Source organism: Sorangium sp. So ce281 (assembly GCF_051527395.1).
Classification (GTDB): domain Bacteria; phylum Myxococcota_A; class Polyangia; order Polyangiales; family Polyangiaceae; genus Sorangium; species Sorangium cellulosum_B.
In genome coordinates this window covers 10,933,562-10,990,615 of the sequence record NZ_CP150322.1, presented here as the reverse complement: position 1 = coordinate 10,990,615, position 57,054 = coordinate 10,933,562, and the positions used below count along the sequence as shown (strand labels likewise).

General features: G+C 72.9%; 49 protein-coding genes (1 of these 49 running past the window's edge). 27 read left to right on the top strand and 22 right to left on the bottom strand.

Annotated features, from left to right (window positions below; genetic code table 11):
• Positions 1–423: 423 nt before the first annotated feature.
• The gene (locus WMF27_RS42175; protein WP_437769942.1) at positions 424–900 is read left to right on the top strand and encodes a glutathione peroxidase; all 477 of its coding nucleotides are present in this window, start codon (positions 424–426) and stop codon (positions 898–900) included.
• 40 nt (positions 901–940) lie between these two features.
• On the opposite strand, the gene WMF27_RS42170 is transcribed toward WMF27_RS42175, so the two are convergent.
• Positions 941–2,044, bottom strand: coding sequence for a hypothetical protein (locus WMF27_RS42170; RefSeq protein WP_437943501.1), 1,104 nt, complete (start codon positions 2,042–2,044; stop codon positions 941–943).
• A gap of 359 nt (positions 2,045–2,403) precedes the next feature.
• Positions 2,404–2,706, bottom strand: a complete 303-nt coding sequence (locus WMF27_RS42165) for a hypothetical protein (protein ID WP_437763249.1) — start codon at positions 2,704–2,706, stop codon at positions 2,404–2,406.
• Positions 2,707–2,818: 112 nt separating this feature from the next.
• Between WMF27_RS42165 and WMF27_RS42160 the strand changes: the two genes are divergently transcribed.
• The 13 genes from WMF27_RS42160 (at position 2,819) to WMF27_RS42100 (ending at position 18,358) form a co-directional block, all read left to right on the top strand.
• Complete coding sequence (locus WMF27_RS42160) at positions 2,819–3,640, top strand: aldo/keto reductase (protein ID WP_437763250.1); 822 nt, start codon at positions 2,819–2,821, stop codon at positions 3,638–3,640.
• 1,318 nt (positions 3,641–4,958) lie between these two features.
• Complete coding sequence (locus WMF27_RS42155; RefSeq protein ID WP_437763251.1) at positions 4,959–5,819, top strand: hypothetical protein; 861 nt, start codon at positions 4,959–4,961, stop codon at positions 5,817–5,819.
• A 200-nt stretch (positions 5,820–6,019) separates the two neighbouring features.
• Complete coding sequence (locus tag WMF27_RS42150; protein ID WP_437763252.1) at positions 6,020–6,517, top strand: DUF2505 domain-containing protein; 498 nt, start codon at positions 6,020–6,022, stop codon at positions 6,515–6,517.
• Positions 6,514–9,222: a signal peptide peptidase SppA gene (gene sppA, locus WMF27_RS42145; protein ID WP_437763253.1), complete on the top strand. Its 2,709-nt coding sequence runs from the start codon at positions 6,514–6,516 to the stop codon at positions 9,220–9,222. Before WMF27_RS42150 ends, sppA begins: the two co-directional genes overlap by 4 nt.
• A gap of 4 nt (positions 9,223–9,226) precedes the next feature.
• Positions 9,227–10,225, top strand: coding sequence for an ABC transporter ATP-binding protein (locus WMF27_RS42140; RefSeq protein WP_437763254.1), 999 nt, complete (start codon positions 9,227–9,229; stop codon positions 10,223–10,225).
• Positions 10,226–10,255: 30 nt separating this feature from the next.
• Positions 10,256–10,909: a hypothetical protein gene (locus WMF27_RS42135; protein WP_437763255.1), complete on the top strand. Its 654-nt coding sequence runs from the start codon at positions 10,256–10,258 to the stop codon at positions 10,907–10,909.
• Positions 10,902–12,065 carry a glutamate 5-kinase gene (gene proB / locus WMF27_RS42130; protein WP_437763256.1) on the top strand — a complete coding sequence of 388 codons (1,164 nt, stop codon included), beginning with the start codon at positions 10,902–10,904 and terminating at the stop codon, positions 12,063–12,065. The genes WMF27_RS42135 and proB overlap by 8 nt, the downstream gene beginning before the upstream one ends.
• Before the next feature lie 203 nt (positions 12,066–12,268).
• The gene (locus WMF27_RS42125) at positions 12,269–12,805 is read left to right on the top strand and encodes a hypothetical protein (protein ID WP_437763257.1); all 537 of its coding nucleotides are present in this window, start codon (positions 12,269–12,271) and stop codon (positions 12,803–12,805) included.
• A 267-nt stretch (positions 12,806–13,072) separates the two neighbouring features.
• A complete protein-coding gene (locus WMF27_RS42120) occupies positions 13,073–13,954 on the top strand; it encodes a trypsin-like serine peptidase (protein ID WP_437763258.1) in 882 nt (293 codons plus the stop codon).
• A 72-nt stretch (positions 13,955–14,026) separates the two neighbouring features.
• The gene (lepB, locus tag WMF27_RS42115) at positions 14,027–14,665 is read left to right on the top strand and encodes a signal peptidase I (protein WP_437763259.1); all 639 of its coding nucleotides are present in this window, start codon (positions 14,027–14,029) and stop codon (positions 14,663–14,665) included.
• Between the two features lie 226 nt (positions 14,666–14,891).
• On the top strand, positions 14,892–15,950 hold the full coding sequence (locus tag WMF27_RS42110) for an FHA domain-containing protein (protein ID WP_437763260.1): 1,059 nt from the start codon (positions 14,892–14,894) through the stop codon (positions 15,948–15,950).
• Between the two features lie 30 nt (positions 15,951–15,980).
• Entirely contained in the window at positions 15,981–17,780 is a 1,800-nt protein-coding gene (locus tag WMF27_RS42105) for a DUF2169 family type VI secretion system accessory protein (protein WP_437763261.1), read from the top strand.
• Between the two features lie 26 nt (positions 17,781–17,806).
• The gene (locus WMF27_RS42100) at positions 17,807–18,358 is read left to right on the top strand and encodes a DUF3540 domain-containing protein (protein ID WP_437763262.1); all 552 of its coding nucleotides are present in this window, start codon (positions 17,807–17,809) and stop codon (positions 18,356–18,358) included.
• Between the two features lie 60 nt (positions 18,359–18,418).
• Here the strand turns inward: WMF27_RS42100 and WMF27_RS42095 are convergent, their stop codons facing one another.
• From WMF27_RS42095 to WMF27_RS42075, 5 genes are all read right to left on the bottom strand, one after another.
• Entirely contained in the window at positions 18,419–19,408 is a 990-nt protein-coding gene (locus WMF27_RS42095) for a hypothetical protein (RefSeq protein WP_437763263.1), read from the bottom strand.
• 131 nt (positions 19,409–19,539) lie between these two features.
• The gene (locus WMF27_RS42090; RefSeq protein WP_437763264.1) at positions 19,540–20,496 is read right to left on the bottom strand and encodes a S41 family peptidase; all 957 of its coding nucleotides are present in this window, start codon (positions 20,494–20,496) and stop codon (positions 19,540–19,542) included.
• A gap of 20 nt (positions 20,497–20,516) precedes the next feature.
• Entirely contained in the window at positions 20,517–22,256 is a 1,740-nt protein-coding gene (locus tag WMF27_RS42085; protein WP_437763265.1) for a pentapeptide repeat-containing protein, read from the bottom strand.
• Positions 22,253–24,484 carry a DUF2169 family type VI secretion system accessory protein gene (locus WMF27_RS42080; RefSeq protein ID WP_437763266.1) on the bottom strand — a complete coding sequence of 744 codons (2,232 nt, stop codon included), beginning with the start codon at positions 24,482–24,484 and terminating at the stop codon, positions 22,253–22,255. Before WMF27_RS42080 ends, WMF27_RS42085 begins: the two co-directional genes overlap by 4 nt.
• Entirely contained in the window at positions 24,484–25,683 is a 1,200-nt protein-coding gene (locus tag WMF27_RS42075) for a hypothetical protein (RefSeq protein ID WP_437763267.1), read from the bottom strand. The genes WMF27_RS42080 and WMF27_RS42075 overlap by 1 nt, the downstream gene beginning before the upstream one ends.
• Positions 25,684–25,736: 53 nt before the next feature.
• On the opposite strand from WMF27_RS42075, the gene tssI reads away from it, so the two are divergent.
• The gene (tssI, locus tag WMF27_RS42070; RefSeq protein WP_437763268.1) at positions 25,737–27,749 is read left to right on the top strand and encodes a type VI secretion system tip protein TssI/VgrG; all 2,013 of its coding nucleotides are present in this window, start codon (positions 25,737–25,739) and stop codon (positions 27,747–27,749) included.
• A gap of 12 nt (positions 27,750–27,761) precedes the next feature.
• Here the strand turns inward: tssI and WMF27_RS42065 are convergent, their stop codons facing one another.
• The 7 genes from WMF27_RS42065 to WMF27_RS42035 all read right to left on the bottom strand — a co-directional run bounded on the left by WMF27_RS42065 (position 27,762) and on the right by WMF27_RS42035 (position 36,512).
• The gene (locus WMF27_RS42065) at positions 27,762–28,460 is read right to left on the bottom strand and encodes a GbsR/MarR family transcriptional regulator (RefSeq protein ID WP_437763269.1); all 699 of its coding nucleotides are present in this window, start codon (positions 28,458–28,460) and stop codon (positions 27,762–27,764) included.
• 537 nt (positions 28,461–28,997) lie between these two features.
• On the bottom strand, positions 28,998–29,516 hold the full coding sequence (locus WMF27_RS42060; RefSeq protein WP_437763270.1) for a hypothetical protein: 519 nt from the start codon (positions 29,514–29,516) through the stop codon (positions 28,998–29,000).
• A 5-nt stretch (positions 29,517–29,521) separates the two neighbouring features.
• Entirely contained in the window at positions 29,522–31,339 is a 1,818-nt protein-coding gene (locus WMF27_RS42055) for an AAA family ATPase (protein WP_437763271.1), read from the bottom strand.
• Between the two features lie 43 nt (positions 31,340–31,382).
• Positions 31,383–32,033 (bottom strand): TlpA family protein disulfide reductase, encoded by a 651-nt coding sequence (locus WMF27_RS42050; protein ID WP_437943500.1) that lies wholly within the window; start codon positions 32,031–32,033, stop codon positions 31,383–31,385.
• Between the two features lie 77 nt (positions 32,034–32,110).
• A complete protein-coding gene (locus tag WMF27_RS42045; protein ID WP_272101817.1) occupies positions 32,111–32,359 on the bottom strand; it encodes a glutaredoxin family protein in 249 nt (82 codons plus the stop codon).
• A 38-nt stretch (positions 32,360–32,397) separates the two neighbouring features.
• Complete coding sequence (locus tag WMF27_RS42040; RefSeq protein WP_437943499.1) at positions 32,398–33,873, bottom strand: B12-binding domain-containing radical SAM protein; 1,476 nt, start codon at positions 33,871–33,873, stop codon at positions 32,398–32,400.
• A 98-nt stretch (positions 33,874–33,971) separates the two neighbouring features.
• Positions 33,972–36,512: a DNA internalization-related competence protein ComEC/Rec2 gene (locus WMF27_RS42035; RefSeq protein ID WP_437943498.1), complete on the bottom strand. Its 2,541-nt coding sequence runs from the start codon at positions 36,510–36,512 to the stop codon at positions 33,972–33,974.
• 264 nt (positions 36,513–36,776) lie between these two features.
• Here WMF27_RS42035 and WMF27_RS42030 point away from each other — a divergent pair, with 264 nt between their 5' ends.
• The 6 genes from WMF27_RS42030 (at position 36,777) to WMF27_RS42005 (ending at position 42,930) form a co-directional block, all read left to right on the top strand.
• Complete coding sequence (locus WMF27_RS42030) at positions 36,777–37,958, top strand: trypsin-like serine peptidase (protein ID WP_437943497.1); 1,182 nt, start codon at positions 36,777–36,779, stop codon at positions 37,956–37,958.
• On the top strand, positions 37,951–39,021 hold the full coding sequence (locus WMF27_RS42025) for an ABC transporter substrate-binding protein (RefSeq protein ID WP_437943496.1): 1,071 nt from the start codon (positions 37,951–37,953) through the stop codon (positions 39,019–39,021). The genes WMF27_RS42030 and WMF27_RS42025 overlap by 8 nt, the downstream gene beginning before the upstream one ends.
• Positions 39,018–39,764, top strand: coding sequence for a TlyA family RNA methyltransferase (locus WMF27_RS42020; protein WP_437763277.1), 747 nt, complete (start codon positions 39,018–39,020; stop codon positions 39,762–39,764). The genes WMF27_RS42025 and WMF27_RS42020 overlap by 4 nt, the downstream gene beginning before the upstream one ends.
• 272 nt (positions 39,765–40,036) lie before the next feature.
• On the top strand, positions 40,037–41,293 hold the full coding sequence (locus WMF27_RS42015) for an ABC transporter substrate-binding protein (protein ID WP_437763278.1): 1,257 nt from the start codon (positions 40,037–40,039) through the stop codon (positions 41,291–41,293).
• A gap of 73 nt (positions 41,294–41,366) precedes the next feature.
• On the top strand, positions 41,367–42,251 hold the full coding sequence (locus tag WMF27_RS42010) for a branched-chain amino acid ABC transporter permease (protein WP_437763279.1): 885 nt from the start codon (positions 41,367–41,369) through the stop codon (positions 42,249–42,251).
• Between the two features lie 112 nt (positions 42,252–42,363).
• Entirely contained in the window at positions 42,364–42,930 is a 567-nt protein-coding gene (locus WMF27_RS42005) for a hypothetical protein (protein ID WP_437943495.1), read from the top strand.
• Positions 42,931–42,941: 11 nt separating this feature from the next.
• Here WMF27_RS42005 and sdhB read toward each other — a convergent pair whose 3' ends face one another.
• The 3 genes from sdhB to WMF27_RS41990 are packed head-to-tail and all read right to left on the bottom strand — an operon-like array spanning position 42,942 to position 46,669.
• On the bottom strand, positions 42,942–43,763 hold the full coding sequence (gene sdhB / locus WMF27_RS42000; protein ID WP_437943494.1) for a succinate dehydrogenase iron-sulfur subunit: 822 nt from the start codon (positions 43,761–43,763) through the stop codon (positions 42,942–42,944).
• Position 43,764: 1 nt separating this feature from the next.
• Complete coding sequence (gene sdhA, locus WMF27_RS41995; RefSeq protein ID WP_437763281.1) at positions 43,765–45,798, bottom strand: succinate dehydrogenase flavoprotein subunit; 2,034 nt, start codon at positions 45,796–45,798, stop codon at positions 43,765–43,767.
• Between the two features lie 55 nt (positions 45,799–45,853).
• Positions 45,854–46,669, bottom strand: a complete 816-nt coding sequence (locus tag WMF27_RS41990) for a succinate dehydrogenase (protein WP_437763282.1) — start codon at positions 46,667–46,669, stop codon at positions 45,854–45,856.
• A 110-nt stretch (positions 46,670–46,779) separates the two neighbouring features.
• Here WMF27_RS41990 and WMF27_RS41985 point away from each other — a divergent pair, with 110 nt between their 5' ends.
• The 4 genes from WMF27_RS41985 to tsaE all read left to right on the top strand — a co-directional run bounded on the left by WMF27_RS41985 (position 46,780) and on the right by tsaE (position 50,575).
• Entirely contained in the window at positions 46,780–48,537 is a 1,758-nt protein-coding gene (locus WMF27_RS41985; protein ID WP_437943493.1) for a hypothetical protein, read from the top strand.
• A gap of 24 nt (positions 48,538–48,561) precedes the next feature.
• A complete protein-coding gene (locus WMF27_RS41980; protein WP_437943492.1) occupies positions 48,562–48,762 on the top strand; it encodes a hypothetical protein in 201 nt (66 codons plus the stop codon).
• A 160-nt stretch (positions 48,763–48,922) separates the two neighbouring features.
• Positions 48,923–50,059 (top strand): hypothetical protein, encoded by a 1,137-nt coding sequence (locus WMF27_RS41975; protein WP_437763284.1) that lies wholly within the window; start codon positions 48,923–48,925, stop codon positions 50,057–50,059.
• A 3-nt stretch (positions 50,060–50,062) separates the two neighbouring features.
• Positions 50,063–50,575, top strand: coding sequence for a tRNA (adenosine(37)-N6)-threonylcarbamoyltransferase complex ATPase subunit type 1 TsaE (gene tsaE / locus WMF27_RS41970; RefSeq protein WP_437763285.1), 513 nt, complete (start codon positions 50,063–50,065; stop codon positions 50,573–50,575).
• A 104-nt stretch (positions 50,576–50,679) separates the two neighbouring features.
• Here tsaE and WMF27_RS41965 read toward each other — a convergent pair whose 3' ends face one another.
• Both WMF27_RS41965 and WMF27_RS41960 read right to left on the bottom strand, forming a co-directional pair.
• A complete protein-coding gene (locus WMF27_RS41965; protein ID WP_437763286.1) occupies positions 50,680–51,378 on the bottom strand; it encodes a retron system putative HNH endonuclease in 699 nt (232 codons plus the stop codon).
• Positions 51,365–52,696 carry an AAA family ATPase gene (locus WMF27_RS41960; RefSeq protein WP_437763287.1) on the bottom strand — a complete coding sequence of 444 codons (1,332 nt, stop codon included), beginning with the start codon at positions 52,694–52,696 and terminating at the stop codon, positions 51,365–51,367. The genes WMF27_RS41965 and WMF27_RS41960 overlap by 14 nt, the downstream gene beginning before the upstream one ends.
• 425 nt (positions 52,697–53,121) lie before the next feature.
• Between WMF27_RS41960 and WMF27_RS41955 the strand changes: the two genes are divergently transcribed.
• The gene (locus WMF27_RS41955; protein WP_437763288.1) at positions 53,122–53,922 is read left to right on the top strand and encodes an MlaE family ABC transporter permease; all 801 of its coding nucleotides are present in this window, start codon (positions 53,122–53,124) and stop codon (positions 53,920–53,922) included.
• A 325-nt stretch (positions 53,923–54,247) separates the two neighbouring features.
• Positions 54,248–55,273 carry an NADP-dependent oxidoreductase gene (locus WMF27_RS41950; RefSeq protein WP_437769944.1) on the top strand — a complete coding sequence of 342 codons (1,026 nt, stop codon included), beginning with the start codon at positions 54,248–54,250 and terminating at the stop codon, positions 55,271–55,273.
• On the opposite strand, the gene WMF27_RS41945 is transcribed toward WMF27_RS41950, so the two are convergent.
• The 3 genes in view from WMF27_RS41945 to WMF27_RS41935 are tightly spaced (at most 9 nt apart) and all read right to left on the bottom strand, a layout consistent with a single transcriptional unit that may run on beyond the window.
• Entirely contained in the window at positions 55,274–55,435 is a 162-nt protein-coding gene (locus WMF27_RS41945) for a hypothetical protein (RefSeq protein WP_437763289.1), read from the bottom strand.
• 7 nt (positions 55,436–55,442) lie between these two features.
• Entirely contained in the window at positions 55,443–56,651 is a 1,209-nt protein-coding gene (locus WMF27_RS41940) for a hypothetical protein (RefSeq protein WP_437763290.1), read from the bottom strand.
• 9 nt (positions 56,652–56,660) lie between these two features.
• Positions 56,661–57,054: the 3' portion of an ArsA family ATPase gene (locus tag WMF27_RS41935; protein WP_437763291.1), read on the bottom strand. 593 nt of this gene lie beyond the right edge of the window; the window shows 394 of its 987 coding nt (coding positions 594–987); its start codon lies off the right edge, out of view; the stop codon is at positions 56,661–56,663.

Below are 57,054 nucleotides of genomic sequence, written 5' to 3'. Positions count from 1 at the left end.
GCCTTCAGGTCGACGGCGAGCGTCCTGCCCGTCCACCCTGTAGGGCCGTCGCAATGGCCTCCCTGCGGCGAGCCAGGTCACGAGCCGGAGCGCCGCGTCCAGGCCAGCGTTCTCCAGCGGCATGACGACGGATCGCGGCCCCTCGGAGCGCATAGCCCCAACCCGGGCTCACCCGTCGCGCGCGGGGTGAGGCCGCGGCCCGGGTTGTTCTTCACGCGGCGATGGGTCGGCGGAGCGCGTTCCTGCTCGACGCGGCCCGGACGCGCGCCTATCCATGCCGCCATGGAACGCTCACCGCGTGTGCTCCGGTGTGGATTCGCCCTGACCACCTCGCTCGCCCTCGCCTGCATGTCGGGCTGCGGAAGGGACGTCGAGCGCCCCTCGCCGGAGCACACGCCCGGCGCTGCTCAGGAAGGAAAGGCCATGTCGCTCTACGACTTCACCATGAAGACCATCGACGGACAGGACCGCTCCCTCGGCGACTACCGAGGCAAGGTGCTGCTCGTGGTGAACACCGCCTCGGAATGCGGGTATACGCCGCAGTACGCGGGGCTCGAGGAGCTCCATGATCGGCTCAAGGATCGCGGCTTCGCCGTCCTCGGCTTCCCGTCGAACGATTTCGGCGCGCAGGAGCCGGGGACCGACGCCGAGATCGCCGCCTTCTGCTCCACGAAGTTCGGCGTCAGCTTTCCCATGTTCTCGAAGATCCCGGTCAAGGGGGGCGGCAAGCACCCCCTCTATGCCTTCCTCACGCAAGCCGCGCCTGCCGGCGAGGTGAAGTGGAACTTCACCAAGTTCCTGATCGGCAAGGACGGGTCGGTGATCGCGCGGTTCGAGTCGTCCGTGGCGCCGGACGACCCGAAGCTCACGCAGGCGATCGACAGGGCGCTCGGCGGGTGAGCAAGGCGGCGCCCGAGCCGCCGGCCCGACGAGGCGGCCGTCAATTGCAGTCGAGGCACCTCCACTCGACCTGTCCAGACGCCGAGACCCCGAACCGCTGAGCGGTGTATTTCTCGATATCGATCAGGTACCCCGACGGTTGCGCGTTCCGCGTGCAGCACCCGCTGCAATCGGCGTCGGAGCACATGTCGTACACCTTGACGTCGATCTCCTTGCCATTCTTTCGAAGGCGCAGGGTCTTGAGCTTGTAGCTCTCGAAGTCCTTCGAGTGCACCGCGGCGATGTTGTTCTCTCTGACCCAGCTCTCCGGCTGCTTTCCGTCGAGGGCCGCGAACTGACCGGCCCACGTGCACCCGTTGTACTCGATGCACTCCTCGCTGCCGGGGTCGGGGTACGACTCGAACTCCGTCAGGCTGGCCGTCTGCCACACCTCGCCCGAGCCCCCGCTACCGCCGCCGCCCGTCGTGCTGCCGCCGCCCGTGGTGCTGCCGCCGCCCGTCGTGCTGCCGCCGCCCGTGCCCGTGGTGCTGCCGCCGCCCGTCGTGCTGCCGCCGCCCGTCGTGCTGCCGCCCGTGCCCGTGGTGCTGCCGCCGCCGCCCGTGCCCGTGGTGCTGCCGCCGCTGCTCGTCGTGCTGCCGCCGCTGCCCGTCGTGCTGCCGCCGCCCGTGCCTGTGGTGCTGCCGCCGCTGGAGCAGCTGGTGTCGCGGAGCTCGACGCGGGACGGGGTGAACGAGGACACCGAATCGGTGGAAAAATTGAGCGTGAATGACGCGCCGCGGGCGATGGACACGTTCGATGTCCTCGAATAGGTGCATCGGGAGCCGGCTTGTGTGTGGGTCCAGCCCGGCTCGTGATGATCGCACGTGACACCGCCCGGCACGTCGAAGGCGACAGTCGGCTTCTTCAGCGCGCTCGCGCCCGTGTTCTTGATCTTGATGGTCCCCCAGTACTCCGGGGCTCCTTCGTACGCGCTCGTCGTGACCGCATACGAACAGGCTGCAAGATTCTGGTCCTGCTCGCCCATGTCTTCGGCCGTGGGGCCCGTGTCGGCCGAGCACGCTGCGAAGCAGAAGGCTGCTCCCGCAGACGCGGACGCGAACGCAAGCTGAGCTGCCCGCAGACCTCGGATTCGATTGATGCGCATAAGGCGATCCTTTCCTGCGTGCATCGGCGACAGGCCATGATGTAATGACATGTCCTCCCCCTCGACGCCGGACACGTGGATGGGTAGCACTGCCGCGTTGGGCTGTCGAGACGAGGATGCCGGGATTTGCGGCCAGGCGCCGCGTGGGCCCCAGGATACCCGCGAATGTGACTTTGCTCGTCATCCTCGTCGCGTCGTCGTATGGAGGGGCTCAACCTACGTTCTCTGCCATGCAGCCTGCGCCGCCAGCATCGGATCGCTCAATCGATCTGCCGCGGTTTACTTTATATGGCCTCGCTGCACTCGCATCGTTCACCCATCGCCGGTTGGCCCCCGACCTCCCGGGACACGCTGTGTATTCAGGGCTGAAGGCGCAGCCTGGCGGTGACGGGAAAGTGATCCGACGGATAGAGGCCGTCGCGGTGTTCGCGGATGATCTGGGCCATCAGCACCTCCGCGACCGGCGCCGGCTGAGCGAAGATGAAATCGATCTTCTCTCCGCCCTCGTCTCCGCTGAACGCGTGGAATGTGCCGACCGGCGCCTCGTCCGGGTATCCGGGTAGAGGACGCGAAACGTGTCCACGAATTTGCCTATTCTGAACGAAGCGCTCGCTCTCTTCAGCGATATCGGCTAGCTGGCGCGCGCTCTGCGCAGTCGCCACAGAGTTTTCTTGCTCTTGCCGTCGACCTTCACCGTGGCTAGCGTGTCGGCTTCGTCAGCACACTCTTTGCGCTCGGCCGAGCCGAGCGATGAATGAGACCGGGGGCCCGGCAATGATCGAATCACCACGCCTGCAGATGATCGACGGTCGCTACATTCCGCAGCTCGGGCTCGGGGTGTATCAATCGGCGCCCGGCGCAGAGACCGAGGGCGCCGTCCTCGAAGCGCTGCGCCTCGGCTATCGCCACGTCGACACCGCCCAGTTCTATGGCAACGAGGCGGACGTCGGCAGCGCGGTGCGCAAGAGCGGCCTCGGTCGCGACGCGGTGTTCGTCACGACGAAGATCGCGAATTTCAACCAGGGGCGCGACACGACGCTGCGCTCGCTCGAGCGCTCGCTGAAGGAAGCTGCGTTCGACGCCTACGATCTCGTGTTGATTCACTTTCCCGTCACCGGCAAGCGCGGCGACACCTGGCGCGCGCTCGTCGACGCGCAGAAGCGAGGCCTCGCGAAATCGATCGGCGTCAGCAACTACACCGTGCGGCACCTCGAGGAGCTCCTCGGCGAGAGCGCGGTGGTGCCAGCGATCAACCAGGTCGAGCTCAGCCCGTTCCTCGGGCAGGCCGAGCTGCGCGCGTTCTGCGCAAAGCACCGGATCCTCGTGCAGGCGTACAGCCCGCTCACGCAGGGCGTGAAGCTCGGGCACAAGGTCATCGTCTCCGCGGCGACGAAGGCCGGGCGCACACCAGCGCAAGTCATGCTGCGCTGGGCCGTGCAGCACGGTTTGATCGTTCTGCCGAAGTCGGTCACGCCCGCGCGTATCGCCGAGAACGGCGCGATCTTCGACTTCGCGCTCGACGCCGACACGATGCGCACGCTCGACGGGCTCGATGTCGGCTTCCGCGCGAGCTGGGACCCGACGGACGTCCCCTGATCCACACCGTCAGAGAAAGGCGCTCAGCGGAGTGGCTTACCCCTGGCCAGCGCGGTGCCTGCGCGCCAGGTTACGGGCTGAGCTATGCAACGGGTTGCGGCCGCTCACGGGGACGGCTCTGATGAACAAAGTCACGTTCGCGAGGCACGCGAGCGGCGCGACACAGGCGCCGCTACCGTCCGAGCTCACCGAGTGGGCGACAAGCTCGGAATCTTCATGAGTCGCCTAGCAACAAGGCATCGGCGTTTCGACGACAACGCCGGTAGGCACGTAATCACCACAATTCAGCTGATGCTCACTCCACTCACACGTCCGACAAACCTCACGCATGCGCATCACTTTACACGAGCACCATTTCGGATACCAGCCACACCACACCCATCCAGCCTGGCAACCTAGACCTGGTCCGCCAGTGTACCCACAGTCACCGTAAGAATCGACTGACACGTAGCTTGCCGCATCGCCGCTCAGCTTGTCGGCCACACCCTGCTCCCCAGCGCAAGGCTCTTGACGTTCGGAGTCCGAGAGGGGCTCCTGCGGCAGCTCGGACGCCTGTTCTATCGACTGCACACCCTGAGCGCCGTAGATATCTTCTTGGGGTTCGCCGGACAGCTCTGTCTCCGGTTCGCCCGAGGCCACGCATCCAGCAGCAAGCAATGCGATAGCTCCGCAAACGCACTCATCAACGAAACTCGAATACATACTCTTCTCCCAAGCACTAGCTGCACCGCTTCAGCAGCTGCGCATCACGCCAGGAAGATGACCACGCGACGGCTCAGTCTCTTTCCTAGCAACGTTGCCGATCAACGCACTAAAAAGCGAACACACTCCACGTCAGCCGACAATTTCCTGCTCTGGCATCGAGATATCGCGGCGCTTGGCGCGGTCGAAAACCAACGTTCGCGAGAAGCAGCGCTGGGCGAGGGCACCGTCTAGCAGGTTCAGGGGCGGGGGTTTCCCGCAGGCATCCTGCGCGCCTCGGCACGCACGCATGCACGCCCCGCGGTGACGGTGCGGCGGAGCGACGGATGCGCACCAAACCATGCAGCCGACGAGCGGCGGGCTACTCCGCGGTCATCGGGCACCGTGGAAAGGGCCGCGCGGCCATCTATGTCCCGCATGACCCGCCGTGTCAACACCACATCGATTACAACCGATTACAGCACGCCGCCCCTCCTCTCCTCGCCGGCGGCCTCTCCCTCGGTGTCGCGAACGGCTCGGCGCAGCAGGATTCAGGCGCCGCAGCGCGCCAAACGAGCTTGACAGCCACTCTCGATAAGCGACCATCCTCCAGTCACTCTCAACCAGGAGGGAGCTCATGCCCCTGACACGCACCGTGAACAACACGCCCGGATCCACGTCATCCAAGGCCAGGTCGCCCAGCAAGACGCCGGCCGCAAAGACGAGGCCCCCAGCCGCAGAGACCCACGACCCCACCACCGACGAGGCGCTCCTCGCGCTCGACCCGGGCTACGCGTCCCCGCCCGATATCCCCCTGAGCGTCGCCGAGCGTGAGCTCACCTCTCTGACGCGCCTCGCGGGCGCTCAGCAGGCGCGCCTCTCGAAGATCGGTATCGCCGCCGACAAGGTGGAGCTCCTCGCGCGCTTCGCGCGGCGGCTCGGTGCGATCGAGAAGGCGTGGCAGAAGGCGCGCGGCGCCGTGAAGCTCACGTCCGCGCAACGGAGGCTCCGCGACGAGGCCGAGGCGCTCGATGCGAAGCTCGTGGCCGGCGGCCGGTGGGGATGCCGGAACGACGACGCCGCCCAGGCGGAGCTCTCGCGCATCGCCGAGGGCTCAGGCCTGGCGGACACCATCCAGGACCTGCGCGATCTCGTCGACTTCTGGGCCGACCACGAGGGCGCGCTCGGCGTGACCGATATCACGAGCAAGGATCTCGCGAGGGCCAGCGCGCTCGCCGACGCCCTCGAGGACGCCGCCGCCAACGAGGCCTCGGACGCGAGCGCCGCGCAGGCGCTCGAGCTCCGCAACCGCGCGTTCTGGGCCGCCGACGAGCTCGCCAGGGAGATCCGCGAAGGCGGTCGCTACGCCTTCCGCGATCAGCCCAAACTCGCAGCGAAGTTCGTCTCTCGCTATCGGGCGAGCGTGAAGCGGCGCTCCTACCGGAAAACCAAGGCCAACGCGCCCGTCACCGTCCCGGAGCCGGCCCCGGAAGTGTAACCGGCCCCCGCGCAGCTCGATCCTCCCACGCCCGCGCCCGATCCTCCCACGCCCGCGCCCGATCCTCCCACGCCCGCGCCCGATCCTCCCACGCCCGCGCCCGATCCTCCCACGCCCGCGCTCGATCCTCCCACGCCACGCCCACGCTCGACCTTCCCGCCCCGCGCCTGGTCCTCGAAGCGGGCGTGTTACAAGGCCGCGTGCACTTCACCATCTCGCACGAGCTCGACGCGCCCCTCGACGCCGTGGAGCTCGCCGTGCTCTCGCCGGACCTCGGGCCTCGGCTCGCCACGCGGGTCGCCTCGCTCGAGAGCGTCGTGACCGTCGAGCACGCGCTGCGCGACGGGGAGCTGCTCCGCGTCCTGCGCTTCCAGGCGAGCGCGCCGCTGCCGATCTTCCGGAGCTACCCCGTGGCGAAGGACGCCATGTCCTGGGAGGAGCGCTCGACGTACCGCCTCTCGGACCACGCCTCCACGTGGCAGGTCAGCCCGAAGGAGCAGTGGCGCAGCTACTTCCGCTCCGCGGGGACGTACCGGCTCGAGCGCCTGCCCCAGGGCCGCACCCGCCGCCGCGTCGACGGCGACATCCAGATCCGGCTGCACCTGCTCGGCCCGCTCGTCGAGCGCCTCGCCCTCGCCGAGGTCCAGCGGACGTACGACGCGGAAGCGGATACGCTCAGGGAGCTCCTCCGCGCATGAACAACCTACCCCGCCCCCAAAACCCCGCCCGCTCCCCGCGCCCCGCCCGGCCGGGGCGGCTCGCCAGCATCACGCACCCCGCCAGCGCCGCTCGCCCAGCCGGCTCCGCTCGCCCCGCCAGCGCCGCCGCCGCGCTGCTCGGCCTGTGCGCGGGCCTCTGCGCGCTCGCCGGCGCGACCGCCGCGCGCGCCGCGCCGGCCGACGGCCCCTCGCAGCCGCTCCCCGATCCCGGCAAGCCCGTCGCCAGCAGCGACGACACCTCGGCCATCGCGGTGAACCCCGCGAACCTCTCCTTCCTCCCGGGCACCGAGCTCCGGTGGACCTGGGTCCACACGGGCTCCGCCTCGCCGCTGCCCGCGCGCGGCCACTCGATCGCGCTCGGCGTGCCGCTCTGGTACGTGTCGACCGGCCTGCGCTTCGACTTCCTCGACCCGCCCGACGCCGCGCCGGCGCCGTTCGACAGCCCGTCGCGCTGGGTCCGCTGGGGGCTCGCCCTCGACACCGGCCCCACCGTCGCCTTCGGCACGACGCTCGGCTGGGGCAGCTCCGACGCGCCCGCGCTCGACGGGTACTTCTCGCTCACGAGCGGCGTCACGCTCCGGCCCTCCACCTGGCTCTCGCTCTCGGCCGTCGCGCGCGACTGGAACCGCCCCGAGAACCGGCTCCGCGAGGCCATCGAGCGCAGCTACGACTTCGGCGTCGCCGTGCGGCCCGCGGGCGGCAGGCGCGCGCTCGAGATCGGGCTCGAGACCTCCTACGTCGAGAACAGCGACCCCGACGAGAGCGGCACCTGGACGCCCCGGGCAACCCTCGGCCTGCGCGTGCCCTACGTGGGCACGCTCCGGGGCGACGTGGCGCTGCGCGACCTCACGGCCGACGGCGGCCCGAAGATCGCCGCCATGGCCGGCCTCGACGTCAACGTCGACGAGCTGCAGGTCTCCGCCGGCGGCGTCTTCGGCAACGCCATCACGAAGAGCGGCACCGGCTTCTACGCCGGCGTCGCGCTCCGCAGCTTCTCCGAGCCGGGCGTCCGGCTGCCGGCCCGCGTCGTCCGCGTCCGCCTCGACTCGACCCCGGGCGTCCGCAGGCACACGCGGCTCCTCCAGCAGCTCTGGCGCCTCGCCGAGGACCCGGAGGTCTCCGGCGTCGCGCTCGTGCTCCGCGCGGAGCCCGCCAGCTCGCTCGCCCACGCCGAGGAGGTCTCCGACGCGATCCGCAACCTGAGGAGCCACGGCAAGAAGGTCCTCTGCCACCTCGAGGACGCCGGCGGGCGCTCGCTCCACGTGTGCTCGAGCGCCGACGCCATCGCCATGAACCCCGCGGGCGGGCTGCGCTTCGCCGGCATGTCGTCGAGCTACTTCTACTTCGGCGGCCTCCTGCAGAAGCTCGGCGTCCAGGCCGACATCGTCCGCATCGGCGCGCACAAGCTCGCCGCCGAGCAGTTCGCGCGCGAGACCAGCACCCGGGTCGGCAAGGACGACCACCAGGCGCTGCTCGATCAGCTGAGCGGCGCCTTCCTCGCCGAGGTGAGCGCCGGGCGCCGCATCCCCGTCCCGGAGCTCGAGCGGCGGATCGCGCGCGGGCCGTTCCTCGCCCAGGAGGCGCGGCAGAGCGGCCTCGTCGACCAGCTCGCCTACGACGACGAGCTCGGCCGCGTCGTCGACGAGGTCATGGGGCGCGCCTCCCGCGTCGTCGACGACGACCCGGGCGACGAGGCGCCCGAGCGCTGGGGCCGCTCGCCCAAGGTCGCGCTCGTCTACCTCGACGGCGACATGATCGACGGCGAGAGCCGGTCGATCCCGTTCGTCGGCGTCAAGCTCGCCGGCTCGTACACCGTCGCGGGCGCGCTGCGCCGCGCGCGGGAAGACCGCAGCGTCCGCGCCGTCGTGCTCCGGGTCGAGACCGGCGGCGGCTCGACGCTCGCGGCGGACGTCATCCTGCGCGAGGCGATCCTCACGGCGCGCGTGAAGCCGCTCATCGTCTCGATGGGCTCGTCGGCCGCGAGCGGCGGCTATTATGCGTCCGTCGCCGGCGCCCCGATCTTCGCGAACCGCTCCTCGATCACCGGATCCATCGGCGTCTTCTACGGGAAGGTCGACGTCACGGGGCTCCTCCAGAAGCTCGGCGTCAGCATCGAGACGTTCCGCTCGTCGCCCCGCGCCGACGCCGAGTCGCTCTACAGGCCGTACACCGACGACGAGCGCGAGCAGCTCGGCGTCAAGGTGAAGCAGTTCTACGACCGGTTCGTCGCCCGCATCGTCGAGAACCGGCACATGAAGGCCGAGGAGGTCGACGCGCTCGGGCGCGGGCAGGTGTGGACCGGCGCCCAGGCCCTCGAGCGCCGGCTCATCGATCGCCTCGGCGGGCTCCGGCAGGCGATCGCCGAGGCGCGCCGGCTCGGCCAGCTGCCCGACGACGCGCCCATCCAGTCGCTCCCCGAGGAGGACACGTCGCTCCTCGGCTACGCGCTCAGCCTGGTCGGCTTCTCGGCGCAGGCCCAGGGCGAGCTGGCGAGGGCGACCATCCCCCCCGTGATGCTCGACGCCGCGCGCGCCCTCTCGCCGTTCTTCGTGTTCGGCGCGGACAGGCCGCTCGCGCGCAGCGAGTTCGCCGGGGAGATCTCGTTCGGCGCCCCCGCCACGGCCCGCGAGGACGAGCCCGGAGGGTCCGCGCCGCCGGCGTCGCCGGCGTCGAAGGAACGCTGAGCCCATGGAGCAGCTCGAGCCCGCGTCGCGAAGGACCGCCGAGCCCGCGGAGCAGGCCGCGCCCGCCGCGCCGCCGCTGCTCCACGCCCGCGCGGCGCGCATCGCGGTGGACGACGTTGTCGCCGTCGAGGCGCTCACCGCGGCGACGCGCGGCGATCGCGTGCTCTGCGCCGGCGACGCGGGCGCGCTCTTCGCGGCGCTCACGGGCGTCCCGTTCTCGTCCCTCCGCAGGCCGGCGCAGGCCGGCGCGGCGGACGACGCGAGCGGCGGGGCGCCCGGGGAGGCGCGCGTCGTCGCCGGGCGCCTCGAGGTCGCCGGGCGCGACGTCGCGCGCTCCGCGCACCGCGCGGCGAGCGGGGCGGCGCCGCTCGACCCGCCGCTGCCGCTCGCGTGGACCGCGGACGCCTACGTCGGCTGGGGCGCGCGCCTCGCGGGGGCCTCGCCGCGCGCGGCGGCCGAGATGGCGGCCCCCGCCCTGGCCCGGGTCGGCCTCGCGGCCTCGCGGAAGCGCGCGCTGAGCGCGCTCGCGCTGCCCGAGCGCCGCGCGCTCGTCCTCGCCCAGGCCATCGTGACCGCGCCCGCCGTGCTGATCGCCGAGGATCCGCTCGTCGGCCTCGACGGCGCCGCGGCCGCCTTCGTCCTGGCCGCGCTCGCGGGCGCCACCGAGGGCCGCGGCGCGCTGCTCACGGCCGCGCGGCTCGACGTCGAGGGCCCGCGGGGCGCGCTGGTCCGCGGCGCCACCGACGTCCTCGTGCTCGCCGGCCGCGAGCTCGCCTTCTCGGGCACGTTCGCGGAGATCGCCGCCGGGAGCCGCCTCTACGCCGTCACCGTCCGCACCAACGCGGAGCTCCTCCGCGAGGAGCTCGCCGCCCGGGGGATCGCGCTGCGGGGCGGGCCGGCGCGCTTCGCCGCCGCGCTGCCCGAGGGCGCGACCACCCGCGACGTCGTCCTCGCCGCGACGCGCTGCCGCGCCGCGATCGTCGAGCTCACCCCCCTCTTCTGACCTGCCGCCCGCCGTAGTACCGTGCGCGCGATGTCATCCGAACCCGCCGCGAACAAGCCGACCGCCGCTCAGGTCACCCCGGGCGGCCCGCCTCCCGGAGGTCGACTCGCCGTGCTCACCGCCTTCGCGGTAGGCGCCTCGTGGATCCCGGTCCCGGTGCTCCCCGCGCGGATGCTGCTGCGCATCCGCGGGGCCATCGTGCAGGACACGGTCGCCCGCCACGGCCTCAGCCTCACCACCGACGCGCGCGCGCTGCTCATCGAGCCCGGGTCGGAGCAGACCCCGCTCCGCAAGGCCGCGCAGCTCGTCACGAAGGAGGTCCTCCGGCGGCTCAACCCGGCCCTGGCCCTCGCGGCGGCCGCGCGCGGCCTGGAGGTCTACGCCCTCGGCCACCTCCTCGACCGCTACATCACGCGCTTCCGCCGGAGCACCGCCGTGCGCGTCCACGCCGAGGAGGCGCGCTGGGTCCGCGACGCCGTCGATCGCGCCGTGCGCCGCGCGCTGTCCCCCTCCCTCCAGGCGAGCTTCACCGTCCTGCCGAGCGGCACCGAGGACCTGCGCGACGAGTTCACGCGCTGGATCGACGCCTTCCTGCTCGCTGGCGCCTCGGTCCCGGAGTACATCGAGCGCCGCCTCGACGCGGCGTTCGACGAGATCGCCGCCGCCGGCATCCCCCATGACTGACACCGAGGACCGCACCGCCCCGAAGGGCGGCGCCGCGGGCCGCGCCGCGGCCGACGCCGCGCCGGAGCTCGATCCGCAGGCCGCGCGCGCCGCGCTCCGGCGCTGCCGCCGCATCATCGTCAAGATCGGCTCGAAGAGCCTCTCCGGCGACGCGTGGGACCGGCTCGCCGCCGAGGTGGCCGCGCTCCGCGGCCGCTCCGGCCGGAGCCTCGTCATCGTGTCGAGCGGCGCCATCGCGCTCGGCGTGGCGAAGCTCGGGCTGAAGTCGCGCCCGAAGGACATGGCGTGGCTCCAGGCCGCCGCCGCCGCCGGCCAGAGCGTGCTGATGCAGCGCTACGAGGAGGCCTTCGGCAAGGTCGGCCTGCTCGTCGCGCAGGTGCTGCTCACGCACGCCGACCTCGCGGACCGCACCCGCACCAACAACGCGAGGAACGCCCTCGCCGCGCTGCTCGAGGCGGGCGCCATCCCGATCATCAACGAGAACGACGCCGTCGCGGTCGAGGAGATCAAGTTCGGCGACAACGACCAGCTCGCGGCGATGGTGACCCCGCTCTGCGAGGCCGATCTCCTCATCCTGCTCTCGGACGTCGAGGGCCTGCTCGACGGCGACGGGCGCCGGGTGCCGTTCGTGCGCAGCGTCGCCCGCGAGGCGCGGCACCTCGCGGGCGCGTCGACCTCCGGCGTCGGCACCGGCGGCATGGCCAGCAAGGTCGAGGCCGCGCGGCGCGCGACGCTCGCGGGCTCGCACGTGGTCATCGGCGCCGCCCGCGAGGCGGGCATCATCACGCGCATCGTCTCGGGCGAGGACGTCGGCACCCTCTTCGCCGCCGTCCCGCAGCGGCTCAGCGCGCGCAAGCACTGGATCGCGTACACGCTGCGCCCGCGCGGCGCCATCCTCGTCGACCGGGGCGCCGCCGAGGCGATCGGCTCGAAGAACCGGAGCATCCTCGCCGTCGGCGTGCTCGGCGTGCGCGGCACCTTCCTCCCCGGCGACGCCGTGGCCGTCGTCGACCCGGACGGCGCCGAGATCGCGCGCGGGCTCGCGCGGATGTCCGCGAGCGACGCCGCGCGCACCGCGCGGAAGAAGCGCGAGGAGGCCGGCGACGACGACGTCGTCGTCCACCGCGACGACCTGGTGGTGCTCCCGAGCGAGTAGCCTTGCGGCCCACGGCCGGACGGCGCCCTGTAGGTGCGCCGGTCACCCGGCCCACCACGATGGCGCGCCGCGCGCGCTTCGCGGGAACCTTCGCGCCGCCCCGCTGTCGCTTGGGTTTACCGCATGTTACCGCGCGCGATTGCCCGTGACCGCCGGCCGCCGCCGACGGCCGGGGGTCCCTGCCGGTTCCTGGAGGTCGGGTGATGCGCATCGGGTTGTTCGTCGCGAACGGCTTGGTTCTCGCGGGGGTCGTCTGGACGATCGGGCTCGGGCCGAGCGTCCGGGCGTCGCAGCTCCTGCCGTCGCGCGCCGCGGCGGGGGCCGACGAGCTCGCGGCGCTCGAGGCCCGCTACGCCGAGGGCAGGACGCCGGCCAGCGTCACCGCGCTCGCCGCGGCCTACCTGGAGCGCGATCAGCCGGGGCTCGCCTCCTCGGCCCTCGACGCGGCGCCCGGCGAGGTGCGCGCGCTCCCGGAGGCGGCGCACCTCTCGGCGCGGGCGCTCGTCCGCCGAGGCCGCGTCCGGGACGCCCTCGCCGCGTCCGAGCAGGCGTCGGCGGCCTGCGCGGCCGGCGCCTGCCCCGCGTGGCTCGCGGCCAAGTCCGAGCACCAGCGCGCGTTCCTCGAGCAGCTCGTCGCCGCGGGCGTCGAGGATCCGCAGGTCGACGCCGCCGCCGCCCGCGCTGCGCTCGACGCCTACGCGCGCAGCGCGAGCCAGGTGCGCCTCGTCGCGGTGCGCTAACGCGGCGCGGAGAACATCGACGCACGCGCAAACGGAAGCGCAGGCGTAAATGTACAGAGCAACTACAAACGAGGCGGCGAGACGGCGAGGCGGCGAGACGTACGATGTGATCTGCGATCGTCGAGGCCGTATCCAAGCTTGGAAACCCTGTCGTTGTCGAATGACGGTCACCGCCTTATGCCGTAGTCTTTGGCTTTGCTCGGCGCGTTCGTACCGGGGGCGCTGTCCGAGAGAACAACCGGTTGCGCTTGGGAGGGTCTCCCTCAGGTGGAACAGCCGCAAGCTCGCACGCTGGGCGCCCTGGCGACCGCATGGACAGGGTTGTACCGGCGCGGCACCGCCGTGGCGGCCGCGCTCGCCCTCACCGTCGCCGCGGGCTGTGCGCGGCCGATCACCAACGCGGGGCTGCCGATCCCCGCGGCGCAGCCGGGCATGGAGCAGCGCCCGTTCGAGCTGCGGCCGCCGTTCGAGCTGGCGACGAACGAGGACGCGATCGTCCGGATCGTCACCGACGTGACGTGCACGGGGACGCTCATCACCGAGGACCTGGTGCTCACCGCGCACCACTGCGTCGCGGCGCGGGACGACAACGGCAGGACGCTGCGCCGCGATCAGGACGCCGAGGCGATCTCGATCGAGCTCGGGGGCGACCACCTGCCGTGGGGCGACGTGAAGGTCCGCGCGGTGGTGTCGCCGGACTGCGGGTACACGTCGGGCGAGGGCGACATCGCCATCCTCGTGCTGTCGCGGCGCCTCGTCGGGATCCCGACCCTCCCGCCGCGGATCGAGGCCGAGCCGACCTCGAAGGAGCAGGTGACGCCCTACGGCTTCGGCCGCTGCGCGCTCTCGCGCGACCCGATCCACCTCGCGCCGCGGCTGGGCGGCGCGATCGACGCCGTGAGCCCGGGGCACTTCGTCGCGATCGCCTCGATCTGCCCCGGCGACTCGGGGGGGCCCGCGCGCAGCGATCGGGGGGGCGACGTCGTCGGCGTGATCTCGTCGAGCGTGATGGACGGTGACGAGCACACCACCGGGACCTCGTATTTCAGCCGCCTCGACGTGTGGCCCGAGCTCTTCTCCGCCGCCCGCGAGATCGCGGCGGGCGCGAGCCCGAGCGAGCTGCCGCCGTACCGGGGGTGCCTGCGTTGACGGCGCCGCGGCGTCGTCGCGCTGCGCTTGCCCGCCGCCCGCGGCCGGAGCTGCGCTAGGCTGCGCCGCTGCATGCGGAAGCTGTTCAACGGGCTGCTCTGGATCCTCGGAACCCTGCTGTTGCTCGGCGTCGTGCTCCGCGCCCTCGTCCTCGACGTCTGGGTGGTGCCGAACGACCCGATGCTCGGCGCCTCGCTCGCGCCGAGCCTCGCCCCGGGCGACGCGGTCGTCGTGCTGACGCGGGGCACGCCCGGCTTCGGCGAGCTGGTGCGGTGCCCGGATCCCGAGGCCCCCGGCAGCCACATCGTCGGCCGGATCGCGGGCTTGCCGGGCGACAAGGTCGACGTCGACCACACCGTCCTCCTCGTGAACGGGCAGCGCTACGACGCCGAGACGGCGTGCGCCGAGCCGAAGGTGAGCCTCACCGACCCGGCCACGGGCAACCCGGTGCAGCTCTCGTGCGACATGGTGATGATGGGCCCCGGCCTCCACCCCCGGGCGACGGGGCGCAGGCCCCCGCTCGAGCGCCGCCACCGCGTCGAGGTGCGGCCCGACACGGTCTTCCTGCTGAGCGACAACCGGAGCTACCACGACGACTCGCGCGACTTCGGGCTGCAGCCGCGCGCCGCGTGCAACCAGCGGATCGTCTTCCGGCTCTGGGGCGGCGCCGGCTGGAGCGACGACCGGCGCCGCTTCACCTTCGTGCGCTGAGCAGGGCCGGCCGTCGTCCTGCCAGCGTCACCTCGAGCTTGACCCCTCTGCTCATCGACGTCTAGAACCGTGTTTCTCTCCACCCGGGTCGGGGACCCCGCGCGAGCAGCGGCCCGGGTTCCCCGTCCTGGCTCGCTTCATCGGTCGGAGGTCCGCCACGGCGGCCTTCCACTGGCGCGGGTCGGAGAACCGCGGTCCGCGGTCCTCCAATGCACCGAGGAGACGTTTGCACACCGAGCAGAACGAGATTGGCATCGTCTGTGGCCAGTGCGACCTGTGGAGCCCGATGGGCACCGCGCGTTGCCCTGAGTGCGCGAACGACTTGGCCCTGTTCACGCCGCGCCGGGCGAGCTCGACGACCACGCCGGCCCGGCGCTCCCCGACGCCCATGGCCGGCAGCGCGGGCGCCCGGCTCGACCCGACGAGCGCGCGCGGTCAGGGCCGGGGCCCCAAGACCACCTCGTCCAAGAGCGAATTCGCCGAACTCTCCCAGGAGGAGCTGATGGAGCAAGCCCGTAACTACGTCTGCCGTTCCTGCTCGAGCGGTGTCCCCTCGGGCCACAAGTTCTGTGGGAGGTGCGGAACGGCGGTCCCGCCCGAGATCCTCAACGCGCAGACGCTGTTCTTCGGGGACATGCAGAACCCGGCGAAGGCGAAGCTGATCCTCATCCGCGGCGAGGGCATGGACGGCCTCTCGTTCCACCTCAAGGCGGAGCAGCACATCGTCGGCCGCAACGGGCAGCTCGTCTTCCCGGACGACCCGTTCGTCTCGCCGAAGCACGCGAACTTCTTCTACCGCGACGGCAAGCTGGTGGTGCGCGACGAGGGCTCGCTGAACGGCGTGTACATCCGCGTGCGCGGCACGATCGACATCACGCCGGGCGACACGTTCCTCGCGGGCGAGCAGCTCTTCCGGCTCGATCCGACGCCGCGCGCCTCCGACGGCCAGGATCCGGACGGGACCTTCTTCTACTCCTCGCCGAAGCACCCGAGCCCGTTCCGCCTGACGCAGGTGCTCCAGGGCGGCGCGGTCGGCATGACCGTCTGCGCGCGCGGCACCTCGCTGCAGATCGGGCGCGAGGGCGGCGACCTGAACTTCCCCGTCGACCTGTACATGTCGGGCTCGCACTGCCGCCTCGAGGAGCACAACGGCAAGTTCACGCTGACCGATCTCAACAGCCGCAACGGCACCTACGTGCGCATCAAGAGCGAGCGCGAGCTCGCCCACGGCGACTACCTCTTCATCGGCCGCAAGCTCCTGCGCGTCGAGCTCAACACGAACTGACGCTGGCCCGCGGGCGCGGCGCCCTCGCCCATGACCACCGCGCGCTCTGCCCTCGACGTCTTCCGCGCCGGCCCTGTCGCGTCGGGCGCGACGCTGTGGCGCAGCCGCGGCCAGCTCCACGTGACCCTCGTCGCCAAGGCGACCTTCGCGCTGGTGCCCGGCGGCGAGGCGCGGCGGAGCGAGCCGCTGGAGCTGGTGCGGAGCGAGGTCTACACGCGGGGCAACCCGATGAAGCCGCTGCTCGCGGCGAGCGATCTCGCGCCCTGGCTGGCGCGCGCCGAGGTGGTGCTCACCGGGCACGCGTGGGCGCCGGGCGGGGCGCCGGTGCGGCGGATGGCGGTGCGGCTCGCGATCCTGCGCGGGGACGCGGCGCTGGTCGACAAGCGCCTCGAGGTCGTGGGCGATCGGGCGGGCGGCGCCGCTGCGGGCGCGCAGCCCGAGCCGTTCGTGAAGATGCCGATCGAGTACCAGCGCACGTATGGCGGCCCCGGGGAGCCGGAGAACCCGCTCGGCGTCGGGGCCGGCGCCGGCGAGCGCGCGGGCGGCGGCGGCGCGCTGCCCAACCTGCTGCCGCCGGGCGGGGGGCGCGCGCCCATCGGCCTCGGGCCGATCCCACCGATCGTGCCGAGCCGGACGCGGCTGCTCCGCGGGCTCGCGCGCGCCGAGCTGGAGGGGATCGCGTCGATCCCGGACGATTTCGACTGGTCGTACTTCCAGTCCGCGCCGGCGGATCAGCGGTTCGATCGGGTGCTCGGCGGCGAGGAGATCGTGCTGGAGGGCCTGAGCCAGCACCACCCGGCGCTGGCGACGCGCCTGCCGGCGCTGCGGGCGCTCGCGACCATCCTCCTGCCGAACGGCGCGGCGCGGTGGCTGCCGCTCGTGGGCGACACGCTGATCGTGCAGCCCGACGCCGAGCGCTGCGCGGTGGTCTTCCGCGGGAGCTTCCAGGTGGCCTCGGAGGAGGTGCTCCCGGCGCTGCGCGCCGCGGTGGGCGTGGAGGTCGGGGACGAGCCGGTGCCGTGGCCGGACCTCAGCGAGGCGCCCGCGGGCGCGCCGAGCGCGATGGGCGCGGCCGCGGGGGAGAGCGCGAAGCGGACGGACTGGAGCTCCACGGTGCGGCTCGGGGAGGGCGACGTGGTGGATGCGCCGGTGAGCGTCGCGGGCGTCGCGTCCGGGCGAGGGCCGGCGCGCGAGGGGGCGCACCCGCTGGAGGGCACGTTCCCGCTCGATGACACGCTGCCGCCCGCGGGGAGCGAGCGGAGGCCGCGCGAGGCGCGCGCCGTGCCCTTGCCGCCCGTGAGGGTCCGAGGCGCGGGCCAGGACGACGCGGTGAGCGCGCCGTTTCCGATCGCGCCTGCGGGGGCGCACGGCGAGCGGGAGGGCGGCGAGCGCCCGAACGCGCCGTGGGCGGCGGGCCGCGCGACGGCGATCCCGGCGATCGCGTCGCCGCTGGAGGGCACGGTCGATCTGAGCGAGCCGGAGGCCACGCCTGCGCCCGCGCAGACTGCACCTGCGCCCGCGCAAGACGCAGAGCCCGCACCCGCGAGGGTTGCCGCGCCTGCGCTCGCGCAGGCCGCCGACTCCGCACCCCCGCAGGCCGCCACGCCTGCACCCGCGCAGGCCGCAGACCCCGCACCCGCGCCGATCGCCACGCCCGCGCCCGCACCGATCGCCGCGCCCGCGCGCGCGTCCGAGCCGCTGCCGCTGCCCGCGCCGGAGCGCGCTCCGCAGGTCGAACGTTCGCCCGAGCCGCGCGCGCCGCCGTCCGCGTCGAAGCGAGAGCGGCCCAATCTCCTTGGCAGCCTGTACAAGCGCTTCCGCAAGGACTGAGCCGGAGCGAGGATGGAGGGACCACCATGTCGGAGGGAGCCGTGGTTCGGGAGCGCGCCTCATCTGCGCGCACCGAGGAGTACCTGGGGCCGGCGCACGTGCTGGAAGCCCGCGGGCCGGCGGTGGTGGTCGAGCTGCCGGACGGGGGGAGCGCTGAGGCGACGATGGCGCTGGCGATCCCCTACGCGCCGGCGGTGGGCGACGTGCTCCTGGTGATCGGCCGCGGCGCGCGCCTCTATGTCATCGGCGTCCTGCACGGGACCGGCAAGGTGACGCTGGAGCTCCAGGGCGACGTCGACGTCCGGGCCGCGGGCGGAGCGCTCAGGCTATCCGGGGACCGGGGCGTGGAGCTCCGGGGCCCGGAGGTGGACCTGCACGGCGACAAGGTGCGGGTGTTCGCGGGGTCGCTCGTGCAGAAGGCGGCGTCGCTCGTCCAGCGCGTGACCGACCTGTTCAGCCTGCACGCGCGCGAGAGCCACACGGTGGTGGACGGGTCCGCGACGACGAAGGCGAAGAGCGCGACGGTGCTGACCGAGGAGACGATGACGATCAACGGGAAGGAGATCCACCTGGGGTAGCTCGAGGGCATCGAGCCATCGAGTCACCGAAGGCCTCAAGGGCTGCAGCCACGGGTCTCATTAGTAGGGAGAACCCTTCCGCCCTTTCTTCCAATCGTAGTCGTTGCCGTGACGCTTGTTGGCCACGTCAATCACGTACGGCGTGACCGTGCCATCGGGCTCCTGGCGGTATTCGAACAGGATGCCCCCCGATCCGCCGGTGATGTGGCGGTGATACCTCATCCCTGCGCTGATGCCCTTGATGCGCTCATCTCGGAGGTAACCTTCCGCCAGGTTTTTCAGGACCAGATCATTGCTCCGGCTCTTGGGGATATCGGCTTCGCTGAGGCCTTCCGCGAATCGTACCGGGTTGATTGTCCAGGTGGCGCGATCGTGCCGGTTGAAGCGCGCGAGCCTGTCTTGCACCGCGTTCAGGCGTGCTTGAGCGTCATGCTCCTGTTGGCCAAGGTCGATGTGCAGCCCCTCGAGGTACGCCCTTGTGTCCGTCTGGAGAGGCTCCCAGAAGACGCCGTCCGAGCCTGCGAATGGTCTGAGATGTCCGAGCGTGTCCTTCGCCCAGCGGCTCAGAGCGTCGTCAGGAGACCTCGATGCAGCCGTGACAGCATTGATCAGTTGATTGCCCAGCGCGACTAGAGCGTCATGCTCGATTTCTTCCGCGGTGGGAGCGGGCGGTGGCGGCGGTGGTGGTGGTGGCTGCGGCGGCGGCGGTGGCTGCGGCGGCGGCTGTTGCTGCGGCGGCGGCGGTGGCTGCGGCGGCGGCGGCTGTTGCTGCGGCGGCGGTGGCTGCTGCGGCGGCGGCGGCTGTTGCTGCGGCGGCGGCGGCGGCGGCGGCGGCGGCGGCGGTGGCTGCGGCGGCGGCGGCTGATGCTGCTGCGGCGGCGGCTGTTGCTGCGGCGGCGGCGGCGATTGCGGAGCCTGGGAGGCTCCCCCACCCCAGTACCATCGCGCCAATGCTCCTGCGACGCCGCCTACCACCATGCCTACGCCCACGCCGATGGGGCCGCCGACCATTGCCCCGGCGGCCGCCAGGACGGTCGCGGGGGTAGCCACGCTTGCCGCCGTCTGCGCCGAAGGGAGGTGAGCGGCGATCGAATTGACAATGCTGGGAGCGGTCCCTCTACCGGCCGTCGCTCCATGGAGCGGTATCGATGTACTGCCGGGGCTGTTTTTCTTTCTACGCTTCACCGCTCCCCCCCCGCGGTCCCCACGTCGCGCTCCGGTGCCACGCCCACCCCCTGCACCTCCGCCCCCCCCGGCAGCGTCACCCGCACCGCCGCCGCCATGCGCGCGCCCCCCTCGCCCGCGCACAGCGCCAGTCCCACCGCCTTGCCGTGGGTCCGCTCCCCCGCGATCGCCGCCCGCCCGTGCGCCTTCAGGCACCCCGCGAACAGCTCCGCCGCCGACGCCGTCCCGCGGTTCACCAGGATCGTCACCGGCACCCCATACGGCGCCTCCTGCCCCGACCGATAGACCGTCTCGTCCCCGTCGCCGTCCGTCACCACCGCCACGACGCTCCCCGCCGGCAGGAAATCGCCCGCCAGCTCCACGAACGCCCGCAGCTCTCCTCCAGGGTTGTCGCGCAGGTCGATCACGAGCTCGCGCATCCCCTCCGCCTCGAGCGCCCCCATCGCCCGGTACACCAGCGCCGGCACGTCCAGCGAGAACACCCGGATCCGGATCACCCCGACGCCGTCGCCCAGCAGCGCGTGCGCGACGTTCCCCGGGCCCGGGAGCACCTCCTCCGGCGCCGCCGCGCACGTGTAGAACACGTTCACCGCGCTCGGCACCAGCACCGCGCCCACCGCGTTGTTCCCGGCGTTCCCGGTGGTCGGACAGGTGAGGTTGATCGCCGGTAGCCCCTCGATGATCACCTTGGAGTTGCCCGCCACGTAGGCGCCGACATCCATGTAGAGCGGGTGCGCCACCCCGGGCTCCATCCCGAAGGTCATCGGGATGGTCGTGCCGAGGTTCAGCGCGTTCATCATCGACACCTTCACCTTCACCGAGAAATTCACCGCCATCGCGTTGAGCGCGAAGTTCGGGTACGGAATCGGCACCACCACCGGCCCCACCGGCGTCAGGCACACGTCCGGGAACCCGATGCTCATCCCGGCGCCGTTGTTGCTCGCAGGCAGCATTCCGTCCGCTCCTTCCGCTCTTATCGCGGCGGACGCGGGGGCGTGTACGCCTCCGCCTCCAGCCGGTCGACGTCCGTCCGGCGCGCGCCGAGCAGCCTCGCGCCGGAGAAGCGCGCGCCCTTGTCGTGGAGGGCGTGCAGGTTGGCGCCGCCGAGATCGGCCTCGCTGAAGTCGGCCTCCTCGACCCGCGCGTGCGACAGGTTCGCGCGCTCGAGGCGCGCCGAGAGGAAGAGCGCGCCGCGGGCCTCGGCATGATCGAGCATGGCGTCCCGGAGATCCGCGGCGGCGAGGTTCGCGCCGGCGAGGTCCGCCCGGGTGAACGTGGCGTACCGGAGCATCGCTCGAGAGAGCTTCGCCCCGCGCAGCGAGGCGCCGCCGAAATAGGCGGCCTTTGCCACGACCCCGGGCAGGCTCGCGCCGTCCAGCGCGGCCTCGCGGAGCCTGGCCTGCGTCAGGATCGATCCCTCGAGATCGGCGCCGCGCAGGTTCGCCTTCGAGAAATCGCTGCCCATGAAATCGCAGTCGCGGAGGATCATCCGCTCGAGGTTCGCCTCCATGAAGGCGCAGCGGTGCACCGTGAGGCCGGCGAAGGAGACGGCGCGCAGATCCACGCCGGTGAAATCGACGCGATCGAAGATCGTCTTGCCGAGCACGGCGCCCTCCAGCGCGGCCCCGCGGAGGAGCGCCTGCTGGAGCACCGCGCGCGTCAGGTTCGCGCGCGTGAGCCGCGCCCTGTCGAGGATGCAGCGGACGAGGCGCGCGGCCGTGAGATCGGCGCCCTCGAGATCGGCCTCGATGAGGATCACCGACTCGAGATCGCGGCCCGAGAGGTCCACGCCGCGGAGGATCGAGCGCGAGAGGTCGCAGCCGAGGAGGCTCGCGCCCCGGAGATCCGCGCCGGTGAGATCGCAGTCCGAGAGGATCGAGCGCTCGAGGCGGGCGCCGCGCAGGCTCGCGCCGCGCAGGTCGGCGCCGCGCAGCGAGCAGAGGGAGAGATCCGCGCCCGTGAGGTCGAGGCCGGAGAGATCCGCGCCCGTGAGATCGGCCCCGGCGAGGTCCTTGCCCGCGAGCTCGGGCCGGCCGAGCTTTGCCTCGTCGAGGACCACGCCGTGCATGCGCTTCGGGAAGCGGGCGCCGCGCAGGTCCGCCTTGACGAAGACCGCGCGATCGAGCTCCGCGCCGTCGAGGTCCGCGCCGCCGAGATCGGCCCCGACGAAGGCGCCGGCCTCGACGCGGGCGCGGACGAGGCGCGCGCGGCGGAGGTTGGCGCGGGTGAAGGAGGCGCGCGTGATGCGGGCCTCCGTGAGATCCGCGCCCTCGAGGTTCGCGAGATCGAGGCGCGAGCCCTCGATTGTCGCGCCCGCGAGCCGGGCGCCGGACCAGTCCGAGCCCACCGCCTCGACCTCGACGATCGTCGCGCCGGAGAGATCGGCGCGGGCGAGGCGCTGGTACGAGAGCTTCGCGCGGGTCAGCGTCGCGCCGGCGAGGCGCGCGCCCTCGAGGTTCGAGCCCAGCACGAGCGCGCCGTCCAGCGCGCAGCCCGCGAGGTCCGCGTCGCGCAGGTCGCACTCGACGAAATGCGCGCCCGAGAGCGCGCTGCCCGCGAGCCGCGCGCCGCGCAGGCTGGTGCGGAGGAACTTGACGCGGGCGAGATCGAGGTTCGTGAGATCCCGGCCCGAGAGGTCGAGGCCGTCGAGGCGGGCGCCGTGGAGCGGCGCGCCGGCGCGGATGCGGTCGAGCAGCTCCTCGACGCTCTTCACGCGCCCTCCAGGCTGGAGCGCCGCAGGTTCGCCCCCTCGAAATCGCAGCCGGCGGCGCTCGCGCCCTCGAGGCGGGCGCCGTACAGGCTCGCCCCGGCGAAGGAGGCGCCGTCGAGGCGCGCCTTGCAGAGGTCCGCGCCGAAGAGGTCGGCCTGCGCGAGGTCGGCGCGCTCGAGCGAGGCGCGGTAGAAGCGGCTCCCGCGCAGGACCGCGCACGCGAAGCGCGCGCCCCGGGCCGAGGCCCAGGAGAGGTGCGCCCGCGGGAGGGACGCGTACCGGAGGTCGGCGCCGTCGAGCTTCGCCCGGAGCAGCGCCGCGCCCTCGCCGCGCGCTTCCACGAGCGTCGCGCGCTCGAGATCGGCGTCGGTGAAGCTCGTGCGCGGCAGGGAGGCGCCCGTGAGATCCGCGTCCGTCGCGGAGGATCCGGCGCACATGCACCCGACGAGCGCCGCGCCCCGCAAGGAGGCCCGATCGAGCTTCGCCCCCTGGAGGACGGCGCCGTCGAGGTGGAGCTCCTCCCCGTCGATCTCGCGGAGGTCGGCCCCGTCGAGCAGCGCGCCGCGCCCCCGCGCCCTCGCCAGGCGGGCGCGGGCGAGATCGGCGCGGGTGAAGATGGCCTGGTCGAGCGTCGCGCCGCGCAGATCGGCGCCCGCGGCGCGCGCGCCGGTGAGGTTCGCCTGGGAGAGGTCGGCGCCCGGGAGCGCGGCGCCCTCGAGGTTCGCCTCGAACAGCACGGCCCGCGAGAGATCCGCGTTCGAGAGGTCCGCCCCCGAGAGGTTCGCGCCCGAGAGGAGCGCGCCGGCGAGCTTCGCGCCGGAGAGGTCGCGGCCCGAGAGGTCCTGCCCGGAGAGATCGCGCCCCGAGAGGTCGACGCCCGGGCCGGGCTCGGGCGGCGGCGCCGCGGCCTCGCCGGGGAGCCGGTAGCCGGGGACGATCTCGCGGAGGCGGGGATCGCGAAGCAGCGCGTCGAGGCGGTCGACGCCCTCGAGCGCCGTCCCACGCGCGGCCGCGTCCCGCCGGAGCACCTCGACGCGCGCGACGAGCGCGTCGAGCGCGCCGCCCATCGGGACGCGCGGCGTGCCCGCGGGCGTGGCCGGGAGGTACGCGGCCTGCCGCTGGGCCGGGAGCCGCGCGAGCGCCTGCGCGATGGTGCGCTCGAGGTCGACGCCCTCGGGGGTGCGCAGGGCCCGGAGCTTCGCGACGAGCTGCCGCACGCGGTCCTGCTCCGGCGCGTGGAGACCACCGAGCCGCTCGGCGAGGAGCTTCGATACCGGATCCTCCTCGTCCGCAGGCGCCGGCCGCGGCGCGCCGTCGCGGACGAGATCGTAGGCGTCGCGCATCTCCGGCGGGAGATCCTCGAGGCCGCGCGGATCGCGGGCGAGCTGGGCGAGCTTCTCCCGGTAGTGGTCGAGCGGGAGCGGCGCGGCGTCCAGCGGCTCGGCGGCGATCACGACGGCGCGCACGTCGGCGAGGTCGTCCTCGGCCACCTCGGCGTGGCCGCGCCAGGTCAGCGTCACGAGGCCCGCGTCCGGCTCGACGAAGAGGGTGTCGAGGCTCATGCGGGCGTCCTGCACGCGGCCCTGGGCGTCCTCGACGACCGCGCGGATCCGGAGGCCCGGCAGGCGAAACGAGGCGGTCTGCGCGGCGGGGTGGAGGTTCAGGAGCGTGACCTCCTCGTCGCCGCGCAGGTGGCCGACGAGGCGCTGATCCGGCGGGGCGGCCTGGAAATAGGCCCAGTCGAAGTCCTCGGCGTACCAGGGGGCGCGGGTCTTCCGGTACGAGGGGCCGTACTCCTTGCCGAGCATCCGGCGGTGCTCGGGCGAGTCCGGGTGGATCGGCCCGAAGGGCGCGGGCACCCGGCGGCCCTCGCGCGGCGCCGGGACGAGCAGCGATTTCGACCAGCTCCCGACCGCGAACCCGACGGGGTGCTCGCGCTGCGGCTCGCCGGGAGGCGGGTGGCAGGCGCCGCGGAGCAGAAGATCCGCGGCCGGCTTCCAGTCGGCGAAATCGCCGGGGTACGTGCATTCGCCGTCGCGCTCGCCGTCGCCCCCCTCGAAGGTCGCGGCGGTCAGCGCCCCCTGCGCGAGCTGCCCTTCCAGCGGCGCGAGCGGCTCGCCCAGGCGGAGCGAGAAGCGGCCACGGACGACGAGGACCACCTCGGGCTGCGGCGGCCTCCGCGAGCAGACCTTGGCGCCGAAGGGGAAGGGCGTGAGGTTCTTGGTCTGCATCAGAACAGGTTGATGACGCCGGACATCAGGTTGTACGCCCCGGTGCTCACCGACTCGGCCGACGAGACGCTCGAGCAGATGTTCTTCACGTTGGTGCGGAACTGGGAGAGCTCCTGCCGGTTGGTCAGGTTGAGCTCGGCCTTGGGGCCCATGTTGATCGAGACCCCCACCGTGAGAGAGACCTCGAGCATGGCCGCGATCGTCAGCTCGACCAGGCCGCCGATCGTGACCTCCTCGGTGGCGCCGACGGTGATCGACGCCGCATTGCCGATGGTGACGTCGCTCGTATTGCCGATGGTCACCGACTGGACCTCGCCGATGGTGGTATCCGACACGAGCGAGGCGGTCGTCGTGCTGGACACGGTGCTCGCCGTGGTCTCGTCGCTGATCGAGGTCGCGTTCGTGGTGCTGGAGATGGTCTGCGCGGTGGTCTCGTCGCTGATCGCGGTCGCCGTCGTCTTGCTCGCGATCTGGTCGGCCCAGGTCTCGTCGGAGATCAGCGGCACGGGGCAGGCCGCTGAGCCGGTATACGACTCGATCCGCTGCGCCCAGGTGGAGCTCAGGCAGGTGGGGTTCGGCCGCTCGGTCGTGGGGGCCTCGGAGCCGGTGATGCTGGTTTGCTTGTTGCCGTAAAAGCGATCGAACGTGTCGCCGTGATAGGTGGTGTCGACGTCGCCCTTCTCGGTCTTCTCGGTGACCTTCCAGGTGCCGTTGTAGTTCTGGACCCATTCGATGGTGGTGGCGGCGGTCCAGAGATCGGTGGCGTCCTGGATATGGCCGCCGGAGACGTCCCAGCCGGCGGTGTCCTCCTGCCGGCCGAGGACGAGCATGCGGTAATTGCCCTTGATGACCTCGACCTTGTCGCCGCGCGTGGTGGTGATGCGGTTGCCGTCGGAGTGGTCGCGCCAGCCGCCCTTGGTGTGGAGCTTCGCGGTCTCGGCCTGCCGCTCGGCCTCGGGGAGGAAATCGGGGCAGCCGTCGCGCTTGCGGGTGTCGTCGATGAACGAGGTGACCCGGGCGGCGAGGTCCTCGCCGGTCGCCCTCGGCGCGCCGGGGTTGGCGGCGAGGCTCGGGTCCTTGACCGCGCCGAGGCGGAGATACGAGCCCATCGCCTCGGCCTCGGACGCTGCATCGTTGAAATTGGGGACCTCGATGAGGAGGTATTTCCCGTTGATCCCCTCACCCTCGCGCGTACCCATGCGTGCCTCCGCGTCGGGTACAGTACCAGGCGAGCCGCGGAGGAGGCGTGACGATGAACCGAGAGCCGACGCAATCCCTGAGGTGCAGCGAGCCGTCCCTACCCGCCGCCGCCCCGCCGTGCGGTGAGCCCGCGGCCGCGACGGCGCACCGCGCGCCCGGCGCCGTGACGATGGCCACGGCGTCCGCCCCCGCGCGCATCCGCGAGGCCCCGGACGCAGAGCCCCCGTGCAGCGCGCCGATCGCGCGGGCGGCGTGCGCCGAGGGCCCGGAGGACGCGGCTGGGCCGGTGGAGGATCCCCCGCCAGCGCCGTCTCCGGACGACCGAGAGCTCCTGGAGGCGCCGGTGCGAGCGAGCGCCGGAGGGCCGCGGGAGGTGCCACCGTCGCCGCTGCGGGCGAGCGCCGGAGGGCCGCGCGAAGCGCCGCCGTTGCGCCCGGGGGCGAGCGCCGGCGGGCCACGGGAAGCGCCGTCCCAGGGCGGCCCGGGGGCGCCCGATCACCTGCCGTTCCGCGGGCTCAGTGCAGCGGAATCGGCGCTGCGCCCGCCGCGCGCGGCGCCGATGGAAGCGCTTCAAGAGGCGAAGGCCGCGCTCCGGGACCGGGCACGGCAGGCGCCGATCCTGCGGCTCGACTCCAGCGATTTCTCCTGCGACCTCCTCCGGGTGCGCGGGGTGCACGGCAAAGAGGCCATCGGCCAGCTCTTCTCGTACGACATCGACGTCGTGTGCAGCGACGGCGCCGAGCTCTCGATCGAACAGGTGCTGGGGGCGGCGGCGTCGCTCGTGTTCGAGGTCGAGGGCGCGGACGAGCGGACCGTACACGGCATGATCGCCGAGGTGGAGGACCGGCACGAGGCGGAGACCGCCTTCCGCTCCTACCGGCTCCGGCTCGCGCCGCGGGCGTTCCGCGCGACGCTGGTGGAGCTCCAGCAGGTCTTCCTCGACATCAGCGTGCCAGAGCTCATCCAGCACAAGCTCGCGATGGTGGGGCTCGGGCCCGACGACGTGGTGATGCGCCTCTACCGCGATCACCCCGACCGGGAGATGATCGTCCAGTACAAGGAGACGGATCTGGCCTTCATCTCGCGGCTCGCCGAGCACCTCGGGATCTCGTTCTTCTTCGAGCACGAGTCCGGCCGCGACGTGATGGTGTTCACCGACGAGCCGACGGGCTTCCAGCCGCTGCCGGGGGGAGACGCGGTGGTGTTCCGGCCGCGGGGCGAGCGGCGCGACATGTTCGAGCTCAGGGAGCAGGCCAGGGCCTTCCCCGCGACGTACGTCATGCAGGAGTACAACTACCGGACGCCAAGGCTCGACATGACGGGGGCGCACGAGTCGCCGGCGGGCCTCGGGGGCGGCGTCGTCGAGTACGGCGCCCACCACAAGACGCCGGAGGAGGGCCAGCAGCTGGCGCGGATCCGCGCGGAGGAGCGGGCCTCGTCGAGCCGCTATTTCGAGTGCCAGAGCGACGAGCTCCGGCTCATCCCGGGGGCCGTCTTCGGGCTCGAGGGCCACCCGCGGCTCGACGGCGAGCGGTTCCTGGCCGTCGAGGTCGAGCACCGCGCGGTGCAGCCGGTGGCCATCGAGGGCGGGGCCGGCGGCGAGCAGGAGTACGTCAACCGCGCGCGCCTGGTGCGCGCCGCGCAGGCCTACCGCCCGCCGCGGACGGCGCCGCGGCCGAAGATCCACGGGGTGGTGACGGCGCTGGTGGAGCCGCTCCCGGACGGCGAGATCGGGGACGTCTCGCCGATCGACGAGCAGGGGCGCTACCGGGTGCGCTTCCACTTCGACGCGGGGGATCCCGCGTCGCGCGCGTTCCCCTCGCGGCTCGTGCGGATGATCCAGCCGCACGCCGGGCCGAACTACGGCATCCATTTCCCGCTCAAGCCCGGCATCGAGGTGCTGATGGTCTTCCTCGACGGCGACCCCGATCGGCCGATGATCGTGGGCGCCGCGCCGAGCCCGATCACGCCGTCCCCGGTGACCCGGGAGGTGAACCTGATGCACCGGATCGAGACGTCGACCGGCATCCTCATCGAGATGCGGGACTGCCCGCCGCGCGGGTGACGCGGGCCCCCGCTATTTCTTGCGCCCCGCCCGGCCGCTCAGGCGGCTGATCGCGTCGCCCGCGGCCCAGGCGACGCGGGCCGCCGCGTTCAGGGAGCGGACCATCGCCTCGGGCACCTGCGCGATCAGCCGCTCCAGATCGACCGGGCCGTCGATCGACGGCAGGAGCTGCTCCATCAGGTCGGCGAACAGGTCGTACTTGCGCGACAGGTCGTCGAGCCGCGAGCGCATCGCGTCGGCCTCCGCGCCCTGCGCGTCGCCGAGCAGCGCGAGGGCGCGCCGCGCGAGGGCGCGCTTGTCCTGCACCACGCGGCGCAGGCGGCCGAGGTACGCGCCGACGATCACGTCGGGGTACTTGCCGCGCAGCGCGAACGAGTCGTGACGCGCGCCCGACTCCCGCCGGCGCTCGATGATCCCGGCCGCCTCGAGGCCGCGCAGGTTGGCGAAGATGTTGCTTTTGGAGCGGCCGAGCTCCTGGCTGAGCTCGTCCATCGAGCGCGGCTCGTCCGCCAGGTAGAGCGCCGCCACGACCTGTCCACCCAGCCGGGTGATGCCGGGGAACGACGCGGCGATCTCGGCGCCGACCCCCTCGAGCAGCGCCTGCCGCGCCGCCGCGACCCGCTCGTCCGAGGCGCTCCCGTCGCCCTCCTCACCCGTTGCGGGCGGCTGCGGCGGGTGCGCTGTCGGCGACGTCGGCCTCCGGGCGGTCATGATGGGTGACTCACATAACGATCTTTCACGAATGCGCCAAGCGGCGAGCGCGCGATCATCTCGCCCACCTCGAGCGCCAGGCTGCTCGACCCGTCCCGCGCGCCGTCGAAGCGCGCCGGAGGATCCCGTCCGGATCGAGGATCCACGCCTCCTGGAAGGCTGCGTGCCGTACGTGTCCAGCACGATCTGGCGTCGGGGTCGAACAGGACCAGGAACGGCGGATCGCCGTTCGGGGAGGGCGGCGATCGGGTGCTGCCGCCGGGGGTGGGGGCGGCTCTCGGGGCGGAACAGCGTAGCAGGCGCAGGCGCCTGCACGCCGAGCTGCAAGGGAGTCATGCTCTACTGCTGTCCGGCCGGGAAGACGTATACGACAGCGGGCTGCCGGTAACCTCGCACCTGCCGGTCCGCGCCTCCCGCACCGTTTTCTGCGCCCCGACGCGCGGGGGCGGCGCGTTCACCTGGGCCGCTGCGCCTCGTCGCCCCTCGCTCTCTCTCCCATCCAGCACCGGCGCCGACGTGGATGGGCGCGACGCGCCACTACCGTGGAGGAGGCGAGACGCGGAGGGGCAGGCCGAGCGCGGTGGCTTTGTCCTGGTTCATGACCACGGTGTCGCATGTCAGGCCGAGGAGCTCCGCGTACGCCCGGATCGACCAGGCGATCTGGTCCTTCATCGTGCTGATCGGCTTCATCCGCGTGGCGACGTCGACCTTGAGCACGAAGATGAGCCGCACGCGCGAGCGGACGCGCAGCCGCTCGGGGAGCTCCCCGGCGAGGGTGGCGCCGATGCCTGTGTCGCCCCCGCGCCACGCGCTCTGGAGCATGACCAGGGAGTCCCGCCCCTTGGCGATCAGGCAGTCTGCGAGGTGGCCGGGCGCATCGCGCCCGGTGTAGTCCTTGACCTCGAGGAGGACGACACGGCCGCGGCCGGGATCCCAGTACGTGAAGTCCATCTCCGCGACGCCCGCGCCCGAGAGCCGCCGGTAGGTGGGGAGGTCCTCGAAGCGGAACCACGCGACGTCGGGTGGGGTGAAGGCGAAGCCCGATTCTTCCACCATGGGCGTCAACCCGCCATCGCGAGGTCGACGTCCTCATCACCCATCGAGAGCTCTTCCTCGACGATCTCGTTGGGTGGCATGCCCTCGGAGAGATCATGAAAGCTCCCGCTCACGTGGCCCTCGCGGTTCGTGAGGGCGCAGAGGCGCACGTCCGCCTTGTGCTGCCTGGCCACGAGCTCGAGCTGCTTCAGGATGAAGTAGCTGTGCGTCGCCATGAAGATCTGGACGCCTGCGAGCGACACGTCGTGGAGCATGCGCACCAGCGCGCGGGCCGCCGCGGGGTGCAGGTTGGTCTCGGGCTCGTCGATGAACAGCACGGTGTTCCGCCGGAGCTCGCCGTTCTGGATGAGCCTCGCGAAGAGGCCGATTTTCTTGATTCCCTCGGCGACCTGGGACATCCAGAACTGATCGTCGCCCCGGCGGAACACGAACCTACCGCTCTCGCGGACGATCTCGCCCGAGAACAGCGAGCGGAGGGAGCTGAGCACGCGGCGCAGGCTGTCCGGGAGATCTTGCTGCATCACCTCGCCGCGGAGCGCGACCGCGAGGTCGTAGTACGTGTCGTCGAAGCCGAAGCGCTTGTCCTGCTCGTGGAGCGACGTGATGGCGTCGACCGACGTGAGGATCTCCTTCGGGGGGATGAACAGAGCGCGCAGGTTCGGCTGCGGGCCGCCGTCATCGTCCACGCGAAGCGACCGTACGTCGGAGGCCGAGAGGAACGCGGAGTACACCGCATTGCACAGCGTGGCGCCAAAGGCGGCGTCCTCGGGACTGCGCTTCCTCACGAGGTCTCCGAGGCGCGCGCTCGCGGGCTGGAACGTCCACATGAGCTTCTCGGCGAGGACCTCCCCCAGGGAGGGGCGGTCGGCGTCCATCCGCCGCGTGTAGTCCTGCACGCTCCTGGCGAGCGCATAGCCCAGCTTGAGGAGCGTGCTCTTGCCGGTGTCATTGCGGCCGATGACCACGTTGATCCGGCCGAGGCCTTTCCAGCCGAACGCCTCGAAAGGGCCGAAGTCGAAGACGCCGAGCTCGTCGAAGAGCGCGCTGTCCTGCCCGGCGAGATCGGGCGGGGGCTCGCCCGCCGCGGCCTCGAGGACGCTCTCGCTCTTCCCCGGCACAGGTCGCCTCGAGGGCGCGAGCGCGCGCCGGATATCCAGGTACGGCTCGCCCTCGACGTCGCTGTCCTCTCCGCGCGTGACGAAGGGCAGCTTCACGAGCGCCGCGCGCACGACGCGGGCGAAGGCGTCGGGGTCGAGCGCGCCCGAGAACCCCTGGGGCACCCGGAAGAGCGTCGCCGTGGCCGCGCCCGTGAACGGGAGCCCGAGCTTGCGGGCGAGCTCGATCTGGTAGCGCAGGTAGGCACGCTTCTCGTCGCCCTTCTCGCGATCGAAGAGGGCGAGGCTCACCGGGATCACCGCGTCCTCGAGCATCGCGCCCTCGCCCTCGGGCGAGACGTCGAGGATGCGCTGGGTGACCGTGCTCCAGACGATCTGGCGGTTGCGCGGCGCGGTCGCGACCTCGAGCGCGAGCTGCCCGTAATAGCGCGGCTTGGCGCGCCACGTGCTCCAGCGGGCGACGAGCTTGACGTGTCCGCCCTTCCATGAGCAGTCGAGCCGCACCGCCGAAGGCCACGGGCCGTCGCGCTGCTCATCGAGGCCAGGGATCGGCTTCCCGTAGGGGAGCGCGGGCCACGCGATCGGCGGCTCGCGCTGCGGGGTGACGTGGATCGTCACCCCCTCGATCTCCACGTCGAGCGGCCGCGCCGCGCCGAGGAGGGCTTTGCCCGCCTCGAACGCGAGCACGTTGGCGGCTTCGAGCTTCATGGGTGGATCCTAAGCGCCCTCACCGCCCTCGGGAAGGAGCCCTTCAGGAATCGTCGGCGCAGACGTCGACGGACCCCGCGCGCGGCTTGCTCTTGTAGATATCAGCCGGGCAGCTGCCCCAGCGCGAGACCATCTCGCCCACCTCGATGGCCAGGCTGCTCGACCAGTCCCGCGCGCCGTCGAAGCGGGCCCGGATGATCCCGTTCGGGTCGATGATCCACGTCTCCGGGTAGAGCTGCGTGCCGTACTGGTCCATCACGACCTTGGACTCCGGGTCGAAGAGGACCGGGAACGGCGGGTCTCCGTTCAAGGCCACCTTGAGCGCGTCGCGCACGTCGTCCGGCCCCTCGTCGGTCGAGACGGTGAGGACGACGATGTCGTTCCGCGACCGGGCGATCCGGCCGAGCTCCGCGAGCGCCGGCATCTCTTGCAGGCACGGAGCGCAGGTCTTGGTCCAGAAGTTCAGGAAGACCGTCTTGCCCCGGAAGGACGACAGCCGGACGGGCTTGCCGTTCATGTCCGGCAGCTCGAAGTCCGGCGCGAGCCGGTTCCGGCCGGCGTACGCGGGGCGCAGGGCGCAGATCGCCTCGCAGCCGGTGGTACGCTGGTCATTCTGCGCGGCGTGCACGAAGCCGTAGACGGCGACCGCAGCGACGAGGATGAAGGCGAGCTGCGCGAGGGTCGTCCACTTCACGGGGATTCGCATAGCGTAGCGCGGCGCAGGGCGAAAGCGGGCCGAAACGCCCCGCCCTCGCCGTTCGACGCCGTGCTTCACTCCGGGCCGGAGAGCAGCCGCTCGAGCCGCCGCTCGTCGACGCGGTACTTCATGATCTTCCGCCCATCGAGCTCGACCACGGGGACCTCCCAGTCGTACAGCGCTCGCTTCTCCGGGCCGGCCTCCCGGTCGAGGTCGACGACGGCGAGCTCGAACGGCAGCCGGGCGCGCACGCGCTCGAGCGCGGCGTGGGCCTCCTCGCAGAGGTGGCAGCGCTCGCGCGTGAAGAGGGTCAGCGTCTTCATCGTCACGTGGCACCCTCCGGGCCGGGCTGCCGCCCCGCTCACCCCGCCGCGAGCAGCGGCAGGCTCTGGCGGCGCGGCGGCTCCGGCCGCTTGATCTTCTCGAACGCGCGCTCGTAGTCCCGGAACGAGCCGCCCGCGTGCACCGCCTGCAGCACGGCGTGCCCCTCGGCCTCGCCGCCCGCGGCCAGCACCGCCTCGACCCACGCCCAGCGCGCGCTCGTGGCCCGCACGTCCGCGCGGCCCCGCAGCCCGCGGCGGAGCCGATCGAGCCGCTTGTTCACGACGTCGATCCCGGCGAAGCGCGCGCCGTGGAGCGGCGTGTTGCGCTTCGGGCAGAACGGCGCGATCCCGAGCGCGACCGGCACGATCCGGGAGAGCTCCGTGACGAAGGAGACGCACTCGTCGATGTCGGCGTCGGTCTCGCCGGGGACACCCACCATCAGGTACAGCTTGAGCCGATTCATCCCGTGCTGCCGCGCGAGCTCAGCGGCCCGCTGGAGGTGCCTGGGCCGGGCGCGCCGCTCGAGCGTCTCGCGGACCCGCTCGCTCGTGCCGTCCATCGCCGTCGTGAGCGTCTTGTAGCCCGCGAGCCGCAGCGCGCCGACGAACTCGTCGGTCAGCCGGTCCGGCCGGAGGCTGCTCAGCCCGACCTCGCAGCCCCGCTCGGCGAGCGTCCTGACCACCTCGACGATCTTCGGGTGATCGCTGACCGCGGCGCCGACGAGGCCGACGCGCCTCGCGTCCTCGGGGATGAGCTCGAGGAGGCGCTCCTTCGGGACGATGCGCATGCCGCCGTTGGTCGAGCGGCGCATCACGCAGTAGGTGCACCCGCGCGAGCAGCCCCGCTCCGCCTCGATGAGGAACATGTTCGAGAGCTCGGTCTCCTCGGCCCGGATCGGCGACCAGGCGGGGAGGAGCGCGTTGTCGCACTGCGCGACCGGGGGCATCTCCGCGCCGTGGCGCGCGGGGACGAAGACATGGGGGAGGGCCGCCAGCGCGTCGAGCGCCGCCTCCCGCGACGAGGCGTCCCGCAGCACGCGGAGCGCCTCCACGGCCAGGGTGTCGGCCTCGCCCATGATGATCGCGTCGGCGAACACCGCGAGCGGCAGCGGGTTCGAGAACGTGAGCGGACCGCCCGCGAGGACGAACGGATCGCGAAAGGCGCGCTTTTCCCGGAGCGCCGGTATCCCCGCCAGCTCGAGCAGGCGGACGACCCCGGCGAGCTCGAGCTCGTAGGCCACCGAGAGCGCGATGACCGGGAAATCGGAGATGGGGCGGAGCCCCTCGTACGTGATCGGGGGGCCGTCCGCGCCCTGGCCCTCGTCGTCCGGCAGGAAGGCCCGCTCGCACGCCATCCCGGGCTCGGCCTGGATGGTCTTGTAGATCTGGAGGAAGCCGAGCGAGCTCATTCCGGCCCGGTACGGCGAGGGGTAAGACAGCGCGACGCGGAAGGGCGCCTGCTTGTCGATACGACCGATCTCGCCCGCCAGGCGGCGGCGGATCGTGGTCGTCATCGCGCTTCGAGACATCGTCCCAGCGTCGCTCAGGGGACGTCCAGGCGCAAGGATGGGAGGCCAGCTGACAGCCGTCCGGAGCGGGGATTTTTTCCAGCTCACGGCTCGCCGTTCTTCCCTGGCGCGCGCGCGCGCGTGTCCGGCGGCGGCCCCCCGCCGCGGCGACCCGGGGCCGGGCGCGGCGGCTCGCCCGGGCGGGACCAGAGGACGCGCTCGCCGTCGGTCTCCCAGGTCAGGGCGCCGCCGCGGTCCGTGCGCGCGATCGCGACGCCGCTGGCCGAGAGGCGGGAGAGCACCTCCGGGCTCGGGTGCCCGAAGCGGTTGCGGACGCCGGAGGACACGGCGGCGATCGAGGGGTCGACGGCCGCGAGGAGCGCCGCGCCGGTCGACGTCCGGCTGCCGTGGTGCCCCACCTTGAGCAGATCGGCGCGGAGCGCGGCGCCGTAGCGCGCCACGAGCGCGTCCTCGGCCTCGTGCTCCGCGTCGCCCACGAGCAGCGCGGATCGAGCCCCGTAGGTGATGCGCACGACGAACGAGTTGTCGTTGGCACCCCGGTCGGGGTGGAGCTCCGGGCACGGCGCGAGCACCTCGATCGTCGCCCCCGAGAGGACCCGCGGCCTGCCGCAGAGCGCGTCGGGCCGCACGATGGGCACGCCGCGCCGGCGCAGATCCGACAGGAGCTTCCGGTAGACCGGGCCCGCGCCCTCGGCCTCGCCCTGGCCGGTGTCCCAGAGCTCGCCGACCTCGACGCCCTCCACCGTGGCCGGCAGGCCGCCGAAGTGATCGGGGTGCGGGTGCGAGAGGACGACCGCGTCGAGGCGCGCGCGGCGGCGCGACCGCAGCAGCGGCCGGAGCACGCGCGCGCCCGTGTCGACGGGGCTGCCCACGAAGCCGCCCGCGTCGACGAGCATCGCGCCGCCCTCGGGGAGGTCGATCAGGATGGCGTCGCCCTGCCCCACGTCGAGGACGTTGACGCGCAGCACGCCGCGCGGCGCGCCCGCGCGCGTGGCAGCGCCCTCGAGCAGCAGCCACGCGGCGGCGCCGGCGGCGAGCGCGGCGAGCCGGCGGCCGCGGCGCTCCGCGGCCCACGCGAGCGCGATCGCGGCGGCGAGCGCGGCCAGCTGGGCGGGCGACGGCTCGGGCAGGCGCAGCACCACGCCGGTCTCCGCCGAGGCGCGGGCCACGGCGCGGACCGCGAGCAGCGCGCCCGACCCGACGAGCGCGCACCCGCGCTCGACCGGCGGCGCCCACGAGAGCACGGCGTGCGCGAGGCAGAACGGGAGCGCCGCCAGCTCGCCGATCGGCGCGGCGACCACGTTCGCCGCCACGCCGAGCAGCGGGAACGTCTCCCCGTTCATGAGCAGCAGCGGCGTGCACCCGAACATGGCGGCGAGCGTCGTCGCCAGCGGCGCGAGGACCTTGCGCGCGAGCTCCCGCGGCGGCGACGCGCCCGGCCCGCCCTCGGCGCCGCCGTCGCCGCGCTCCCGCTCGCCGGGGACGAGCAGCGCGGCGAGCGGCCGCTGCAGCCAGAGCAGCCCGGCGGTGGCGGCCGCGGACAGGCCGAACGAGAGATCCCACGCGACGAGCGGATCGACGGCGGCGGCGCCCGCCAGCGACAGGGCGAAGCAGCGGACGCCCACCGGGCGGAGGCCGAGGAGGCGGGCGCCCATCGCGCAGCTGAGCATCGCCGCGGCGCGCATCGCCGAGCCGCCGCCGCCGGCGAAGTCGGCGTAGAGCCACGCGGCGGGCACGCACAGCGCCGCGGTGATGCGGCCCGCGTCCCAGCGGGCGGCGATCGGCCCGACGCGGACGAGGATCGCGCGGAGCGCCGCGGCGAAGCCCGCCACCGCGAGCACGAGGTGCGTCCCCGAGACCGCGAGCAGGTGCGCGAGGCCGCTCTCGCGGAACGCCTCCTGGTCCTCGGGCGCGAGGTCGGTCTCGCCGAGCACGAGCGCGCGCCCGAGCGCCACCGCGTCGGGGTGGAACGTCGCCTCGATGCGCCCGCGCACGAAGGCCCGCGCGCGATCGACGGCCGCGGCGACAGAGCGCCCCTCCGACGTCCGCCGCGCCTCGACGATCGTCCCGCTCGCGACGATCCCGCTCCGCGCGATCGCGGCGGTCGCGTTCCGGAGCCCCTCGTTCCGGAACAGGTGGATCGGCGCGAGGTCCACGGTGACCTCGAGCCGGTCGCCCCGGGCGAGGTCCAGCGGCGCGCCGTAGAGGCGCGCCCGGAGCGGCCCCTGCAGCGCTCGCCCGCCGCACGTCCCGCCGGAGAGCTCCACGTCGATGCGCGAGGCCGGCGGCTCGTCGTCCACGCCGCGCGCCCCGGCGGAGCGCCGCTGCGCCGCCCCGACCACGACCGGCGAGCCGACGACGGCGCACGCCACCTCGCAGCGCGCCGGCGGCTGCAGCAGCGCGAGGGCGCCATCGTAGGCGGCGCCCGCGCCGTCGAGCAGCGCGCGGGCGCGGAGGCCGCTCACGACGAGCGCCACCCCGGCGGCGGCGAGCGCGGCGCGGCCGGCCCGGCGGCGGAGCGCCGCCGCGGCGAGCGCGGCACCGAGCGCCGTGGCCAGCGGAGAGAGGGCGAGCGGCGCGCCCGCGGCGAGCGCGAGGCCGAAGAGGAGGACGGGATCGATCACGGCCCCGCCGCCCCGCAACACCTGGGCCGCGCGCGTTCCCGCGGAATTTCACGGGGAGCGGCCGCCGCGCCCCTGGCGCCGCCATGGCGGCGCCGGGCGCGCCGGGCGATCCTGCAAGAGCTCTCCACTGTGTGGGGGGAGCAACGAGCCGAGTCGGTCATCGCGCCCGGCGCGCGTGCACGACCGCGGCTTCGCCTCTAGAATCGTTTGCTCCTTGCGGCACCCCGCGGCGCGCGCAGACATTGCAGTATCTGGAGGCTTTCGATGTCGTTTTGCTTGCCCAGAGTCACCTGGATTCTCGCCCTGGGACTCGCTGCGACAGCGTGCAGCTCGGCCCTGGAGGCGCCTCCTGACGAGATCGGGGAGGCGCTTGATGCCATTCAGGACGGATATCTCGACGACGGCGACAGGGCCGTCGTGGGCATCTACAACGACGAGATCGGCGCGATCTGCACCGGCAGCCTGATCGCCCCGAACGTGGTGCTGACGGCCCGTCATTGCGTGTCCGACATGGCCAATGAGCTCGACGGCCAGATCACCTGTCGATCCACGAAGTTCACGGACACGCACCTCGCGCGCCGGATCTTCGCGACGACCGACGCGGAGATCGGCAGGTACGCGCGTTTCTACGGCGGCAGCGAGGTCGTGCTGCTCCCCGGCGAGGGGACGGACGCGTTCTGCGGCAACGATCAGGCGATCCTGATCCTGGACGAGCCGATCCCGGAGAGCGAGGCGGTGCCGCTCGTGCCGCGCGTCGACGTGCCCCTCGTGGAGGGCGAGGAGTACTACGCGGTCGGCTTCGGGGCGACGAACGACGAGAGCACGGGCGCGGGCCTGCGGCGGCGCCGCGACAGGCTGTTCATCGACTGCGTGGCGGACGGCTGCCCGTCGTCCCTGGTGAAGGCGACGGAGTGGGTCGGGGACACCGGCATCTGCGAAGGAGACTCGGGCGGACCCAGCCTCGATCTGATGCACCGCGTGATCGGCGTGACCTCGCGCGGGGCCGCGGGCTGCGAGTATCCGATCTACGGCTATGTGTACCGCTGGGCGGAATGGATTAAAGAGACGACCGTGCGCGCCGCCCGTGCCGGAGGATACAAGGAGCCCCCCTGGGCGACCGGCTACCCCACCGATCCCGCGTATTCGGCGGAGGTCGGCGCGACGTGCGAGCAGCCGGAGCAGTGCCCTGCGAACGCGTGCCTCGACGGCACCTGCACGCGGCCCTGCAACGAGGCCGCGGCGTGCCCTGACGGCTACAGCTGCAACGGCGAGCCCGGCTTCTGTGCGAAGGTCCCCGAGCCGGCCGCAGGCGACGCGTCGAGCGGGTCCTGCAGCGTGAGCCCGCGGCCTGATCCGACGCAGCCGGTCCCCTGGGTGCTCGGGGCGACGAGCCTGGGCGCCCTCGCGAGCCTGCGGCGGCGGCGCAGCAGGGAGCGGCTTGGCTGACGAGCGGCGCTCCTCCACGCGGAGCTCCGCCGGCGCGGCGCTCCTGCCGGGCGCCGCGGGGCCTGCGCTCCTGCCGGGCGCCGCGCGGGCCTCGCTCCTGCCGGGCGCGCCGGGCCGCGCGCTCTCGCGGCGGGCCGCGCTCGCCGGGCTCGCGGCGCTCGGGCTCGCGGCGTGCGGGCGCACCGCCCCGGCGCGCGCGGCGGGAGCGCGCGTCGTCTCGCTGTCGCCCAGCACCACGGAGGCGGTCTGCGCGATCGGCGCCGGCGCCGCGCTCGTCGGCCGCTCCCGCTACTGCGACTACCCGCCCGAGGTGCTCCGCCTGCCGAGCGTCGGCGGCTACGCCGATCCGAGCATCGAGGCGATCATCGCGCTCTCGCCGACCCTCGTCGTCGGCGCCCGCGGCCCCGCGGGGCCCGCGCTCGACGAGTCGCTGCGCGCGCACGGGATCGCGACCTGCTTCCCCGACACCGAGTCGCTCGCGCAGATCGAGGACATGCTCGCGGAGCTCGGCCGGCGGCTCGACGCGGCGCCCGGCGCGGAGCAGGCGATCGGCCGGATCCGCGCCCGGCGCCGCGCGGTCGAGCAGGCCGCCGCCGCGAGAGGCGCCCCGCGCGTCCGCGCCGCCCTGCTGTACGACACCTCGCCCCTCTTCGTCGCGGGCCCCGGCAGCTTCCCCGATGAGCTCATCCGGCTGGCCGGCGGCGAGAACGTGATCACCCGCGGCGGCGCCTACCCGTCGATCAGCGTCGAGCAGCTGCTCGCGCTGGATCCCGATGTCCTGCTCGACGGCACGTCCAGCGGCGACGATATGCGGGGCGCCTCCAGCCTGGCGGCGCTCAGGGACGCGCCCGGCTGGAGATCCCTGCGCGCCGTGCGCGAGGGGCGCCTGCGCCCGCTGAACACCGATATCGCGCTGCGCCCGGGCCCGCGCATCGGCGACGGCCTCGCCGCCGTCGCGCGGGCGCTGCACGGCGACGCGCTGGCGCTCCCAGACGACGCGCTCGTCCCTCCCTCCCCCGGCGGCGCGGGCCTCGCGGCGCCCCTGCCCAGGACGGCGCCGTGACCCGCGTGCGCGCCGACGCCCTGCTCGTCGCCCGGAAGCTCGCCGGCTCGCGGACCGAGGCGCAGGCGCTGATCATGGCCGGCAAGGTCACCTCGGGGCCGCGCCGCATCGACAAGCCGGGCACGCTGCTCCCGGAGGACGCCGAGGTCCACGTCGCCTCCGGCCCCCGGTTCGTCTCGCGCGGCGGCGACAAGCTCGAGCACGCGCTCGCGGCCTTCGCGGCGCACGGCCTCGACGTCGCCGGGAAGACGTGCGTCGACGTGGGCGCCTCGACCGGCGGCTTCACCGACTGCCTGCTCCAGCGCGGCGCGGCGCGGGTCTTCGCCGTCGACGTCGGCTACGGCCAGCTCGCCGCCAAGCTCCGCGCCGATGCGCGCGTCGAGGTGCGCGATCGGGTCAACGCCCGCGAGCTCCAGCGAGAGGACTTCGACGTCCCCATCGATCTCGTCGTCGTCGACGCGTCGTTCATCAGCATCTCCCGCCTCATCGACGCGATCGCCCGCCTGCTCCGCCCCTCGGGGGATCTCGTGGCGCTGATCAAGCCGCAGTTCGAGGCGGGCCGCGAGGCCGCCGCCCGCGGCCGCGGCGTCATCCGCGACGAGGCGACCCGCCTCGCGGCGATCGCCGAGGGGCGCCAGGCCATCGAGGCCGCGGGCTTCTCGGTCGTCGGCCAGGTCGACAGCGCGGTGCGCGGGCCGAAGGGCAACGTCGAGCACTTCGTCCATGCGCGCCGCACCGGCTAGCCGCCGTTGATCGGCCGCCGCGTTGGCCAGCCGCCATGTGCACCCCGTTGACCAGCCGCCGCATCGGCTAGCCGCCATGCGCGCCGCGTTGGCTGGCCGCGGCGCGCGACGCCGCGCGCCACGACGCCGGGCTCGGTCGCCGGAATCCGTGGAAAGTCGAACACTTAAGATGCTCCACGCCGACCGCATCGCGGCCCGACGGTGCTGACGTGCCGCGTAGACAATGGTAGACGCGGTGAGTACACGCGCTCTGAGCCGCTCCGTGGGCGGCCATGGCCACCGCGGGCGATCCCCACGCGAGGCAGCCCGGCGACAGGGAGGACGACGACATGCTCGGACGACGGGGTTTGGTGAAGATGATCGCCGGGGCGCTCGCGCTCAGCGCGATGACGCTCGGTTGCGACAAGAAGAGCGAGGGTTCGGCCGGCAACGCGGCTGAGCAGGCCAAGGACGACGCCGAGTGGAAAGTCGGCGCTTACTTCAGCCTCTCGGGCGAGGAGACGGCGTTCGGCGTCGACTCGAAGGAGGCTATCGATCTCGCGATCGACGAGATCAACAAGGCCGGTGGGGTCAAGGGCAAGCCGATCCACGTCCTCTACGAGGACAACAAGTCGAAGCCCGACGAGGCGACCAACAAGGTCCTGCAGCTCATCGATCGGGATCACGTGCTGGCCCTCCTCGGCGAGGTCGCCTCGTCGCGGTCGCGCGCCGGCGGCATCGTCGCCAACAAGAAGAAGGTGCCGATGATCACGCCGTCGTCCACGAACCCGGACGTGACGAAGGTCGGCCCGTTCGTCTTCCGCGCCTGCTTCACGGACGACGTGCAGGGCCAGATGGGCGCGCAGTTCATCGTGAACACGCTCGGCAAGAAGAAGGTGGGGCTCTTCTTCGCCTCCGACGACCTCTACTCGTCGGGCCTCGCCAAGGTCTTCCGCGACGAGGTGAAGCGCCTAGGCGGCGAGATCGTCATGGAGAAGAGCTTCCTCAAGAAGGAGACCAACTTCACGACGTACATCAACGAGCTCAAATCGGCGAACCCCGAGATGATCTACGCGCCGATCTATTACACGAGCATGGCCCCTGTCGCGCGGCAGGCCAAGGCCGCGGGCGTACCAGGGAGCATGTTCGTCGGCAGCGACGGGTGGGACGCGAACGAGCTCCTGCGCGACGCCGCCGAGGAGCTCGACGGCGCGTACTTCACGAACCACTACGCGCCGGACGTCCCCTGGCCCAACTCGCAGGCCTTCGTGCAAAAGTACAAGGACCGGTACAACCGCACGCCGTCGAGCATCGCGGCCCAGGCCTACGACGCGGCCAGGCTGCTGGCCGACGCGATGGGCCGCGCGAAGGCGATGACGCCGGACGACATCCGGGCGGCCATCCAGGACACCAAGGGGTTCCAGGGCGCGACGGGCGTCATCACCATCGATGCCGAGCGCAACGCGGACAAGCCGGTCGTCATCGTCCGGATCAAGGACAAGCAGTTTACTTACTACGCGACGGTCAACGAGAAGGCTGCGAAGCAGTAGCGTTCGTTCCCGCGCGCCGGCTCGAATGTGAGGAGCGCGCGGAACGTGCGGAACGTGCGGTAAAGAGGTCTCCATGGAGAAGATCGTGAATGCCCTGATCACGGGGCTCGCCCAGGGGTCGATGATCGCGCTGGTCGCCCTCGGCTACACGATGGTTTACGGCATCCTCAAGCTCATCAACTTCGCTCATAGCGAGATCTTCATGATGGGCGCCTTCGCCGGGCTCTTCGGGATCGCGGCGTTCGGCGCCGACAGCGCGCCGCTGTTCGCGGGCGTTGCCGGCACCCTCTGCGCGATGGCCTTCGCGGGCGTCCTCGGGGTCCTCGTCGAGAAGGTCGCTTACGCGCCGCTGCGCTCGCGGGGGCGGGGCCTCGCGAACACCCGGATCACGCCGCTGGTCACGGCGCTCGGGATGAGCGTGCTCCTCCAGAACCTGGCGCAGCTCCTCTTCACCGCCCGCTACCGCGGTTATCCGCAGCTCCTGCCGATCGAGAACACGCGGCAGGTGATCTTCGTCACCTCGATCCTCGTGATGCTCGGCCTGGAGCTGCTCGTGCGGCGCACCTGGACGGGCAAGGCGATGCGCGCGCTCAGCATGAACGTCGAGGCCGCCCGGCTGATGGGCGTCCGCACGAGCCGCATCATCTCGCTCACCTTCCTCACGGGCTCGATGCTCGCGGCGGTGGGCGCGGTGCTGTACTGCCTCGATCAGTCGCAGGTATACCCCACGATGGGCGTCGTGATCGGCAACCGCGCGTTCGTGGCGGCCGTCATCGGCGGCATCGGCAACATCACGGGCGCCATGCTCGGGGGCATGCTGATCGGGATCATCGGAGAGATGACGAAGCTCACGCCCTACTCCGGCTTGCAGGACGTCCTTGTGTTCGCGGTGCTGATCGGGGTGCTCCTCGTGAAGCCGACGGGGCTGCTCGGCACGACCGGGACCGAGAAGGTGTAAGGCCGCCCTGGCCAGCCGGCCCACGCGCCGCGCTTCCCTCCATCCTCCAGAACGAGCAGGCCACCCTGCCCGCCGGCCCGCGCGCCGCGCGTCCTTGCGGTATGCTCGGCGCATGCGACGCCTCGCTCTCGTCGTACCGCTCTCGCTGCTCGCGGCGTGCGCCGCGACGCCCCCCGCCAACTGGGTCCGCGGCGGCGCGCTGCTCGACATCCCCCGCGCGCGCTGGGCGCTCGCCGACCTCACGATCGACGTCATGCCGGACGGCAAGATCCTCGTGAACGGCGAGCACCAGCTCAGCGTCGATCGCGGCGGGCGCGTGTTCGGCCTGGAGGCCGAGCCGGTGGCGCTGCTCGAGGCGGACGGCCGGGTCACCGGCCCGAACGACGATCCGCTGGGCCAGGTCGGCGTGCTGCACGCCTCGCTGCCGCGCCAGGCGAACGCCTGGATCACGGTCGCCGAGGGCGGCGCCGTGATCCGCTACGCCGAGGACGGCGAGCGGGAGCCGCTCGGCGCCTGGATGGGGTGCGAGGCGACGGCGCGGGCGCACCAGGCCTGCACGCTGATCACGCACGTCCTCGGGATGCGCATGGACAAGCTGGCGCGGCCGCGCGCGCCGGACGCGCTGCAGATGGGGCTCGGGAACGGCCTCGGGCTCGGGACGGGGTCGCTGTTTCCGTAGGTCGGGCGCCCCTACTTCAGCAGCCAGCCGAACAGAATGCGCTTCGTCGTGTCGCGGGAGACCGCGGCGAGCGAGTCGACGAGCGGGATCTCCTTCGGGCACACCTCGACGCAGTTCTGCGACTTGCCGCAATCGGTGATCCCACCCTCGCTCATCACCGACTCGAGGCGCTCGCCCTCGTGCATCGCCCCCGAAGGGTGCATGTTGTAGAGCCGCACCAGGTTGATGGCGAAGGCGCCGACGAACTTCGTCCCGTCGCTGTACTGCGGGCACGCCTCGACGCAGCAGCCGCACGTCATGCAGCGGGAGAGCGGATATCGCTCCTGCTGCCGCTCCGGCGACTCGCGCGGGCCCGGGCCGAGCTCGTGCGTGCCGTCGATGTCAATCCACGCCCGCACGCGCTTCATGTCCTCGAACATCCGGCTCCGGTCGACGAGCAGGTCGCGCACGAGCGGGAACTTGGACATCGGCTCCAGCGTGATCACCTCGCCCTTCGGCGCGAGCTGGTCGATGAGCGCCGAGCAGGCCTGTCGGACTCGACCGTTGATCACCATCGTGCACGAGCCGCACACCTCCTCCAGACACACCGCCTCCCAGACGACAGGAGCCACCTCCTTGCCGTCCACGGTCCGCGGATCCTTCTGGATCTGCTGCAGCGCGCTGATCACGTTCATCTGCGGCAGGTAGGGGACCTTGAACTCCTCCCAGCGCCGCGACTCCGTCCGATCCGCGGTGTCCTGCCGCCGCACGCGCAGGTGCACAAGCCGGCCCTCGCCCTTCGGCTGCGCCGGCGCCGCCGCCCCGTTCGCCTCGTCTCCGCTCGCCTTGGCCATCCTACACGCTCTTCTGCGACAGCTTCCCTGTCGCTTGCGCGCTCGCCGCGCTCGCCGCGCTCGCCGCGCCCGCCTGCTCGTATTTGCGCTCCCGCGGCGTCACGAGCGACGTGTCCACCGCGTCCGTCACGTGGATCGACTGGCCGGCGCACGCGTAGTCGAACTCGCGGACGAACCTCACCGCGCCCTTCTCCTCGTGGCGCGCCAGCGTGGTGCGCATCCACGCGGCGTCGTTCCGCGCCGGGAACTCCGGCTTGTAGTGCGCCCCGCGCGACTCGTCGCGGTTCCTCGCGCCCTGCGCGATGACCCGCGCGAGCACCAGCATGTTCTCGAGGTGGCGCACGAACTGCGCCCCCTGGTTCACCCGCGGGGCCGTGTCCGTGCACTTGATCCGCCCCGCCCGCTCCTCGAGCTCGCCGAGCTTCTCGAGCACCCGGTCGAGCGTGGCGTTGTCGCGCTCGATCGTGCAGTCGCGCAGCATCGTCTCGCCGAGCTCCTGGTGCAGCCGGTACGCGTTCTCCGGCTGCTTCGCGTCCTGGTTCTGCGTCAGGATGCGCTGGTAGCTCGCCTCCGCGCGCTTCTCGGCCTTGTCGAAGATCGAGCGCGGCAGGTCGAGCGCGCTCCGCTTGATGCTCCGCCGATAGGTCGCCACCGCCGGCCCGCACACCATGCCGGCGTAGATGCACGAGAGCAGCGAGTTGGCGCCGAGCCGGTTGGCCCCGTGGTACTGGTAGTCCACCTCGCCCACCGCGTAGAGGCCCGGGATGCTCGTCGCGTGGTTGCGCGGCGACCCGGCCTTGAGCGAGCCCCGCGCGTCCGCCTCGTAGTCGACCCACAGGCCGCCCATGGAATAGTGGACCGCCGGGAAGACCTTCATCGGGTTCTTGTACGGGTCGGTGCCCGCGAACTTCTCGTAGATCTCGAGGATGCCCGCGAGCTTCGACCGGAGGAACTTCTCGTCCTTGTGGGTCAGGTCGAGGTAGACCTCGTTCTCGTTCCGGCCCGTCGCCGCGTTCCAGATGCCGCGCCCCTCGTGGAAGCACGTCTTGAAGATCGCGCGCGCGGCGATGTCGCGGGGGACGAGGTTGCCGTAGCCGGGGTACATCCGCTCGAGCAGGTAGTCGCGCTCCTTCTCGGGGATGTCCCGCGCGCTCCGCGCGTCGGTCTTGTCCTTCGGCACCCAGACGCGGCCGCCCTCGCCGCGCGCGCTCTCCGAGATGAGCCGCAGCTTGTCGGCGCCAGGGATCGCCGTCGGGTGCACCTGGATGAACTCGCCGTTCGCGTACACCGCGCCCTGCTGGTAGACCGCCGACGCCGCCGTCCCCGTGCAGATGACGCTCAGCGTGGAGCGGCCGAAGACGATGCCGCAGCCGCCCGTCGCGAGCACGACCGCGTCGCCCGTGAAGGCGCGGATCTGCATCGATTTCAGGTCCTGCGCGACGCAGCCGACGCACGTGCCGGAGTCGTCGAGGATCGCCTCGAGGAAGTCCCAGAACTCGAACTTCCGGACCATCTTCTCGCCCGGGATCGCCACGCCGTGCTCGTCCGTCACGTCGGCGAGCTCGAACCGCCGCACCTGCTCGTCGAGCGCGTAGAGCAGCTGCTGCCCCGTCGTGGCGCCGGCGAACGCCGTGCGGTGGTAGAGCGTGCCGCCGAAGCGGCGGAAGTCGAGCAGGCCCTCCGGCGTCCGGTTGAACGGCACGCCCATGCGATCGAGCATGTTCACGATGCCCGGCGCGGCCTCGGCCATCCCCTTGACGGGCGGCTGGTTCGCGAGGAAATCGCCGCCGTACGCCGTCTCCTCGAGGTGCACCTGGGGGCTGTCGCCCTCGCCCTTCGTGTTCACCGAGGCGTTGATGCCGCCCTGCGCGCACACCGAGTGCGAGCGCTTCACCGGCACGAGGGAGATCAGGTCGACAGGGACCTTCGCCTCGCACAGCTTGATCGCCGTCATCAGGCCGGCGAGCCCGCCCCCGACGACGATCACGCGCCGAACCTTCCCCCCCTCGCTCCTCGTCGTGCTCTTCGCGGCCATGTTCGATCCCGATGCTCCCGCGCCGCTCCCCGGAAGGGCGCGGCCGATACGATGGTCAGTGCGAGGCCGGCGCGCCCACGCCGGCGCCGGCGCCGGCAGACGCGCGCGCGGGGAGGCCGGTGGAACCGGTCGACGACGACGCGATGTCCGCGCAGGTGCGGCCCCCCTCCGCCGACGGGCCCGGCGTCCCGGGGAACGGCGCGCCGGTGGCGAAATAGATCACCGTGTTGGCGCCGAACAGGAAGACCACGAGGCCCACCGCGCCGAAGACCACCGCGGCCATCCGCTGCGCCCGGCGCGACACGGTGATCCCCCACGAGAAGCAGAAGCCCCAGAGGCCGTTGGCGAAGTGGAACACGCTCGCCGCGATGCCGAAGAGGTAGACGAGCGCGATCACCGGGACGCCGCCGACGGTCGACGCCATGTCGGCGCACAGCCGCGGGTAGAACTCCTCGGGCGCCATCCGGCCCAGCCACTTCTGCGCCCAGTACGACCAGAGGTGGAAGCCGATGAACGCGAAGGCGAGCACCCCCGTGACCCGCTGCAGCGTGTACATCCAGTTGCGCGAGAACGTGTAGCTGCCGACGTTCGGCTTGCCCTCGAGCACCAGCTTGACGCCGTAGAGGGCGTGGAACGCGAGCGGCAGCACGACGAGCCCGATCTCGAGCACGGGCAGGTACGGCATGTGCGAGATCTCGGCGACGGCCGCGTCGAACCGCTCCTGCCCCTGGAGCGCCTTCGCGTTCGTCCAGAAATGGAAGAGCAGGAAACCGCCCACGGGGAGGGCGCCGGTGAGAGAATGCAGCTTGCGCAGGAGAAAGGACCGGCGGCTCTCGTGAAAGAGCGATCTCGCGGGGGTTGCCTCGGACACGCTGACCTCGATGGAAGGCGGGCGCGGCGGGTGTATGGGATGCCCCGGGTGACGTCAAGGTGAACGCAGTCAACAGTTCCCGCCGGTTTTCCGCTGCCTTTGGCGCGTCGATGGGCGGCGGGGCGGCTCGCCCGCGCCGCGGCGCCGCCGGGCAACGTCGGCCACGTCACGCCCGCGCGGCCGCGATCGCGGCCGCGGCCCTGCTCGCGCTCGCCGCCGCGACCGCCGGCGCCGGCTGCGGCGCGCAGGACGGCGGAGCGCCGGTGAGCCCGGCGCTGGCCGGGTCGCACGCGGCCCAGGCCGAGCTGCGCCCCCTCCTCTCGCGCTTCGCGAACGGCGCGCGCGCCGAGCGCATCGCGCTCGAGCCGGAGCTCCTCGCCTTCCGGGGGCGCCACGCCTCCGACGACCTCGCGCGCGTCGCGACCGTCCACCTCGCGTGGATCGCCCTGGAGCGCGGGGACCTGCGCCGCGCCGAGGCGCTCGCGGCCGAGGTCGACGCGGCGGGGCGGAGCGCGGTCGGGGATCTCGCGCGCGTGATCCGCGGCGCGGCGCTCCGGCGCTCCGGCAAGCCGAGGCCCGCCTTCGGGGTGCTGCGCCCGCTGGTGAGCAAGATGATCGACGCGTACGTGCGCGCGCTCCTCAACGAGGAGGTCACCGCCGCCGCGATGGAGGCGGGCGCGTGGACGCAGGCGATCGAGCTGATGAGCGTGTGGCTGCGCGAGGCCGACGACGACCGGCGCGCCGCCGTCCGGGCGCAGATCGGGGCGCAGCTGCGCGAGGTGCCGATCGATCACCTCGTCCGGGCGCTCCGCGCCGGGCGGGCGACCGGCGAGGTCGTGAGCCCGGAGGTCGACCTGCGCTCGCTGCTCGCCGAGCGGCTCGCGATCGTCGCCCGCGAGCGCCGCGACGTGGCGCTCGCGAAGGAGCTGCTCGATCGGGCCGACGCGGCGCTCGGCACCCAGCGCGACGCGATCTTCGAGCTCGCGGCCGGCGCGGGGGCCGCGCGCGTCGAGCCGCCCACGGTCGGCCTGCTGCTGTCGACGCGCACGGCCGCGTCGCGCCGCCGGGGCGTCGAGATCGCCGCCGGCGTGGCGCACGGGCTCGGGCTGCTCCGGCCGGGCGCGGACGCGCGGCTCGTGAGCCGCGACGACGGGGGCGAGGGCAGCGTGGACGAGGCGCTGAACAGCCTCACCGCCGAGGGCGCCGCGGTGCTCATCGCCGGCTCCGATCGGGAGCAGGCGACCGAGGCGGCGAAGTTCGCGCGGACGCACGCGATCCCGGTGCTGCTCGTCCACCCGCCGGAGCCGGCGGCGCTGGACGGCGCGTTCGTCTTCGTCGTGGGCGAGGAGCCCGCGAGGAGCATCGAGGTGCTCGCCGCCGCGCTCGCGGAGCGGGGCGCGAAGCCGGTGGCGCTCGTGGGCGGCGATGCCGAGGTCTGGAAGGACGCGGGGGCCGCGCCGCCGGGCGCCGCCGGGGCCGCGCCGGCGGGCGCTGCGGGCGCTGCGGGGGCCGCGCCGCTGGCCGAGCATGGCATCGCGCTCGCGCTCCCCTGCGACGGGACCTTCGACGCGCGCGCTCTCCGGCCCCCGGCCATCCGCGGGATGGTCCTCGCCGGCGACGCGCGCTGCGCGGACCAGGCGCTCCGCGCAGCCCCACGCTCGGTGACGATCGCGCTCGCCTTCGAAACGGCCGTCGCGCCGCCGCCGGGATCGCTCGTCGCGACGGCGGGGCTCTTCCCGCTCCTCGCGGCGCCCTCCGGCGCGCAGCCTCCGCCGGGCGCGGGCGATCCCAGGGCGACGCCTGCCTCGGGCGCGGCGGCGGCGCTCGCGGCGTGGCTCGCCACCCATCCGTCGCCGCCGAGCTTCTGAGCGGCGCTCGGGCGCGACGCCGGCGTGCTCGCCTGGGCCGGCGTGCAGCGGCTGCCGAAGACGGGCACCGAGGACCCGGCGGAGGTGAAGGCGCGGCGCCTCGCTGCGGCGAGCGCCATGAGCACCGCGACGGCGGAGCTCTGGACGACGGCGGCGGACGGCTTCGGCGGGCGGCGCGTGCTGCCGCGGGTGATCGGCTACCGCGAGAGCGGGAAAGCGCGATGAGCGGGGCGAAAGCGCGGTGAACGACGCGGTGAACGACGCGGTGAACGTGGCCGGCGCCCGGTCAGCGCAGGGCACGACGCGCGAGGCCGCGCGTGGAGACCGTGCCGGCGCGTCGCCCCGGGGCTGCTCCGGCCTGCCGGCGGGCGTAGCATGGCGCCGCATGATCCGCCGAGCCCTCTCCTGTGCCGCCGCCGCCGCGCTCCTGGCGATCGCCCCTGCCGCGCTCGCCGATCGGGTGGCGCTCCTACCGGCGCGAGGGGGCACCGACGAGGCCGCCCGGAGCGCCGCCCAGGCCGAGGTCGCGCGCGGGCTCGCCGCCCTCGGCCACACCACGGCGCCGGACGGCGCGGTCGCGGCCGCGCTCAAGGACGTCGCCGACGGCGTCGCCGACAGCGCGGACGAGTTCCGCGCAGTGGGCGCGCGGACGGGCGCGGACTGGGTCCTGACCGGCACCGTCGATCCTGCGGTCACGACCACCCGGGTCGAGCTCACCGCGTACCTCGCCTCGACGGGCCGGGTCGAGTCGGTCGCCAGGGAGGTCGACCGGGGTGAGGAGGCCCGGCAGACGGAGGAGATGCTGGCGGTCCTGCTCCGCCCGGAGGGCGTCGGCGCCGGCGAGCTCCCCTGGGAGCGCGCCGCGCGCTCTGCTCCGGCGAGCGCGCCCCCGCCGTCCGCGGGAGGGGCGATCGTGCTGCCCCCGGTGCCCGCGCCGCCGCCAGCGCCGCTCGCGAAGGAGGTGCTGATGGCGTATCCCCTCGGGCCGGAGCGCGTGTGGCCCGCGTACTCGGGCGGGCGCCGGGTCGCCGTGTCCGCGTCGCTCGGGCTGGCCGTCGCGGCGGCGCGCCTCCCGGGCGCGAGCGGCAGCGCGGCCTCGCTGGTCGGGGAAGCGCGCGTGGCCTATGCGCCCGGCGACCGCGGGATCGAGCTGTTCGCCGGCGGCGGGGGCAACCTGGCCGGCCCCTTCGCCGGCTGGATCGAGGGCGGCGCGCGCCTGCTGCTGACGCCCAGCCTGACGCCGCACGACGGGGCCTGGCGCGCGTTCCCGCTCCACCTCGGCCCGTCGCTCCGCGCGGGCGCGTTCTTCAGGTCCGCCCCCGGCGCCGTGGGCCCCGATCTCACGACGTACCACGGCGATCTCGAGGTCCACCCGGTGCTCGGGGCGTCGCTCGACGTCGCGCTCGCGCTGAGCCCCTCGGTGCAGCTCGAGGCCCAGCTCGGCAACCTCCGGTGGGTTCCCACGGGGGGCGGCTCCCTGTTGCTGGTCGGCGCGACGCTCGGCGCCGGGGCCCGGTTCTGACGCATGCGCATCGAGCTGCCGAGCCGCCGCAGCACCATCCGCCTGGCGCGGGCGCTCGCCGCGCGCCTCGCGGGCGGCGATCTGGTCGTCCTCGCCGGCGATCTCGGCGCCGGGAAGACGTTCTTCGCCCGTGCCCTCTGCCGGGCGCTCGGCGTCCCGCCGGCGCTCCCGATCACCAGCCCGACGTTCACGCTGGTCCACGAGCACGAGGGCCGGGTCCCCATCGCGCACGCCGACGCCTACCGCCTCGGGGGCGCGTCTTCCGCGGAGGGCGCGCGCGACGGCGCGGCCGCGGAGCTCGCCCAGCTCGGGCTGCGCGAGCGCCGCGCGGAGGGCGCGCTCGTCGTGGTGGAGTGGGGCGAGCCGTTCGTGGAGGCGCTCGGGGGCGACGCGCTCCTGATCCACCTCGCCGCCCCCGAGGACCCGGCCGCGCCCGGCCGCGCCGCCGAGATCAGGGCGACCGGCGCGCGGAGCGGCGAGGTGCTCGCGGCGCTGGAGGACGAGCTGCTCTCGTAAGCTCGGCTCATCGTGGCCGTGTGGCCATAGGCAAGCGGTTCGGTGGAGGTGCTGCCGCATCGGCCCGATGCGCCTCGGCGCAACGGCGATCCTCATCCGCCGCTTCAGCCGAGCTGCCGGAGCTTCTTTTCCAGGTAGTAGGCGGCTGCCTGGCAGTAGGGCGGCAAGAGGCCGGCTGCATCTGGAGTCGTCGAAAGCTCCAGCAGCGCCTTCACGCGCGCGGCCCTCGGCGCTTTCCTCTGAAATTCGGACCGGAGGACGTCGATCGCGGTCCTCCGGTTCCGTTGATGGCGGGCGATGTTGAGGTTCAAACGCTCGATCTGCGCCTCAGCGCTGGCGCGCATCGTGGGCTCCAGGCCGTGCGCGGCGCGCATCTCCCCCTGGTTTGTATACGAAAACATCGAGCTGACGTCGGGCGGAAACGCCGCCGGGTTCAGCTCGAGCCGCTGCTCCTCCCTCGGGAGATGTCCGCGGTAAGTGTCGCAGTGATAGCGGTCGCGGTGATCTCCGCCGCCATCGCTGATGCCCACGTCGCCCAGGCAGACCCCGAGGAGGTTGTCCCAGTCGAAGACCAGCTCCGGCGACAGCGCGCGCGTCTCGAAATGCTCGATCTTCATGCCCTCGGCGCTGGGCGGTCCCGGCAGCCGGGACATGCAGTACGCGCAAAGCCCGTGCTGCTCCTTGAACGCGTGCTCCCGCATCTGCTGCCGCTGCGTCCCGTGCACCGAGCTCCAGGCCGCGCCCGGCGTGCCCCGGAGGTCCGCCAGGCACGCGGGCTCGCGGTCCTTCTCAATCCGACGCATCGCCGGTCTCCGCCATGGAGAGCTCCCATCGCGCGGCGACGATCTGAGCGTCGTCCTCGCCGAGGAAGCCCGACAGCTCCGCCAGCAGCGCCTTCGCCTCCACGAGCTGGCCGTCGTCGATCAACCGCGCCAGCAGGTCGAGCTTCTCCCGTGTCTCCTTCAAGCGTGAAGGAGCGCCGAGGATGTCCTCCAGGATGGTGTTGGAGTCCTTGCCCGCGATCCTCTCGACCCGGTGCGCCTGGTGATCCGGATCGAGAAGACGCACCGAGCCGCGCGGGGCAGCGGACATCACCTGAGGCGAGTGCGTCGTCACGACGAACTGGAGGCCCGGAAACGCGCGAAGGAGATCGTCCAGCACGCGCCATTGCCACGCGGGGTGGAGGTGGAGATCCACCTCGTCGATGAGCACGACGCCCGTCGCCCGCGCCGGCGCCTCGGCCCCGAAGGATGGGTTGAGCTGCGTCGCACGCCACGCGATGTCTGCCGCCACCGCGATGAGGTTCCGCTGGCCGTCGGAGAGGGCGCCGAACGGGAGGGAGGAGCCATCGACGAAGTCGACGCGCAGCTCCTGGTGGTTGACGCTGTAATAGATCCGACGAGCGCCCTCGAGGCAGGCGCAGGCCGCCGCGCTCACCCCCTCCAGCTCGGGGCTCCGCACCTCGGTGAGCGGGCGCCCTTCCTCCGCGGCGCGCGCGAGGCGCTGGACGCGATCCTCCTCGCGCCAGGCCATCCAGGCCTCGAACCCCTTCTGGTCGGATGCGGCCTCGAGCGCGGCCCGGTAGCCCTGAAGCCTGGACTTCAAGCTCGCTTTCTCAGGGTTCCTGTCCCGTTTGTGGTGCCACAGCCGACCTGTTCCGTAGTAGGCGAGCACAGGGAGCTCGGTGGGCCCGGCATCCGCCATCCCCTCCGCGATGCCAGGAGGCAGGAATCGGGTCGCCTCCAGCGGGAATTCCCGACCGAATTGGGTGACGCTCGTCGTCGTGCGGCTATCTGCGCCGCGAAGCTCCCGCGCCCACTCCAACTGGCCCTGCGGGGTTTCACCACTCGCTTCGACACGCACCGGGTAGCACGTCGCCATGCTCGGGACGCCGCCGTGCATCGTGGTCACCTGGCGCGCCGCCGACTTCGGGATCGCACGGTCGTCCCGGCTCGCCTTGAAGAAGCTCAACCACGCGCCCAGTGCCACTGCCAGCCCTTCGAGCACGGTCGTCTTGCCCGTGCCGTTGCGGCCGACGAGCACCGTGAGCCGCGGCTCCAGATGCAGCGCGAACCGCTCGAAGGCGCGGAAGTTGATCAGCCGGATCTCGTCGATTCGCATCGAGGCTCGGTGGGTGATACGCGCTGGAAACCTGGGGAGCTAGCCGTTTTTCGTCAGGATCGCCGGGTCCGCCGACCGCCGTCTTGGGCAGGTTGAGCGCCGAGAGGATCGCGTCCTCCCGCGCCTCTTGCCGGTGCCATGCCTCCACCATGGCGCAGCCAGGCGCCGCCGCATGATGCGAAGGCACCACCGCGGCGCAGCCCTACCCCGTGTGGCCTCCCGGAGTCGGCGCAGCGGGCACCTCTCCGGCGGCACCCCCACCTGCCACCGCGAGGGCCCCTCAGGCCGGGCGCCCGCCCGCCGGGCGGCCTTCCCCGGCCGTACGCCGGCGCGAAGCGCGCGTCGCGGCGCGGGCGAGCGGGCGCGCGGGGTCGTCGCGAGCCCGGCCCCGTGCGCGGCGGCGTTGCGTGGTACAAGAGCGCACCGTGAAGGAAGGCGCTGAGACCAGCCGCGGCCAGCTGCTCAACAGGGCGCTGGAGCCGGTCCTCGCGTTCCTCGACAACATCGGCAACATCGTCACGCTCACCTTCCAGACGATCGTCTGGCTCGTGCGCCCGCCGTTCCGCCCCGCCCAGTTCCTCGCGGCGATGGACTTCATGGGCGCGCAGTCGGTCTTCATCGTCGGCCTGACCGGCGTCTTCAGCGGCATGGTCGTCACGCTGCAGACGTCCTACGCGCTGCGCGCGTTCAGCGCCGAGGGCCGCGTCGGCGGCCTCGTCGCGGTCTCGCTGGCCCGCGAGCTCGCGCCGGTCTTCTCCGCGATCATGGTCACCGCCCGCGCCGGCAGCGCGATGGCCGCGGAGCTCGGCAACATGCGCGTCACCGAGCAGATCGACGCCATCGCGACGATGGGCGTGAGCCCCGTGCAATACCTGCTCTCGCCCCGGCTCTTCGCCGCGACGGTGATGCTGCCGCTGCTCTGCATCCTGTACACGAGCGTCGGCATGTGCGGCTCGTACCTCGTCGCCGTGCTCTGGCTCGGCGGCGACGAGGGCGCGTTCTTCCAGAGCATCCGCGACTTCGCCCTCCCCAAGGACATCTCCATGGGGCTCATCAAGGCGTGCGTCTTCGGCTTCATCGTCTCGTCGGTCTCGTGCCGCCACGGCTTCTACGCCTCGGGCGGCGCGCGCGGCGTCGGCGTCGCGACCACGCGCGCGGTCGTCGAGAGCTGCGTCACCGTGCTCGTCACGAACTACATCCTGACGCAGCTCCTGCTCGACATGTGAGCCGCGACGGCGCGCGGTTCGACGCGGCCGCTCGCGCCCTCGCGGCCGCTCGAGCCCTGGCTCGCGTGGTTCCCGCTCGGCGCGCAGACCATGACTGTCGGCGAGCGTGCCGGCGCTCGAGGCGCCCTCGCCGGGGCCCTGCCGCCCGTCCTCGCCGCTGCTCGAGGGGCACGACGCGCCCGGCATCCGCTCTGGATCACGTCGACTGAACCGCTGGCATGCGAGCTCAACTCGCCACCGGCACCCACACGTCCTCGGCTGGCACCTCTTCCGTCGAGCCGGGTTGCACCTTCCGGTGGAGCCCCCGGGCGACTAGCTTCGCATGATGAGCACCTCGTCCCTCTCCAACCGCCGCTACATCCTGAAGGCGCGCCCCGAGGGCCCGCCGGACCGCAGCCATTTCGAGCTCCACGAGGCGCCGGTCCGGGAACCTGGCGACGGCGAAGTCCTCGTCCGCACGCGCTACCTGTCCGTCGATCCGACGAACCGGATCTGGATGAGCGACATGAAGCAGTACATGCCGCCGGTGAACCAGGGCGAGGTGATGCGCGCGCTCGGCGTCGGCGTCGTCGAGCGCTCCCGTCACCCCGACTATGGCGCAGGAGACCTCGTCTCCGGCCTCCTCGGCTGGCAGGACTACAACGTCGCGGCTCCCGGCGACCTCGCCCTCACGCGCTTGCCCGCGCTGGACGTCCCGCTCGGCGCCTTCCTCTGCCCACTTCACGTGACCGGCGGCTTCACCGCGTACGTCGGCCTCTTCGATATCGCGCAGCCGAGGCCGGGCGAGACCATCGTCGTGTCCGCCGCCGCCGGCTCCGTGGGCTCCCTGGTCGGCCAGATGGGGAAGATCGCGGGCTGTCGCGTGGTGGGCATCGCCGGCAGCGACGCCGGGTGCCGCTATGTGACCGAGGAGCTCGGCTTCGACGCCTGCATCAATTACCGCACCGAGGACGTCGCGGCGGCGCTCGACCGCGCCTGTCCGGACGGCGTCGACATCGATTTCGAGAACGCAGGCGGCGACATCCTGGACGCCGTGCTCGACAAGATGAACCTCTTCGGAAGGGTCACGCTCTGCGGCCTCATCTCGACGTACAACGACAAGCAGCCCCGCCCGGGCCCCGTGCGCTTCCCGCTCATCCTGATGCAGCGGCTCCGGGTGCAAGGCTTCGTCATCACCGATCATCAAGCGCGCTTCCCCGAGGCCTTCGAGAAGATCCACGGCTGGATCAAGGAGGGCAGGATCGCCTGGCGCGAGCGCGTGGTGGAGGGCCTCGAGAACGCCCCGGATGCGCTCGCGATGCTCTTCCAGCCGAACAAGATCGGAAAGCTGCTGATCAAGGTCTCCGACTAGTCAGCCAGGCCGGCGCACGCCCATGTCGACGAGGCGGTGCAGGACCTCATCCCTGAAGTACGGGAGCTCGGCGGCGTGGTCGATGAAGCAGAGGGCCAGGCCGCGGGCCCCGGCGAGCTCCCTCCCCGGGGGCCGGTCAGCTCGGCGAGATCTCGAGCTCACCAGGCAGCTACCGCAGCACCCCCGGCGGATCCGGCTCCCGCAGCGCGATCAGCGCCGGCGAGAACTGCACCGGGTACCTCGCCGGCGCGCGCAGGAGCGCCACCGCGTCCGGCAGCAGCTGGCGCGCCGCCAGGGAGCGCTCGCGCCCGGCGCTCGCCGGCTCGGGCGACTCGAGCGCGCGCCCGCCGCGCATCGCCGCGCGCGCGAGCGGGGCGAGCCTCGCGACCCCGAGCGCGCGCGGCGCCAGCATCCGCTCGTGCGCGAGGTGGATCACGTCGAAGGCCGCGCGCCCCGCCTCGTCGAAGTAGCGCGCCACCATCTTCCGCCCCGCGATCACGTCGCCGCGATCGCTCGTGCCCTGCCGGAGCGCCCACGCGCCCGCCTCCTCGAGCGCCACGAGCTCGCAGCGCGCCGCCGGCAGCCCCTCGACGGCCTCCCCGAGCCCCGACGCGACCCAGCCGCCCGCGCGCGCGCCCACGCGCCTCGCCTCGAGCAGCAGCGCCTCCTCGTCGTCGCCCCCGAGATCGACCATCCGATCGGCGTACCAGGGCCAGCTGCCCTCGAGCGGGGACGGCAGCGGCGCCAGCTCGCCGAGGTCGATCCCCGCCTCACCGCGGAACGGGACGCCGAGCGCCGTGGCCGCGAGCGCGCTCGTCGTCGCCGCGGCGCCGCCCACGTGCGCCGCGCGGGCGAGCGCGAGCGCCTCGTCGGCGAACGGCACGCTCGCCGACGACCCGTCGACGATGTCGCCGCCGCCGGCCGCGATGTGGAGCCGCGCGGCCCGCGTCGCCGCGGCCGTGCCGCGGCGGAGCGCCGGCGCGAGCAGCGCGCCCACGAGCAGCGCCTCGACGAACGGCCCCTCCACCGAGGCGACGGGCGTCCCCGGGAAGGCGATCGTCCCGTCGGGCATCGCGTCGATGTCGACCGAGAGCGGCGCGCCGGCGAGCCGCTCCTCGAGCGCGTCGCTCAGGCCGCACGCCGCGCGCGCCGCGGAGACCGCCGCCGCGTCGAAGCGCGCGCCGTCCACCGCGAGCGCCTCGAGCGCCGCCTCGAAGCCGGCGACCACGAGGAAGCCCGTGTGGGCCGGCATCGCGGTGAAGGAGAGCTCGAAGCTCGCGCGCCGATCGGCGACCCCCGCGTGGACGAGGCGATCGGCGTCGAGCAGCGCGCGTCCGTCGCGGAGCAGCGGGCTCGCTCGCAGCAGGGCCGCCGGCATCCGCCCCGCTCAGAGCCGCTCGGCCAGCATCCGCGTGCCGGCGACCGTCGAGGCCTCGTCGAAGAGGAACGGCAGCATCACGGTGGGCAGGTCGATATCGCGGCGCAGCCGGGCCAGGCTCTCGCGCTGCACCGACTCGCGCATCGCCCGCCGCGCGCCGGCCACGAAGGCGCTCTCGACGGTGTCCGCGGCGCGCGCCGGCGCCTGGATGTCGAGGCGCGTCGGGTCGACCAGGAGGGCCCGATGCTCCTCGGGCGAGAACAGCGCCGGCAGCACGCCGTTGATGATCACCCGGTGGACGGGCAGGCCAAGGTCGACCCGGACCTCCGCCACGAGCTCGACGGTCTCGGTCGCCGGCATCTCCTCCGGGAGCGTCACGACGACGACCCCGCTCCGTGCGGGA

Coding starts and splice junctions, on each gene's coding strand:
- WMF27_RS41985 (WP_437943493.1), top strand. CDS start 46,780: ATGGGCGGCGGGGCGGCTCGCCCGCGCCGCGGCGCCGCCGGGCAACGT.
- WMF27_RS42030 (WP_437943497.1), top strand. CDS start 36,777: ATGTCGTTTTGCTTGCCCAGAGTCACCTGGATTCTCGCCCTGGGACTC.
- sppA (WP_437763253.1), top strand. CDS start 6,514: ATGAACAACCTACCCCGCCCCCAAAACCCCGCCCGCTCCCCGCGCCCC.
- WMF27_RS41940 (WP_437763290.1), bottom strand. CDS start 56,651: ATGCCGGCGGCCCTGCTGCGAGCGAGCCCGCTGCTCCGCGACGGACGC.
- WMF27_RS42045 (WP_272101817.1), bottom strand. CDS start 32,359: ATGAAGACGCTGACCCTCTTCACGCGCGAGCGCTGCCACCTCTGCGAG.
- WMF27_RS41965 (WP_437763286.1), bottom strand. CDS start 51,378: ATGCGTCGGATTGAGAAGGACCGCGAGCCCGCGTGCCTGGCGGACCTC.
- WMF27_RS42075 (WP_437763267.1), bottom strand. CDS start 25,683: ATGGGTACGCGCGAGGGTGAGGGGATCAACGGGAAATACCTCCTCATC.
- WMF27_RS42135 (WP_437763255.1), top strand. CDS start 10,256: ATGTCATCCGAACCCGCCGCGAACAAGCCGACCGCCGCTCAGGTCACC.
- sdhB (WP_437943494.1), bottom strand. CDS start 43,763: ATGGCCAAGGCGAGCGGAGACGAGGCGAACGGGGCGGCGGCGCCGGCG.
- WMF27_RS42015 (WP_437763278.1), top strand. CDS start 40,037: ATGGCCACCGCGGGCGATCCCCACGCGAGGCAGCCCGGCGACAGGGAG.
- WMF27_RS42155 (WP_437763251.1), top strand. CDS start 4,959: ATGCCCCTGACACGCACCGTGAACAACACGCCCGGATCCACGTCATCC.
- sdhA (WP_437763281.1), bottom strand. CDS start 45,798: ATGGCCGCGAAGAGCACGACGAGGAGCGAGGGGGGGAAGGTTCGGCGC.
- WMF27_RS42170 (WP_437943501.1), bottom strand. CDS start 2,044: ATGCGCATCAATCGAATCCGAGGTCTGCGGGCAGCTCAGCTTGCGTTC.
- lepB (WP_437763259.1), top strand. CDS start 14,027: ATGCGGAAGCTGTTCAACGGGCTGCTCTGGATCCTCGGAACCCTGCTG.
- tsaE (WP_437763285.1), top strand. CDS start 50,063: ATGCGCATCGAGCTGCCGAGCCGCCGCAGCACCATCCGCCTGGCGCGG.
- tssI (WP_437763268.1), top strand. CDS start 25,737: ATGAACCGAGAGCCGACGCAATCCCTGAGGTGCAGCGAGCCGTCCCTA.
- WMF27_RS42175 (WP_437769942.1), top strand. CDS start 424: ATGTCGCTCTACGACTTCACCATGAAGACCATCGACGGACAGGACCGC.
- WMF27_RS42010 (WP_437763279.1), top strand. CDS start 41,367: ATGGAGAAGATCGTGAATGCCCTGATCACGGGGCTCGCCCAGGGGTCG.
- WMF27_RS42160 (WP_437763250.1), top strand. CDS start 2,819: ATGATCGAATCACCACGCCTGCAGATGATCGACGGTCGCTACATTCCG.
- WMF27_RS42100 (WP_437763262.1), top strand. CDS start 17,807: ATGTCGGAGGGAGCCGTGGTTCGGGAGCGCGCCTCATCTGCGCGCACC.
- WMF27_RS42105 (WP_437763261.1), top strand. CDS start 15,981: ATGACCACCGCGCGCTCTGCCCTCGACGTCTTCCGCGCCGGCCCTGTC.
- WMF27_RS41960 (WP_437763287.1), bottom strand. CDS start 52,696: ATGCGAATCGACGAGATCCGGCTGATCAACTTCCGCGCCTTCGAGCGG.
- WMF27_RS42060 (WP_437763270.1), bottom strand. CDS start 29,516: ATGGTGGAAGAATCGGGCTTCGCCTTCACCCCACCCGACGTCGCGTGG.
- WMF27_RS42090 (WP_437763264.1), bottom strand. CDS start 20,496: ATGCTGCCTGCGAGCAACAACGGCGCCGGGATGAGCATCGGGTTCCCG.
- WMF27_RS42055 (WP_437763271.1), bottom strand. CDS start 31,339: ATGAAGCTCGAAGCCGCCAACGTGCTCGCGTTCGAGGCGGGCAAAGCC.
- WMF27_RS42125 (WP_437763257.1), top strand. CDS start 12,269: ATGCGCATCGGGTTGTTCGTCGCGAACGGCTTGGTTCTCGCGGGGGTC.
- WMF27_RS42040 (WP_437943499.1), bottom strand. CDS start 33,873: ATGACGACCACGATCCGCCGCCGCCTGGCGGGCGAGATCGGTCGTATC.
- WMF27_RS41950 (WP_437769944.1), top strand. CDS start 54,248: ATGAGCACCTCGTCCCTCTCCAACCGCCGCTACATCCTGAAGGCGCGC.
- WMF27_RS42005 (WP_437943495.1), top strand. CDS start 42,364: ATGCGACGCCTCGCTCTCGTCGTACCGCTCTCGCTGCTCGCGGCGTGC.
- proB (WP_437763256.1), top strand. CDS start 10,902: ATGACTGACACCGAGGACCGCACCGCCCCGAAGGGCGGCGCCGCGGGC.
- WMF27_RS42140 (WP_437763254.1), top strand. CDS start 9,227: ATGGAGCAGCTCGAGCCCGCGTCGCGAAGGACCGCCGAGCCCGCGGAG.
- WMF27_RS42065 (WP_437763269.1), bottom strand. CDS start 28,460: ATGACCGCCCGGAGGCCGACGTCGCCGACAGCGCACCCGCCGCAGCCG.
- WMF27_RS41975 (WP_437763284.1), top strand. CDS start 48,923: ATGATCCGCCGAGCCCTCTCCTGTGCCGCCGCCGCCGCGCTCCTGGCG.
- WMF27_RS42080 (WP_437763266.1), bottom strand. CDS start 24,484: ATGCAGACCAAGAACCTCACGCCCTTCCCCTTCGGCGCCAAGGTCTGC.